The sequence below is a fragment of the Oceanipulchritudo coccoides genome (genome assembly GCF_010500615.1).
Lineage (GTDB): Bacteria > Verrucomicrobiota > Verrucomicrobiia > Opitutales > Oceanipulchritudinaceae > Oceanipulchritudo > Oceanipulchritudo coccoides.
Genome location: NZ_JAAGNX010000003.1, coordinates 1 through 57,671, shown reverse-complemented (window position 1 = coordinate 57,671; position 57,671 = coordinate 1). Strand labels below are relative to the sequence as shown.

The window sequence follows — 57,671 nt, the reverse complement described above, 5'->3', positions numbered from 1 at the left end:
CACGACCAACCCCGCGCGAAGCGCAGTCACGGGAGTTGATCCACTCCCCAGTGCTTCTTCAACCTCCAGTCGACTGGCCAGATGGGGAGAGAGCTCTTCCATTTCAGGAATCAATCCACCCATGTAGAGAATCTGTTTGAGCCCGGCAAGTTGTGCCGCGCGGGCAAAGTTGTCCGCCATGATCAGGTCCAGATCGGCGAAGGTTCCCTGAAGCAGACGGGCTGAGGGCATCATTGAATGAACCAGATAGATGGCGCAGTCAGCTCCGACAAGGGCCTTTTCAAGCTCAAGCAGGCTGAACAGATCGCAGGTGCGCCACTCTTCACCGGTATGATCGGATCGATGAATAATTGCGGACTTGGAGCGCGTGAGGCAAACCAAGCGGTATTTCCTTCGCAGGGCTCGACGGAGCGCGGTGCCGACAAAGCCAGTGGCTCCCGCCATGACAATTTTCGGCCGTTGATCCTTTTTTGGCATGTCATATCTAATGTACGAATTCCCCTCAGTTGCCCATCTTATTCGAAGAACTTGTCCTTGCTGTGCTGCGACATATCCCGGTCTACACAAGCGGTCACTTGTCACCGCATTCCAAAATTATCATTGCGATAATTTTGATCGGGCAACAACATGGACCGGAACCCAAACCCCAATAAATTATGACACGATTAACATTTATGGGTGCCGCAGGCACCGTTACAGGAAGTCGCCACCTGCTCGAGGTTAACGACACGCGCATTCTGATTGATTGTGGGTTATTCCAAGGGCCCAAGAAGAACCGACTCAAGAACTGGGAACCTTTTCCGATCGATCCATCCACAATTGATGCCGTGATTCTCACTCACGCGCATATTGATCACATCGGGTTTCTACCGGCCATTGTGAATGAAGGATTCAACGGTCCAATTTATTGTACGCGGGCGACAGCTGAGCTGGCTGGTATTCTTTTACCGGATACGGGCCACTTGCAGGAAGAAGAAGCCAAGTGGGCCAATAAGAAAGGCTATTCCAAGCACAAGCCGGCAAAGCCGTTGTTTACGGAAGATGATGCACGCGCTGTCCTGCCGTATTTGAAAGCCGTTGATTACGGCGAGCATTTTGAACCGGCTCCCAAGGTCCGCGCAAAGTACCGTGATACCGGGCACATCCTCGGGGCAGGCTTTCTTGACCTGAAAAGTGACCGGGACGGAAACTCCCGGAAAATTGTTTTTTCGGGTGATCTGGGGCGCCCTACGGATGCGATTCTTCGTCCTCCGGTGGCAGCTTACAATGTCGACTACCTCGTCATGGAATCAACTTATGGCGACCGCCTTCACAAGGAGGAATTCTCCGCGGATGAGCTGGCCCGTGTCGTCAATGAAAGTCTGGAACGGAATGGTGTACTGGTCATTCCTTCGTTTGCGGTTGGGCGGTCACAGACGCTGCTTTACGTCCTGAGGGAGCTTGAAGTGGCTGGACGAATTCCGGAAGTCCCCGTCTATCTGGATTCACCGATGGCCAATTCAGCTCTCACGGTGCATCGCAATCACATCCGTGACCTGAACCTGATTTGCCGCAAGCAATCGCTTTCAGGGGTTCGCTTGTTCCATCCGAAAAAGTTGCGCCTGTCGGTTACGCGGAACCAGTCAATGGAGATTAACGACATTCAAAAGGGAGCAATCATTATTTCCGCCAGTGGCATGGTCACCGGTGGACGCATTCTGCACCACTTGAAGGAACGCCTTTCCGATGAACGCCACACGGTCTTGTTCATTGGCTACCAGGCTGAGGGAACGCGGGGTCGTGCAATTCTCGAGGGCAAGGAAAGTATCCGCATGTTTGGGCAGGATGTGCCGGTGAAGGCAAAGATTGAGCGAATTGAAGGCTTTTCCGGGCATGCCGACTACAACGAGATGCTAGCTTGGATGATGGGCTTCAACAAGGATCCGGAACAAATCTTTCTTGTCCATGGTGAACCGGAGGCCAGCAAGGCCATGGCAGGACACATTAAGAAGCAATTCCGTTGGGACGTGACCGTGCCGAAGGAAGATGATCAAGTCCTGATTGACTTCTAAAGTATTACTGAATGCAGATCGCTGGAGGTTGAGGCGCAACCCCTGCTGTCCACTGCGAACGGTCCATTAATTGCCTTTTTTGAGGTAATCCCCGCGGCTGAAATACTTTTCAAGCCAGACATACATGATGATGAAGAAGTAGCGGCTTCCCATCTCCTTGATTTTCAATTTGGCGACGCCAGTGCGCCGATTGCGCCAGGTAATGGGAATGACTGTCCAGGTGTATCCACGGACAATCGCCTTCAAGGGAATTTCCACGGTAAGGTTGAAATGCGGTGAGATCAGCGGTTGAATTCCCTCGATGACTTTCCTGCGGTAGGCCTTGAACGCATTGGTGGTATCATTCAGGCGGATGTGGAAAAGGTGCCGGATAAAGAAGTTGGCCAAGCGGTTGAAGAAATATTTGACCATCGGATAATCAATTGTCCCACCGCCCTTGATGAAGCGTGAACCAAATACGCAATCGTATCCCTCGTTCAATTTGTTCCAGTAGATCGCCACATCGCGGACATCGTCGGATTCATCCGCCATCATGATGACGGCTGCATCTCCAGCCATCCGTTCAAGTCCTAATCGGATAGCCCTTCCGAATCCGTTATCCCCCTTGTTCTGTACAGGTTTGATCTCAGGGATCTCATTGCTGAGTCCCTGCAGGATTTCCCAAGTCGTGTCCGTGGATCCATCGTCCACGGGAATAATCTCGTGCGGGATTTTTTGCAGGCTCAGATCCAAGTGGAGGTGACGCAGTGTTGCCTCTATGCAACCCGATTCATCCCGGGCGGGGAGAACCACGCTGAGTAGATTCAAAGGGGGCAAATCTGGATTGGCGGGATGAGGCGTCATTTTCGGCATGCTAAGAGCCTGCTCAAGGTTAAGGCAATCAGGATCTCATGGCCTTTGCAATTGCATGAAGACCTGACGGATACAGGGGGGTGCCCCAGGCAGTATTTCCTTCAATGGCAATCGGGCCATTCTCGCTCATACCAATATCCCATCCGAGCGTCGAAAGGTTTTTGAAGGTCCGTGCTAGGTTGGTCACCAGTTCCAAGGTGGCCCCCCAGTCGGGAAGGTTCAATGCCTTGAGAGGAATTTTCCTTTCGCCACAGACATGGTCCGAGCCAACAATCCCGAATCCGCTTGAGTGGACCGTCCACGTGGCTTGGGGCATCCCGGTCTTCGTATCCAGTTCGAGCATTTCCTGACCATTCTCAGCATAACCTGTGTTATCAACAATGGTGTTTTTGGCGGGAATACGCAGGTAGGCGAGAAGGATATCGGGCTCAATTGCATGAGCATTCGGCCACCATGTCACGATTCTACAGGTGATAAGTGCCGTCTCGGAAAGTACAGTCAGCTTGGGATGCGTCTGGATCCATTGCTGGAAAATCAGCTCTCGTCCCCGGGCAAGTTCCTTTAAGTGGCCAAGTAGTTCATTGTCCCCGAATTTTCGGCCATCCCAAGAATGGAAGTGAGTTCCATCCCGCACGAAGGCTGACGCCCCATCCCCACCGGCTCCATAGGCCGGCTTGGCAAAAAAGCGGTTGGGCAGTCGCGATAGCAAGTCGGGATCCGGTTGCCCGGTTGCATATATCTCAGGAACACAAATGCCCAGCTCGCGGCAGCGCGCATAAAAACGAGGCTTTATGTCCACCAATGAGCGGTGTTCTGGCGGGTTGACCCGGTTCATCCAGGCAATTGTTTTCCGAGCAGAAAAATCCTTGTGGAGGGAAAGGGGACCCGGATCCCGCGCCAGCAATCCGTATAAACGAATTTCCTTCAGCATGAGCCTGTAGCGACAACGGAGCCAGATAATCTCAAACAGGATAACCAGAAACAATCTCTGATGATGTCTGCTGCCGTCCCGGGCAAGGGTGATGAACTCTGAAACCTTAGCGGCAATCGCCTTCATGTTTTTTTGGGCTGGGCAGTTCCATTTCGGCAAGGGCCCGACGATCGGTCTTGCCGGTTGAAGTCTCGGGAAAAACGGTGAGGGGCACCCACCGTGCGGGAAGCATGATCCGCGGAAGCCGCTCGAGAATATGCGCCCCCAGACGGGTCTCAAGCTGATCGGTTTGGCGCGACCGGTAAAACCCCACAAGTTGGAAATTGGAATCTTCCGCGCGAAGGGGCCGATGGACCACAGCCACTTCATCGACCAGGCCGGAGTTCATGAGAACCGATTCAATCTCCGCCAGTTCAACAAGGTTACCGTTTACTTTGACCCGTGAATCGCGTCGACCCGCATTATGGAACACTCCATCTGTATCGATGAAACCATAGTCGCCGGTCTTGTACAGGGCCTTTCCATCTTTCCTGAAGGAGAGGACAGACTGGTTCAATTCAGGGGCGTTCAGATAACCTCGGAAAATGTAGTCACTTTCCACGACAAGCTGTCCTTCCTCGAGAGTTTCCGCTTCTGACCCGTCAGCCCGTAGAATGCGTGCATTCAATGACTTGAAAGGCTTTCCGACAGGAATGGGACCCTTCCCGTGTTCATAACATTTGGAGAGGCAATTCATGGTGATCGTTCCGCATTCGGTGGACCCGAGGCAGGCCGCGAACTTGACTTTTTCAGCGCAGGTGCGCTTCCAAAGTTCGATATCGCCGGAACGGGCTCGCTCACCGCCAGGAATCAGAAGGCGAAGATCCGGAAGGGGTGGATCTCCGTCCCATAGACCGAGAAAACGTCGCATGACGGAGGTGATCATGTGCATGATGGTGATGCGCTCATCGCACATCCACTGGGGCAACTCGGACAAGCCACGCTGTCGAATATTGTATATGGATAGGGTGATTCCATAAAGAAGTGGGGAATGGATAGCCATGACTCCTCCCATGAACGCGCTGATATAGAATATCCCGTACCGGTCTGCAGCGGTGTATTCGGCACGAGTTCCCCTGCGCCACGCCACATGTAGAAGCATTTTTCGGGAGAGAACTGCTCCTTTCGGGACGCCGGTTGAGCCGGATGTGAAAAGGAGCACTGCAGGAGCTTCTGGAGAAACTTCCACGGGAAGTGGGGGTGAGTTGCCTCCTGCGAATTGTGACGCCTCATCAAATGAATAGATTTTCATGCTCCCGGGACTATCAATATGCAGACTGTCGGGAGAGAGGGTAATGGCTGCCGTTGCTCCCGATAATGTAACAATCTTTTGGATACGCAAATCAGGAAACTCGGTATCGACCGGGACATAGTAGCGTCCGGCGAGCAAGACTCCGTAGAGAGCGCAGATGAACTGCCAACTTGTTTGGAAATGCAGGAGCACCGGACCTTCACCGTCTGGATCCTTTTCCAGGAGAAAGGAAGCGACCTTTGCTGCCTTTGCATGAAGTTGTGCAAAAGTCAGCCGGGTCCCGCCATCACGCAAAGCAACACGTTCGGGATAGGCGCGGACGACTTGGAGAAAGCGTTCGATATAGGATTCCCCTGCCACAGGCTCATCGAGGGGCAGCGGTGAAGCGGCATTGCCTTGCCTGACCTCCTCGTTTACTTCGGTGGCAAGGTTTTCGTCAGCAATGTCCAGAACTGCCTGTATCTTGTCTGCGAGAACCTGGCTGTTTGGCGGTTTGAGGAGGGAAAAATGGTCCCCCGGAACCGTTTGAACAACGAGCCCCTTGTTTTGGAGGTGCGAGGTCCAGCCCAGATCAAAGTCCAGTTCCCGGTGCAGGGTTAATTGCTCTTCAGCGCGGAAAAGGTGGACAATCCCCGGATAAGTGCCGGGATCAAACCCGTCTCGAAGTTTCTCCTGCGATTCGACCTTCATTTCCTTTGCCCCCGGGGCCACCGGCTTCTTATCGATGGAGGAATCACTCTGAGGTTTTCTTTTTACAGCTGGCAGGTTGTCTTTCAGTTTTTGTTGGATCAATGGCACCCACCGGCTGAACCGAAATGGTTCAGAGTATAGCTTGCGGACTTCACGACACCTGGAGAGGAATTGCCAATTGTGCGAGATGAGCTTCAGGAAGCCCTGTTGTCCATGAGGTAGCCCGTATCCATTCCGGCTTGAACTATCGAGAAGCATCAGGCAATCCACTCGTTCACCTGTTTCGACAAGGATGCGGGCCATTTCCCATGCGAGCGGCCCGCCAAAGGAAAAACCCGCAAACCGATATGGCCCCTGGGGTTGCTTGTTGCGAACCACCGACAGGGCACAGGTAGCCAAGTCCCGGATGGAGGAGTAGGTGTGTGCCCCCGATGCGGAAACGCGTGGTTCAATGACATGGAAGGGCGTGTTTTCGGAAAGTGCTTCGGCCAGCTCCCGGAAATGGAAAACCCCACCCATTGCGGGAGCAATCCCAAATAGCGGACGGCCCGTTCCCTCCGGTTTGAGAGGTATATAGAGAGGGGCCCGGTCATCCGCATCAAAATTTGAAACAGCTGCGGCAAAGTCCTCCAGTATTGGAGTGAGGTAGATCTGCCCAACTGGAATGGCACATCCGGTATCCCGCTCAACCTCAAGGCTCATCGCGGTCGCAGTGAGTGAATCGCCGCCAGATTCAAAGAAATGGCTACGCCGGTCTATTTTGGCGTCTGGAAGAAGATTCGTCCATGTGTTTGTGAGCGAATTAATCAAATTTTGGGGCATGGCAAAAACCTGGAAAGTTCAGACAAGAACGATCTATTATCGCGATTGGATGTAAGGACAAGTCAATAGCTGTGAGTGCCAGTCTCGATTCTTGCGATTGATCTTGCCCAAGTAGAAGGTATCCTGCGAATTGAAAAGACATGAAAGCGGAGAGTACATCGTCGGACCAAAGGCCACTTCTTGAGTGGGCCGCGCGCCTGTGTCCGGATTCCCCGCGCAAGCGTGTCAAGGAATGGATTGCCTCCGGGCGGTTTTACCTCGATGGCGAAGTGGTGACAAAGGCCGGCTTGCGCATTGAGGATCCCGGGGATTCACTCACCATGGGCGCTCCGGACACATCTGTATTTTCATGGGTTCGGAGGAAGCGGATTCATCCGAAGCTGACGGTACTCTATATGGATGAGAGCCTTGCGATTGTGAACAAGGATGCGGGGGTTCTTTCCGTTCCGGTTGAAGGGCAAGGTGGCGAATCGGCATTAAGTATTCTCGGTGATTATCTCAACGATCCGAAAGGCGAGGGGACACGCAGGCGGATCTTTGGCGCACCCGGCAAGGTCATGCCTCTCCCGGTGCATCGGCTCGACCAATACACGAGTGGGCTCTTGTGCCTGGCCATGAATCCGGATGCGCGAGCACACCTCATCGACCAGTTGAGGAAGCACACGCTCCTTCGCGAATACATTGCTTTCTGTGACGGACGAGCACGCGCCGAGAGTGGCACTTGGCGCCATTATCTGAAGCTGGACCACGCAGGCTACCACCAGTCGCTTTACAACAAACCTGTCGAGGGATCGACAGAAGCCGTGACCCACTACGAGACTGAACATATTTTCGAGCGTCACCGTGTGACAAAAGTCCGCATCCGCCTGGAAACCGGGCTGAAGCACCAGATACGCATTCAAGCCGCTGCGGAGGGATTGTCGCTTGTTGGTGACCGTCTTTATAATTCCGCTACAAGAAAGGCGGTTGAACGCAAGGGCGCCACACTTCCATATGGATTTCGCCGGCAAGCCCTTCATGCCTGCACGATTGGGCTCAAGCATCCGGAAAGTGGTAAAGAGCTGCGTTTTGAGTCCCCGCTGCCGGGGGATCTCAAGGGCCTTGAAGAGCGGCTTGATTAGTGAAGCCCGGCCAGACCGGGCACATCGCTAGAGCTGCATGTTACTCAACTGGAGCAGGGCCACCGACTTCTTTGGGTGGATCAGGAAACGGCGTCCATCCTCTGAGGTCTCGACACCGAGTTGAATAAACTGAATCACTTCCTCGGGAGTCAGGCTTGGATCAATGGCGAGCAACTTGGCGGCAAGATTGGTGACATTTGGTGCCGACATCGAGGTGCCGGAAAACTTCATGAGCCGACCACCCGGGACCGGGCTCTCCACTTCAAAACCATTGGCGTGTACACGGATGTTCTTCCCGTAACTGGTGAAACCCGTTTCGTCACCAGCTTGATCGACGGCACCAACAACCAGTACATTCGAAAGGTCAATGGAACTAGGAATAATCTTGTTGAAGTCCACGTCATTGTCGGAGTTTCCAGCAGCTGGGATAAAGAGAATTTCCGGGGCGCTGGCCATGGCTTCAACGAGTGAGTCATACCCAATATCAAATAGCACCCGGGCGATTTCCGCACGCTGCTCGGGGTTATCACCCACGCCATTTGCTTCGAGCGCATACTCCAGTCCAGCTTGGCTGCCGCCCCAGCTCATGTTGACCACGCGGACCCCGGCATCCTTGAAGTATTGTACCATCGCCATGACCTCCTCGCTTGACCGGATGGAATCCTCCAAAGTGGGTTTATCAGGAATAATTTCGTGTCCGAAAGTGATGCGCGAGTTGAGAATTCTTGCTGCCGGGTTTCCCGCTGCGGCGATACCGGCTACATGCGTTCCATGTGTATAATTTCCGTTCAGGCTCAGGTTTTCCACAAAGGGTTTGTATTCCTCACGGGTCAGAGCGGCCATTTTCTCGCGGGTGGATTTGGCCTCGTCTGAATCAACGGCAGCCTGAAGGTCAAGGAGGCCCTTCACGAAATCCAATTCTTCCGGGTATGCGGTCAGTTGCTCTTCCGTTAGCGGATACAAGTTGCCCGTCGTCCGATAGCCATCCAGGTCCCATGCAGGCCCATTTACATCGTCAACAAACCCATTCTCATCATTGTCAATCCCATCACCGGGAATTTCGTTTTCATTGACCCACATTTGTCCGGTGGCCTCAAAGATTGCGGCATCGACCCCGCTATCGCTGATGGCGATGATGACTGGCGTCAGGTTTTCACTGCTCGTGAGATCCACGCTGCGATCAGCCCAGATGTCGGCTTTTTCCACCCGGTTGTCCGCGATGTAATCAGTTGTGACCGCGACAATCTGTTCCTTCAGGGGGAGGACATTATCCAACATGTACCGGACGGAGGCAAGAGAAGCTACATCGCCCAGTGCGAGCTCCTTGTTGTTATCAACCGTGTTTTGCATGGAGTTTTCCAAGCCGCCAAGATACAGGGCTTCGGAAAGATACTGGAAGGTGCCATTTGTCTGCTCAATGTCGTCCTGAACAATATCCCACGGCAGCTCGATTACTTTTGGTTTATAGGCTTGAATAAACCGGTCTGCGACGGATTCCGGGGATTGAGCCTTGCCATCCATGTACACCTCAATGAGGGCCTCGGTGATAAGACCGGAGGTGAGCTTGTCGGACGGCTTGTCGAACATTTCGCGGATTTCCTGAATCTTCTCGAGGGCGGCATCGTAGTTGCCCTCCAATATGTCGAGCGTCCGCAACGTGGAAATATAGCCGCGAACAGTGGCCTTGTCCTGAATGTCAAACTCTTCCAGCTGCCGCTCAATCTCAGTCCGGAGCTTGGAGAAATACTCATCAAGAGCCTTTTGGTCATTCAGAAGCTCAATCACATTCCCATCAAAGGGGAAGGCAATTCTTGGTAACTGATCGGCCTCAGTAATGACCTGCTTCTCTGCAGAAGCGATTGAAACGAAGCCACACAGGACAGCCATGGGCAGGAATAGACGGTAGAGAGATAATTGCTTCATGTGAAAATTCTGTCCGGTTTATGGAAATCCGCAAGATGCAGGTGAAAAATCCCGGATTTTCTTCGATTGCCTAATTATCCCGAGACAGGCAATGTCAGGGCATGCTATTCGGTCGTAAAACCGTGGACAAGGATTGGGGACTGGCTGATGTCCTGCGGTTGGAGGTGCTTGCTTACAGACATGAACAGGCCCGTCTTTCCGGCCGCGAGCGCATGGAGAACGCGGCCAACCAAGGCATTCTGGAAGAAATGCAGCAACGCCATGGGGATATCCATGAATGGCAACGCAGGCGCCTACTGCGTCAATGGATGGAGAGCAAGTGGGCTGGCGTGCACGGTGACAACTCAGGCAATGATCTACTCGAGTCAGTGCAAAAGACGGGGCGAATGGTCCTTTGGGGCGGTTTTATCCTTGGTCTGCTGGTGCACTCATTCTGGTCACAATTGGGAAATTCCGTGAATGTAATGGGTGTTTTCCTGACGCACGTGATTCTTCCCTTGCTTTTTTTGGCGGCGCTTTGTGTTCAATTCATACCGGGAATTGCTTCCTCTGCAATCAGCCGCCCTCAACGTCTCTGGCATCCGGTGGTCATGCTCTTTCTTGGGCTGAGTCGCCGTTTCGCTGAGTCATGGGAAACGGGTGTAAGGGAGGCTATTCCAATCGCAGAGGTGCTCAAATTTGTCCTGCTTAGGCGCGGGCGAATCATTGCCACCTGGTTCAGTATGCTGATCCAAAGGGGGGTGTTAGCCTATCTGGCTGGATTCTGGATCTGGTTTGTAATCCAGTTGTTGACCCGCAGCGCGGCTTTTACTTGGGGCACCACGCTCAGCAGCGTTGTCTCGGCTGAGAGAGTCAGCCGGGCTGCATACTGGATCGGTTTGCCCTGGCGATGGGTCTTTTCCGGACCGAGCGAAGAACAAATTGCTGCGACCCAAAGCTGGTTTGGCCAGCCGGTTCCCTTGGTCCAATCCGGATGGGAGGCATGGGCGCTCTTTCTGATGCTGGCCATTTTGGTTTACGCGATCCTACCACGTCTAGTTGTCCTGGTCCTTGAGGGGACCCGGCTTCGCTGGCTGGTCTCCAAGGAGGATTTTTCTGCCCTCCGTTTTACGCGGATCCTGGATGGGATGCTTCTTCGTACAGGGATTGACCAGGATAGCCCCGATCCTTCTGAGTTTAATAGTGAGCCCACAATGGCTCCTCACATGCCGGAAAAGTCTCGAAAGCAGCGCGATCATGATGTGGGACTGATTGTCAGCCTTGAATCCATTATTCAAGGCAGGGAGGATGACCTCTCGGAACGTTTGCGTGAAAGGTTCCAACTGGCTGATTGCCGTTGGATCCGCCTTGGCCAATCAGCTGAGGGTCGTGAGCAGCTGCGCGGCAGGATTCAAGAGTCCACGAAGGACTGGTTGCCGTTTGACCATGCCGATCGTGTCTTGCACATTGTGGACAGTGGGCAAAATCCAAAGCAAGCTTACCGGAGCAGGTTGGCTTTAATTCGGGAAATCATCGGTCCCCAGGCAGGAGTTGTCTTCATTCTTACAGGAAGTAGCCAGAATTCACTACAGGATCGCGAAAAAATATGGCTCAAGAGCATTCGGCGATGGGGTGACTTCAATACGGATGTGGTTTCCATGCTCGCAGGAAATGAACCTGATACGAAAGCGGAGGAGGCTCCATGAGCGTCGAAGTCATTGTTATCGGCGAGACAAACGATGGTAAGACAACTGTGGTCTCGAACCTCATTGAGGACGAGGACGCCGTCATCGGACCGGAGCCCGGCACGACGCGCAAGGCCCATCGGCACCGGCTCTTTGATCGAAACGGGGAGGTCCTTCTTGAGGTTTGGGATACTCCGGGATTTGAGGAAACGGATGAAATGCATTACTGGTTCACACGCCAGGCTGGACAGGGAGTGGGGAACCTCGCCGAGGCATTTGTCGAGGAACACTCAGGAAAGGCGGATTGGCAACGTGACATGGAATTGATGCGGCCGATTCATGAGGGGGCAATTGTCGTTTATGTTGCAGCCTCCAATCGCCGACCCATCGAAGACGATCGCAAGCAGCTGGAAATCATCCGGCTGACGGGAGCGGTTCGGGTTGCCCTGATCAACCAGAAACCCGGTGAGAACGATTTTACGGATGAGTGGGTCACATTGTTGCAGCGCGAGATCGGGGCAGTGGATACCTATCAGCCCATGACGGCTGGAATCCGCGAGCGTCTGAACCTGCTGGAAACGCTGGGGCGTTGCTGCATCGGCTCGCGTGAGGAGATCCAGGCTGTCCGTGACGCGTTGGAGGCTGACTGGGAAGCGCGCCTGGAAGATTTGGCACGGATGATGTTGGACACTCTGCGGAAGATCCTGGAGTGCCGTGGCTCATCAAGGAAAGGGGAGGCGGCCTCCCGCGATAAATTAAACCGAAATCTCAACCGTATTGAGGAATCTTTCCGAAGCGATGCCAAGGCCCTATTCAGGCATCGCAAGGCCACTTTCAATTCGCCAGTCCTCGACGCCCCGCTGACAAGCACCGGGATGTGGAAAAGTTTTGGACTGGGATTGACGCGGAAGCAGGCTGTTTTTGCATCGGCTGTGATGGGGGCTGGAGTTGGGGCCGTTGTCGATGCTTCCGTTGGGGGATTTTCCTTCCTCACTGGCACGCTGATTGGCGGGGCCACCGGAACCTTCATTGGGGCGTCCCTCATCTATTCACCCGTTTCCGCAAACTTCGGGGACAACCAGGTTGTGACGAAGGTTCAGGCAAAGTCCAATCTGCCCAATGTCCTCATGGACAGGTTGCTGATTTTTGGTCGCTTGCTCATTCGCATATCTCATGGAATCCGTTCAGAGGAGGCACTCAGGATAGAGGTAGACTCTTCCACCGATGCATCCAACAGCCGCCTGCGCAACTGGTCTTCCAAGGAACGTGAAGCATTTTCGCGCCTGGTTGCGGAGTTGGACAAAGCCAATCCAAGGGAAGATAAAGTCTACGGGTCCGAACGCGAGGTTCTGATCAAATCCATTGTTCGCGAGCTTGCAATTTGAGGACTTCAGCGCCACGACGGTGGCAAGAGGTTCTCCGGACCGTGGACAAGAACTACATACCACAGAAAATAGACGAGGCTCAGCAAGATCAGGACGAAAAAGGTATCGCCCAATCGTCCCGCACCGAATTTTGAAACGGCGTGAAGCCGAAAGAAAAACCGCTCGATCATCGGGGTGAATACATAGGCAATGATGGAAATGCCGAAGGCGAAAAAAACCATCAGTGAAGAAACGCGGACATGATCATTGGGAATCAGTTCCGACATGTAGGTCGCCAGTTCCTCAATAACCCCAAAGATCAGGATACAACAGGGGAAGATAACGTACTTCTTCAGGGATCGTTTCTTCATTTTCATGAATCCTTAATGAGGATTCATTTTGCAGGCGCAAGCTATACGACGAGTCTCCACAGGGTCGCTACAACAAGGCAGATAACAATGCCCATGACCGTCGGGATGACTGCTGACCAGGTTGTCCACTTAAGACTGCCCGTTTCCTTGTAGATCGTGTACAGGGTCGTGGAACACGGATTGTGGCACAAGCTGAATAGCATCAGGCAGATCGCCGTCAATGTGGTCCAGCCTCCTGCTTTCAGAAGGGGATAGAGGACCCCTGAATCATCTGTCTCAAACATGACACCGGCTCCAGACGCTTCCTCGACACTCATCCCGGTCGCCATCACCGTCAGCATGAGAATTGTCGGAATGACAATTTCGTTCGCCGGAATGGCCACGACATAGGCCAGAAGGATGACGCCAGTCAGCCCGAGCGGCCAGGCAATGGGGTCCAGCACCTGAAGGGACCACTCCGCAACCGAGAGATCGCCGATGTTGATATTGCAAATGCTCCAAATGATGATCCCCGCAGGCACTGCAAAAACAATTGCCCGCCAGAGGACAAAGACCGTACGGTCGATCAGAGAGGTGTAAAGGGTTCTCAGGATATTCGGCGGCCGGTAAGGGGGGAGCTCCAATGTGAATGCGGATGCCTCTCCCCTGAGGAGCGTTTTTGAGAGTCCGAACGAGACCACAAAGGTCAGGATAATTCCAAGGGATGCGATCGCAAAGACCGACCCAGCGGCAACAAGGCTGGCAATGCCAGCTGGGGCCAGAGCCCCGATAAAGATTGTTCCGATGAGGATTTGCGTCGGCCATCGGCCATTGCACAGGGCAAAGTTGTTTGTCAAAATAGCAATCAAGCGCTCGCGAGGGGAATCGATAATCCGGGTCGCGATAATCCCTGCAGCATTGCAACCAAATCCCATCGCCATGCTCAACGATTGCTTTCCATGCGCTCCCGACCGTTTAAAAAGGCCATCAAGGTTGTAGGCAACTCGTGGAAGGTATCCGAAATCTTCCAACAGGGTAAAAAGCGGGAAGAAAATCGCCATGGGCGGAAGCATTACGCTGACCACCCAGGCCAGTGTGAGATACATCCCATCAACCAGGAGTCCGTCCAGCCACCACGGGAGGCCGATCATGGTGGAGAAATCCTTGAGAAGAGCATGCCCGTGATCAATCAGGAGCGTGGCCAGCATCCCGGAAGGGACGTTCGCCCCGGCAATCGTCAGCCATAAAACGACAAGCAGCATCAGGGCCATGACCGGGAGCCCGGTCCACTTGCCGGTGAGGATGGCGTCGAGCCGTGTTCGCCAGCCAGCGCCCTCGGCGTGGCCATGCCGCTGGACATACCGGCTGGCAAGGCCCTCAGCTTCCGCGTAGAGGGATTCCACAATGGCATCATAGCTATTGCCGTGTACCTCCCAGCGCAGGCCCTCAATGGATTTCAAAAGTTCCTCGCTGTTTTCAAGCGCCTTTGGACCGTGCTCCTTTCTGGCCTCACTTTCCAGGAATGAGCCAGCATGGTCCTCGCTCAGGCTGCCAAGGGTCCCGTCGCGGAGGGCGGTCTCCATCGAGGAATCCCCTTCCAGAAGACGAAGGGCGATCCAGTCCTCATTCGATGGGGCAAGTGTGTGCCCGCGGAGGAGGACCTTGACCTCCTTCAAGGCCTTGGCCAACGAAGGATCCTGGATGGATGCTGTGCGCGGCTTCGGGGTGTTCATACCTGTAGCCATTTCATGGATACTTTTGAGCAGCTCTGGAAGCCCTTCCTTGCTTCTGGCAACCATCGGAACAACCGGCACACCCAGCTCGCGGGCAAGGTTTCTTGTATCAATCTCGATTTTCTGCGAACGCGCCTCATCCATCAGGTTCAGGGCGACGACCACCCGGCCTGTGATCTGCCTCACTTGCAGGAGCAGGTTGAGATTGCGCTCAAGGGAGGTGGCATCGCACACCACGACGGTGACGTCCGGTTGCCCGAAAAGGATGAATTCACGCGCCACCTCCTCGTCAGTGGATGTGGAACGCAGGGAATATGTGCCCGGCAAATCAACAATCTTGTAGTTCTTTTCCGAGTACGAGAACCCGCCTTCCGCCCGGGAAATGGTTTTCCCGGGCCAATTGCCCGTATGCTGGTGCAAGCCGGTCAAGGCGTTGAAGACGGTGCTTTTGCCGGTGTTCGGATTTCCGGCAAGGGCCACGACATAGTCCCACTTGTCCATGTTCAGGCCAAGGCGCTTCAGCGCGCCCGGACGCCAGACCGGGCAGCGCTCACAGGCTTCCGTGGGAGTGTGTTCTGAAATTGTTTGAGACATTATCTTATGCGTTTTCTTCCTGAATGAATATGTTCCGGGTCTGTTCGGGCCGCAGGGCCTGTATTGTCCCCCGCACCCTGAATCGGGCGGGTCCACTGAAGGGGCCACTTCCTTCACGGACAACCGTGCTCCCGGGAACAAACCCGAGATCAAGTAGGCGCCTCCGCTCCAATCCGCGGATTGCAGGGGAAAGCGAATGAATAGTCACGCCCGCACCGTCCGCCGTGTCCTCGAGTACTCCACCGGGCAAGCCTTTCCCTGTCTCTGGATCACATTCTGTTACGAGGAGGGCCGCCGCACTAGCCGAGTCCAGAACGGTCTCCTGTCCCGCCCACTTTACGAGGAATCTTCCTCCTGTCAGAATCTGGACCTCAATCATCAGCCCGGGAACCATGCCGGTTTGTATCAAGTGCTCGAAGGGTTCCCTCGGCTCGTCTTCAATGTGATTGATACGGTAAAATCCATCCTTTTCCACACGCGTGAGGAGCTGACCCTCCTGCTCGGGCATGTCCAGCCACCGGGTCGGGATCGCGTCCCCGTGCGGATCATAACGGGGACGGTTCAGCGCCTGGGCCATCTTGTTGACCGTCTCAGGGTCCAATTCGTGCTCCGCCCGGTCCGCCTCTTCATGCCACTCCCCGGGATGCAATCCCGTTTCCTCCGCCAGATAACTCTCGTACACGCGGTGTGCCCTCAAAAGGTTCCGCCCATGCTCCCAGCCGGCCTGCGTCAACCGCCATTGCTCGCCCGCCGATTCCATGTAGCCAGCCTGTTCCATTAATGGCAGAATCGGTAATACCTCATCCAGCGTAAGCTCCAGGTCCGCCGATGTCTTCCGCAGGTCAATATCGTCCCCCGCCTTCCACATCGAGGACGCTCGCTTCAGAAAATGCTCAGCCCGCAAGGCCGCCGCTTCTTCCCGTTTGAATAATCCTTTCTTCATCCTTATTTGTAGCATTGGCTACATTTATGGGGATGGCAAGCGGGAATTCAAGAAAGGGGCTGACATGGCTTGCCAAGAAGGCGAGGAGGGGGAAGATTTGGGGGATGGGAGCGATCGAACGAGACGAGGAGCGGGCGAAGCAACACGAACGGACACGGCGGCAAAACGCGCTGGAGGTGACGGAGGATTATGTGGAGGCGATATCCGACCTGATTGAGGAGCGTGGGGAAGCGAAGGTGACGGACCTGGCGCGGCATTTCGGGGTGGCCCACGTGACGGTGATCCGGACGGTGGAACGGCTGCAGGAGCAGAAGCTGGTGACAAAGGCGCCCTATAAATCGATCAAGCTGACGCGCAAGGGGGCTGCGATGGCCAAGGCGAGCCGGGAGCGCCACCAGCTGGTGCAGGATTTTCTTTTGGCACTCGGCGTCTCCGAGGAGCGCGCGCAAGCGGACGCGGAGGGAATTGAGCACCATGTGGGCCGGGAGACCTTGGAGGCGATGCAGCGCTTTATTGAATCGAAGAACAGGGGTTAAGACATGAAAACGATAATTCAGGAATACCGGTGGCTGATCCTATTCAATGTGCTCTACCTCGCGGTAGCGGCGGGATTTTATTCAGCCCGTGGCAATTTTGAATTCATGGCCTACCTTGGGGTGACGTTGTTCATCGGGCTGTTGATCCTTGGCACCGCCTCGAAATCCGGCCTGGACAAGATGGTGCTGTGGATGCTCTCGATATGGGGGTTCTTCCACATGCTGGGTGGTCTGTTGCCGGTGGGGGATACGGTCCTTTACGGCTGGAAGATTTATCCCTTCATCGACCACGGGGGAGACTTCTTCATTCTGAAAATGGACCAGGTCATCCATTTCTACGGATTCATGACAGCGGCCATTGCGATGCACCAGATGATTGGCAAGCGCAGCATTGCCGGAGTTCACCCGGGAATGCTCATTTTCTTTGCCACGATGGGAAGCCTTGGTCTGAGTGCGGTCAATGAGATCATTGAGTTTATCGCGTATATAAACCTCGAGGAAACCGGGGTCGGGGATATCTATAACATGGGCTTTGACCTGATGTTTAATGCCGCCGGCGCACTGGTTGGCGCGACCTGGCAGCAGCGGCGCTTTGCTCAAGCCCTTAATTAATCGATACTGTAACCGCCGTTACGCGGTTCAGGGGACCAGAGTAAACTCCATCCAGTTGAGGTTCATGGCATCACCGCCTGGGGAGTTGACCGTCACGCGAAGGGTGACGAGGCCTTCAGGAAGAGCAATCTGACCGGCGGTCATCGTGCTCCATGACTGCCACCCGCCCGTTGGGGAAATACCGGGGGAGGTGATGGAATTTCCATCGGCCGAAAAGCTGAGGCTGCCTGTGATGCCTGAATTGTTGGCGATCCTTATATCGATTGAGTAGGTGCCGGCTGCAGGGGAATTGAGAACATACTCCATCCAGTCACCGTTCGCCATATACCCGACATTCAGGCCGCCCCCAGTATCCGTGGTTGTTTCTGTCTGGACACCGGACTGGCTCGTGAAGTCTTCCGCCTCGACCCTGCCCGGAATTTCAATTGACGGAGTGGGTGGTGGAGGTGGCGGGGTGACAACATTGAGAGCGGTCAAGACCCGGTAAAACCGCTTGGTGAGGGTGCCGGAACCGCTTGTGTCAGGTGTGAAATCATCGATGAAGGTGAAAGTTGATTCGGTTGCGCTGGTCTCCAACCACGTCCCGATTCCGTTATCCTGGTTGGTGAAGGCATTCCAGCTGGAAGGATTCTCCAGATCACCGTCGTTGTACTCGATTGTGTAAATGTAGCCGGGTACTGTGGTTACGGTCACTTGGGCATTGTCCTGAGGGGCGGCTGAATCGACTTGGAAACTCATCACCTTGAAGACCGAGCTGGCCGAGTGTGGATCAGTTCCGGATTCAAATTCATAGAGGTTGTCACCGATATCGCCATCCGGATTTCCGGCAGGACCCAGGAGTGGATAGAGGGTGCCGTCGTCGTAGGGATCAAAGGCGTTCCTGACTTCCCAGAGGTCGGTCATGTTATCGCCGTCCATATCCCCCTCGACATAAATGCTGAATCCGAAAGGGAAGAGCGGATCATATCCGGCGTCCCCGAAATTTACGGGGACGGAAAAATCCTTGGGCCATGAATGGGAAAGGGTACCGGTGGAGAATACATCCCCGAAAAGGACATCCGCCACACCTTGTCCCTCCGTGCCGGGGAGCCATGCGGCGATGAAGGCGTCCCAGTTTGGAAGGTGGGACTCGATGTACATCGGTCGGCCCGAAACGAGGATGACGATGACCGGAATACCGGCTGCTCGTACATTGTTGATGGCTGCCAGGTCGGAAGGATCCAAGCTCAAGTTCGTATCATCGCCCGCTCCTTCAGCGTAGGGGGTCTCCCCAACGACAACGATGCCCACATCAGCACCGGCGGCACCAGATCCATCGAGAGAATAGGAAACAGTTGTTCCCGGGGAAACCGTGTCGGCAATGGCTTGGCGGATGGTGGTGCCGATTGTCGTCGCCCCGGACGACCCTTGCCAGGAGATGGTCCAGCCACCGCATTGGTTGCCCAGATCGTCAGCGTTCTTACCCGCAACATGGATCCTTGATAAATCCTTGGCCAAGGGCACAAGCTGGTTGTCGTTTTTTATCACTACAAGCGATTCAGCAACAGCCTGACGTGCCACCGCCCGGTGGGCGGCACTGCCCACTTGACCGAGCAAGTGCCGGTCGGCGTAGGGCGTTTCAAACAAGCCGGATTCAAATTTCACAGTGAGAATGCGACGGACCGCATCATCAATACGCGCCTGTGAAACCTGTCCGGCATTCACCGCATTACGGAGTGTCGTGATGAAATTAATATAGTTGTAGGGCACCATGACCATGTCGACCCCGGCATTGATGGCGGTGATAACAGCAACTGAGTAGTTCCCGTTGACCTGATCGACACCGGCCCAGTCGGAGATCAGGAAGCCGTCAAAGCCCATCTCACCCTTGAGGACATCGGTCAGCAGGTATTGGCTCCCATGCAACTTGACCCCGTTCCAGCTGGAATACGATACCATGATGGTGCGTGCCCCAGCGGCAATGGCATCCACATAGGGGGCCAAATGAATTTCCCTTAAGGTTGCCTCGTCGAGGATGGTGTTTCCCTGATCAATGCCATTGTCCGTACCGCCATCGCCGGCGAAATGCTTTACGGTGCCGAGGATGCTGGTGTCGGCGGTCAGGTCGGTGCCTTGGAATCCTTGAAGGGCGGCGACGCCCATTTCCGAAACGAGGGCCGTGTCCTCGCTGAAGCTCTCGTAGGTACGTCCCCACCATTCGTTACGGGCGACAGACACGGCTGGTGCAAATGTCCAATGAGCGCCGGTAGCAGCCACTTCGATAGCGGTGACCTCGGCCGTTTGCCTGATCAAATCAGGATTACGGGTTGCCCCCAATCCGATGTTGTGGGGAAAAATTGTCGCCCCATAAACATTATTATGACCATGAACGGCGTCGATACCGTACAGGAGGGGAATCTGCAGTGTGGTGGCTAATGCGTAGTCCTGGAAGTCATCAATCATGTCGGCCCACGCGAGTGGCGAGTTGGTCGCCGGGGCTTCACCACCACCGCTGAGGAGGGATCCCAGATAATAATCGGTGATGTCAGATTTGGGACTCACTGAGCCAATGTTGGCTTGGGTCATCTGGCCGATTTTCTCATCCAGTGTCATACGACTGAGCAGATCATCCACGCGGTCGCTGACGGATGCCGTCGGATCAAGGTAGACCGGTTGGGCCATCGCTGCTGTCGCACATGCCAGGAGACATGTGGCAACCAACAGATTACTTGCAGTTTTGCGGAGCAGCTTTGTCATCCAATTGCCTAGAGCGATTTGAGATACTTAACCAATGCGCTGCGTTCAGCAGCGGTCATCGTGCGGAACGCCTCCTTGGAGTCTTCACCTTCTCCTCCGTGCCAGAGAATTGCTTCTTCCAGCGTCCGCGCCCGTCCGTCATGCAGGTACGATTCGCCCCCGCTGACACCGGCCGTATGCCCGATATTCCAGAGTGGAGCGGTGCGCCACTCGGCTCCGCTTGCTTCCCCTTCACCCATGTTGTCAGCGAGTAGCGGCCCCATGTCGTGCAGCAGCAGATCCGTGTAGGGATAAATGGTCTGGTTGCGGAGCTCAGCAAAAGGATGATAGGGGCTTGTCGTCAACTGAGGCGTATGGCAGTCGATACATCCAGCGCTATTGAAGAGAACCTCACCGGCCAAGGCCTCCGGATCGGTCAGATCACGGCGGGCACTTACCCCGAGGACCGCGATATAGCGGGCCATGTTATCCAGTTCAGCGTCCGAGAGCTCGGGTGTTCCACCGGAAGATTCCCCATCCAATATCGGGAAAATTGAGGTGGTCACTCCCATATCATTGTTCAGGGCGGCGGCGATCTGGTGACCGAGGCGGGCTTTCGCGGCCTTATGGGTGAAGCGGCCGAGCCGGCTTTCCCCAGTCTCGGGATCAACAACGATTTGGGCACGACCCGAAATGCCATCCTCGTCGCTGTCATCCGGATCCGCCAATGCGAAAATGGTTTCTTCACTGACTGCCTCGAGCAATCCCAGACCGATCAGCTGCTGAGGTGCGCGGACTGAAAAATACGCGGGAGCTGTCCCCGTGAAGCTGTAATTTGGCTCCCTTAAGGAATAGGGTGCCCCGTCACCGTAAGTGCCGTTGGTAATCGTGTAGCTGGAAATGGATACACCGGTTTCAGGCGAGCCGCTTGTGGCTTGTGGCTGGATAACTTTCCCTAGGACAGGGTGGGGGGAACCCGCAGCATCGTTGCCCACTTTGACTACAGAGGTTAGCATTGGGGATCCGACTGCTGAAGGCAGGCCGCGTCCGTTGTTGGTGTGGCAATCAACGCAGCTTTGGGCGATGAACTTGGGTCCCAGCTTGCCAACTTGTTGCGTGAATATCGGATTTCCCGGCTCGGAGTGGGATCCGTCACCGAAGTCCGTGTGATGGAGACGGCGTCCGAGCATGAAAGGTTGCGCACTCACTGGGGCAACATTTCCGGCCATTTGCTTGAACACTTCAGCCGGCTCATTCGAGTATTGATAGTGGTTGGTGGTCTGACCACCCAGCCGCCCTTCGACAGGGATCGGAATTGAATCGAGTCTGCTCCCAACTCCCTGCCACGGGACAATTCCCTCACCGACGACATAGAGAATGGCCGTGCCGTAGTAGTTTTTTCGACCATTTGTGGGAGCCGCCAGGAACATGCTGATTTCAATCTCCATGAGGTCACCGATCTGGAGAGGGCGGTTTTCCGGAAGCTTGTTGGGCACTGTGGCGGAATAGGTATTGGGTCCAACAAGGGGAGAAAGCAGGTTGAAGTGATACTGCCCTTCGGTGGTGAGGCCGTAAAAGAAGGCTCTGAATTCTGGCGCACTCAGCGGAGTCAGGGTCGTGTAATTGACTGTTATATCGGATCCGCCTTTAGCGACCCGGTCAATAATCTCGATTGAGACGGTACGTTGCTCCCAATACCATGTCAGATAGTGGTCATAAGCCTGGAACTGGTCTTCGCGTGCATGGCGGTCGCGGGCCCGGTCACCCACATAGGTGATCAGGGCAGTGGGTGTATCAACAGTCGTTTCCGGCTCGAGGGTCGTGCTTGGACTAAACAGGGGAATGACTGCCAGGGACACTTCATCCGGATACTGGACTCTCAAGAAAAGCGGAGATGAAGTGAATGGAACAGTCACCGATTGAATTCCACCATCGCCCGTAATCGGGCTATTCAGGGGACTCCATGGATCAGCAACCCCCAGATCGGAGGAAAGAAGTGGCTGGTACTGCACACCCAGTACGGATTCCCACTCGGCCTTCAAAACAGCTGTGCTTGTGGGTTCGATAAAATTGGTTTCACCTGGGATAGGCGCCCCGCCGGTCGAGAGCGCAACTTCGTCAATGAAGACCTCCCCTTCGTCGCCAGAGATGGCACCCGTGACGAAACGGAAGAACAGTTTGGCATCGGTTGCTCCAGCAGGGGCCACAAGTCCCGGGATCGACACCTCAGACCAGATACCGCTGCCACCACTGTAGGGCTGCAGACCGGTGCTGCTGACAATCCCTCCGGAGGAATTGAGCCATTGCAGGTCATACTGCTGTACGTAACTGCCAACCGAGCTCACCTGCTTGGCTTGCCATGACAGGACATACGTTTCACCAGCAGTGACTGAGCTTCCGGCAGTGGAAAGTTTTTGTTCGAAAGAAGCCGTATTGGCACTTGAGGAAGTGTTCAGGACTTTGGATCGAATTGAGTAGGTGTCCGTTTGTGAATCCAAATCTGTCCGGACGGGTGGTTGACTTCCTCCAGCGAGCCAGTCGTCAGCGACGCTTCCAGTTCCCGATTCAAAGCCTCCGTTAACCATGACCGAGGAAAAGCCGGGCGTCTCTGGAATTGTTTCAACCACCTGATAATAACGCTGAACTCCATCAGTGAATTCCTGGTAGGATTGCGTTGCTCCTGTGCCCGGTAGTTCAACTCCAATATCTGACCATGGCCCCGCTCCTCCAGGATTTGGGGACCATTGAAGCTGGTAAGTGGCCCCCGAAACAGTCGGCCAGCTGAGTTCACTGCCTTCCTGAATGTCTAGAGCCAACTGGGCAGTGCTCGCAAACGGAGCCAAAATTAAACAACATAGATATGCGGCAGCGCGGGACAGGGAAATTCTATTCATAGGGAGGAAACTTAGGGTTATATCATTAATTCATTTCCGCAGAATAATTTCTTTACACTTGAAGCGACAGGGAGGCGACGAGACGGAACGAATTAAAGCGGGGGTGGAGTCGATAATTGAGCCCACGCGGCAACAACTGTCAAGCGCTATGCGGGGTTATGCAGGAAACAAAGAAAATATGCAGGGCAGGTTTTTGAAAAACTGGGCGCAAAAATTCGCTTTAGTAGTAGTACTCCAAAAGAACTTTTAGATCTATCAAGCGTTTTTGGAATACTTGTTTTTGTGAATTTATTCATTGGTGTCCTTTGCCTTTATTCTCCGTTGGTTTTGGTAAAACAGGTCAAAGAAACTGGTCGGGTTCGCCGGCGCGTTGCCCTTTGCAGGCCATGAACCGGATAGTTATAGCCCCAGCCAGGCACAGTATTAGAAATTCTTATTGGCGTAGTCGCTGTAAATTTTAAATTAGCATAACTAATTTGTAGACTTCCCAGTATTAGTATTTGAAGCAATGGTTCCCGGGAAATGAACCGGAATACATGGAGAGAAAACGCATGAGCAATACCGGGGAACTGGGCTACCTGTTCGACTGGGTGGAGAGCGTACAGGTAAAGGTGCGGGAATTGGTTGGCGAGTGGAAGGACCGCGAAGGAAACCTCATCATGATACTTCACGCGATCCAGAATGAGTTTGGCTATGTGCCACGGGGTGTGGCCAACGAGCTTGCCAAGGAACTGGGAATCAGTCTGGCCCGTATCTATGAAGTCATTACGTTTTACCATTACTTCCGGTTGGTTCCACCGGGGCAGCACAACGTCCAGGTCTGCACAGGTACTGCCTGCTATTTGAAAGGATCTTCTGAGCTGATTGAGGAACTCGAGAAGCGCTTGGGGGTCACGGAAGGAGAGGCCCTTCCGGACAGTGAATTCCATCTGGAGACTGTGCGTTGTATCGGGTGCTGCGGCATGGCGCCGGCAATTGTCATTGACGGGGAAACCCATGGCCGCCTGTGCCAGAAGGATGTTGCCGGGATTCTTGAAAACCAGCGTCGGGGGAAGCGGGTATGAAAGTATTGAAGGCAAGTGACATCAGGGAATACGCGCAAAGTGGGACCGAAAAGGGCCCATGGATACGAGTCGGCATGGATACGGGAGGGATTGCAGCCGGAGCAAAGGCTGTTTATGAAGCTCTTGTCGAAGCCCGGGAGGAAGCGGGCGCATCCATAAGGATCGAGAAGGTGGGCTCCCTTGGATTGGCCTATGCCGACCCGGTGGTGGTATTCCAATGTGAATCCGGACCGCCTGTTGTCTTTGGATCGATGAACCCTGATTCGGCGCGCGAATTGATCGCGAACCACTGCCGCAAGGGCGTACTCCTCGAAGACCGTGTGATGGCCAGCAGGGACCGCGGGGAGAGCCTTGAAGGGGGCGAGCAGCTGGCGATTCTGGTCAAGGATACATCGGCAGGTAAACACGGCGACCGAACCGAGTTTTTCCAGCAGATGATCCAGGATGAACTGGATTTTTATGGTCTAAAAAGCACGATAAGAGTCTACCGGGCCCTTGATATGGGCCTCTATAACAAAGGCGTTTGTTTGCAGTTGTTGCCTTCCCGCGTCACGTACGGCGGGGTCAGCGGGCCGGATATCCGTCATATTATCAAGGAGAGCCTTCGCGGCGGTACAATTCTCGAAGACCTGCTGGTCCGCGGCAGTGATCCACAGGAACGGATTGTATTGAGAAACTGCGGACAGATTGATCCAGACTCAATTGAATCCTACCTGCGCGCGGATGGCTACAGCGGGCTGGTGCGTTCCCTGACCGAGATGACCCCGGAAGAGGTAATCGAGGAATTGAAAGTCAGTGGTCTCCGCGGACGGGGTGGAGCCGGGTTTCCCACATGGATCAAGTGGAGCAAGACGCGTGAACCGCAAGCGGACAGGAAATTTGTGATATGCAATGCCGACGAAGGGGATCCCGGAGCGTTTATGGACCGGAGTGTCCTTGAAGGCGATCCGCACGCCGTCCTCGAGGGTCTGATGCTCTCGGCATATGCAATCGGTGCAGACAAGGGATTCTTCTACATCCGCGCCGAATATCCACTTGCCGTCGAGCGTGTCCAGAGGGCTATTGATCAAGCGCGGGAAGCGGGTCTTCTCGGGGAAAACATCCTCGGTACGGACTTTAGTTTTGATGCCGAGGTACGGCTTGGGGCAGGTGCCTTTGTCTGTGGTGAAGAGACTGCCCTCATTGCCTCCATTGAAGGACGTCGCGGCAGTCCTGAACCACGTCCACCTTATCCCTCCGTGAAAGGTCTATGGGGCAAACCAACCTCGATCAATAACGTCGAGACGCTTGCCGCGGCATCCGCCATCCTTGAAAAAGGAGGGGCCTGGTATTCCGGATTTGGGACGGAGAAGTCGCGCGGGACGAAGGTCTTCGCGGTGACCGGAAAAGTCCGCAATTCTCAATTGGTCGAGGTGCCGATGGGCATTCCGATCCGCACCATCATTGAGGACATTTGTGGCGGTGCGGGAACCGAGTCACCCATCAAGGCGGTGCAGACTGGGGGTCCCTCGGGAGGAGTGATTCCCCTCCAGCACATGGACACGGCCGTCAGTTACGAGAGCTTGCAGTCCCTTGGCTCAATCATGGGCTCTGGAGGCATGCTCGTAATGGATGAGAAGGACTGCATGGTTGATGTGGCCAAGTTCTACCTGAATTTCTGTGTGGACGAATCCTGCGGGAAATGCGCCCCATGTCGTGTCGGCGGATTCCAGATGCTCCAGCTTCTGGAAAAAATCCACTCCGGTGAGGGGAGCATGGATGACATTGAAGCCATCCGGCAAATTTGTCGTTGTATGCAGACCGCATCGCTCTGCGGACTTGGACAGACAGCTCCCAATCCTGTTCTCTCCACACTCAAGTATTTTAATAATGAATACATTGCCCTCATCGAGAAGGACAAACCGCTGGCAAAGGCTGGCTTGGATCTGTCCGAAGAGGGCGCAAGCTGGTAAAGGAATTTGAGATGATTCAACAATTGGTCCAGGCAAAGATAAACGGAATTCCGGTTGAAGTCCCGGAGGGGACAAGCATTCTGGATGCGGCCCGGCAGACAGGCATCAAGATTCCCTCGCTCTGCAAGCATGAGGATTTGCTGCCATCGGCGGCTTGTGGAATGTGCGTTGTGAAAATCGCCGGTAGTCCCAAGATGCCGCGCGCATGTGCAATGCCAATCCAGGAAGGGATGGAGATTACAACCCATGATGGTGAGCTTACGGAAATTCGCCGGACGGTTCTTGAGCTCATCCTATCCAACCACCCGAACTCCTGTCTAACGTGTGGTCGAAATGGCAATTGCGAGTTGCAAACCCTGGCTGGAGAGTTCTCTGTCCGACGGGATCGCTTTGAAAAATACATCCCGGAAATCCCGATAGACAATTCAAACGGATCGATAACCATTGATTTCACCAAGTGCATCAAGTGCGGACGTTGCGTATATGTCTGCCAGGAAATCCAGGACGTATGGGCGCTGTCCCTTCTTGAGCGTGGAATTAGCACGCGCATGGCCCCGGCTGGTGACATTTCACTTGCTGATTCACCGTGTATCAAATGTGGCCAGTGTGCGGCGCATTGTCCCACTGGGGCAATTGTCGAGAATGATGAAACTGCTACGGTCTGGGAGGCTTTGCAGAATCCGGACAAGTACTGCACCGTTCAGATAGCCCCGAGTGTGCGTGTGGCCCTTGGGGAGGAATTTGGCTACCCACCGGGGACTAATCTTACCAAGCGGATTTATGCGGCTTTGCGGCGAGTTGGATTCAAGGCGGTCTTCGATACCAACTTCTCAGCCGACTTGACGATCATGGAGGAAGCCAGCGAATTCGTGGAGCGCTTTGCCCATGGGAAGGGTTCGCTTCCGCTGATCACCTCCTGCTGTCCGGCATGGACCGACTACATGGAAAAGTACCACCATGATTTCGTCGATAACTTCTCCACGGCCAAAAGCCCTCAGCAGATGTTGGGAGTCATGGCCAAGACTTACTTCTCTGAAAAGATGGGGGTTGATCCAGCGACTCATTACCAAGTTTCGATCATGCCCTGCACGGCCAAGAAGTATGAGCTTGAACGGACCGGAGAAATGTTTGCCTCGGGTTATCAGGATGTCGACGTGACCCTGACCACTCGCGAGCTGGCTTGCCTGATCAAGCAGTCCGGCCTCGTCTTCGATGAGCTTCCCGAAGAGGAAGCAGACTCACTCCTTGGTGAGTACACCGGAGCCGGTACAATCTTTGGGGCAACGGGCGGTGTAATGGAAGCGGCACTACGAACCGGTTATTTTCTTGTGACTGGTGAGAATTTGTCCCCGGACGCGATGAGTATACATCCCGTGCGAGGTCTTGAGGGTGTCAAGGAAGCGGAAATCGACATCAAGGGCGCGAAGGTTCGGGTGGCGGTCGCCCACGGCATGGCCAATGTGAGCAAGGTCTTGGAACGAGTCAGGCGGGCACGGGAGCGTGGGGAGGAAATCCCGTATCACTTCATTGAAGTAATGGCCTGTCCGGGCGGTTGCGTTGGCGGGGGAGGGCAACCCTACGGCATCAGTGATGCTGTCCGTCAAAAGCGCATGGAGGGCCTTTATCAGGAAGATCAAGACATCTCAATCCGGTGCTCGCACGACAACCCCGAAATCAAGCGGATCTATACGGATTTCCTTGGAGCACCCCTGAGCGAAAAATCCGAAAAGCTTCTCCATACGAAATACAAGGCCCGGAAGCTCTACCAGAAGTAAGCTCTTCTCAATCCGCCCATAAATGTGCCTGTCGGCATTCGCAAGCAGGGAGCGATGGAGTACGACGCATGGGCAATAGCAGCGAGGAACAGTGCAGCTGTGTCAACAGAAAGGGATCTAAGCGATCACGCGTTTAGAGGTATTGACTCCTTTGTATGGCTGTTTCTGCAGTTTCCCCTTGATGGACCTTGGAAGACTGGCAGAACTAATCGAATGAAAGGCCCTCTTCCTCCTGCTGGTCCGGTTGTTGTTAAACCCAATCCTGTAGCGAAATTTATCGCAGCGGCTTAACAGCAACCATGAACCCGGAACAATCACTCCCGGCAGCCCAACAGAATTCGGAGCGTATGCTTTGGTACGCCCGAATGGCCTGCTTCCTGCAGATCGGTTGCGGCGCTCAATTGAGCGTCTACGAGGCTGTACACATGGTAGAAAAGGGGCTTTCGGGAACGGAGACGGGGATCCTCATTGCCATAGGCAATGCCCTCGTCATTTTTGTAAGCCCGTTCTGGGGAAGGCTAGCTGACCGCTATGGGGTTTACCGGCGCTTGATCGCCTTCGGAACTTTTGGAATCAGCGGAACTCTGATCTGGTTTTCCTTCGCCAATTCACTGGGTGACTTCCTGATCTACAGCATCCTGCGGGGTATCCTCCTGACCTCTGTCATGGGAGTCATGCCGGCGCTCGCCCTCGCCAATCTGCCCCCGGGAAACCAAGGGAAAGGATACGGCACATACCGTTCCTTCGGATCGATTGGCTTTATGGCAGGGACATTAGTCCTGCCGGCTTTCCTCCCCACCGTTCAGTCCATCACAATTGTAGCGGCAATCCTGCTACCGATATCCCTCATTTTTGTTTTCGGGCTGCAGCGCCCGTCCGTCCGGACCCAGGCAGAGGAAGCTAGCTTCAAGGGAAAGCTCCCGGTTCAGTTGTACTGGTTTTTGGCAGCGAACTTCCTGGTCAGCCTGACAGAGCCCGCCATTAACGGTTTCTACAACAGCTTCGGACGGTCTCTCGGAGCCACCCTGCCGTGGATTGGCGTTATTTCCGGATTCACCGGGTTCATTGCCTTTATTTCGCTTCCTTTGATGGGGCGCTGGGTCGACCTGCGCGGTCCAAAGATAATCCTGCTACTAGGCTTTGCCTCCCAAGGCTTGCGTCTCCTCACGGCATCCTTCATCGCATCGCCAGAGTGGCTCTGGGTCCCGCACCTGTTTCACTGCTTTGGGTGGGCCGGGCGTGAGGTTGCGACGATTGTCTTTGTCTCCATCCTTGCCGGTTCGACCAAGCGGGCCACCGCCATCAGCCTGACCGTCTCCACCAAGATGGCCGGCATGATGGTCGGTTCTTACCTAATGGGTTATCTTTCCGACTTGTATGGGTATCCGACCATGTTCCGGATCATTGCCAGTCTGGCCCTGTGCAGCTTGGTCTTCCTGGCCGTAGTTTTGAGGTCAGGACAAGAAACGCTGAGGGGGATGGGGCCAAGCGGTACCAAAAATCATAAATATTAACTAACGCCCCCGCCTAATTGGGTTAATAAAGTTAAATAAAGCGGTAACGAAAGGTAAAAACTGCCTTCAGCACCGGGCTCTTCTTGGTTTTACAAATTTCCTAATACGTTACTATATAGTGCTTTAAACGTGTACAGGTAAGGATACTGACTGCTGCTTCGATACACGACATTAAATATGTAATAAATATTACTTTTCGCTTGCGCTGAGTAATTCGATTTTTAAATTTGTGTCTGTTGAAAGACAGTTTCGCCTCTTCTAATTCACTCAAATCCAAAAAAATGCATATTAAAAAAACACTATCCCTTCTCGGAGCGGCCGGTTTCGCTCTCTCTGCTAATGCAGCAACCGTTAATGTATTCAATGGCGTGGTCACTGACCTAAGCGGATTCGATTCCGTTTCTGGTGAAGTTGCCGTTTCCGGAGGTTTCTTAAGCATTCAGGATACGGTTACCGATGGTAAACCAGAGGCCTTGGTTGATTTTGGTGGAAATGTCCTCGGCGGGATCAAAATCGAATTGGATTATAACTTTCAGAATAACGGTCTCACAGCTGTCAGTGATCCCGAAATTCGCATGCGTATGGGCAATTCGGGAACTTCACCTACCAGCGATTCTAAAAATGGTTTCGGGTTATATTTAAGAAATCCTACTGGAACAACTTTAGATGATAGTCAGTTCAGACCCGCTAAATGGGACGGTGTCTCTAAAATGAGTTCTCAGTCGACTATCACTAACATAGCCGATGGCGTCTGGTCTTCTGCGGAATTCTATTTAAACAATTCGTTCAGTGCGATGGAATACACCGTCGGTAGCACTGTATACACACTGGCTGCCAATACGTACACTTTGTGGGTTGATGGGGCTGAAGTAGTCACATTTGGCTTGGGCGAAGACACTGCAGACTTTGATCGAGATTTAGGTTTTGGAAACCTCCTTTTTGTGGGAAGTTCAAACTCGGATGCGGGTGTAGCTGTGCTCCTCGACAACATTACGGTTTACACCGGGGTTGACTCTGGAATTACTCCGGTCCCGGAGCCGTCCACATATGCGCTGCTTTTGGGAGTAATGGCGATTGGGTTTGTGCTCTATCGTCGGCGTAAATAATTCAGGGTTGATTGAGTAGGGTTTTCTGGGAGGGTCCGGCCGCAAAGGTCGGGCCCTTTTTTGTGGTTAAAGGAGCCCTTGAGATCGATTATTCACCTGTCCCTAGGGGTCCCAGCACTTAATTAAACAGCAGAACCTTCGAATGGCCCGACTTGGTTAGTAATGCAGACGTCCAGTCATCCAAATTGGAAAAAACTAAAAAAAAGCCCTTAAGCAGTTGTAATTTTATCACTCTCTCATCTGTTAGCCTTCATGTTAAAATTTAAGATATTACTGTTGTCTATTGTCTCGGGAGTAACTTCCGCCTATGGAGCCATTACGATCTCCATTGAACAAAGCGGGAGCGACCTCCATATCAGCACGAGCGGAACCTACACGGTTTCGCCCAATCAGGCCGATGTGCCATTGTTTGGATTGGTGGGTCAATTCCTTCCTACTGGATTTTCAAACAAGAATGAAATTATATCCCTGGCGACTGGTGGGTCCACCGGCCTGTACACAGGTTCAATCACGGGAACGGTACCTCCTTTGCCGGACGTATCGTATAACGTCACCGGAGTCACTGGAACAACATTTGGATATGTTAAAGATAACAACTTTAACTTTGGGGCAATCTACGGACCTGTCGGATTTACCCCGGGCACAATCTCCTCGGGTTTTGGTGTCGTGCAAAATGCTACCTTGGCGGATATCGGGCTGACTCCCTCATCCAGCGGATCCTTTTCTGTTGGTGCGCAACCCGTCAGTTGGGCGGTTGTTCCTGAACCATCCACATATGTTCTGGCGTGTTCTTCTCTCGCGCTCGGGTTTGCTTTCCTCCGACGCAAGAAGCGCTAAGAGGTTGTTCCATTAGTGGTCGCACTCAAGCTGAGATAAACCAACCAGGCCTAGTGCTAGCCTCAGCAGGGTAGAATTTCCTCAGAATGCAGCAGCTTTGCCGGGGGAGGCGGTCTGTTTGGCAATAGGATCCGATTGAGTAATCAGGACATCAGGATGATTCAACCGACCTTGACAACTCGGGGTTTCCGCATTGTTTATTAAATGGTGTTCCGCACAGCGACAGTCCTGCTAATTGCCCTCCAGATGTTATTCTGGGGCGTGCAGTTACATGCCTATGCGCCTGATTGCGGCGAAGAAGTCAACATGGGTTGTTGCGCAGGAAGCGCTGAGCAATCCAGCGAGAAAACCAGTTCACAGCCCTGTGGGATGAACTGTCTGTGTTGTATTGTTGGGGATGAAGTTCCAGAGGAAACGCCCTTGCCGCACCTTTTGGATTACCAGCAATCCATGACCACAAGTGTGGTTCCAACGGCCCAAACTGGTCATTTGCCCATATTCTCTTCGGCTCCTTCAAGGAGTGCTGACCGTGATCGGTATTTTCTGCCTTCCCACGGACCACCCAGAGCTATTCTGTCTAGCTGGCAGTTGTGAGTCTATCTGAATAAGCGGGAATCGCCCATTGGCGAGGCCCATCCGCGTCCGGTTGTTCCGGACGCTTACTGACTTCGCGAATCTCATTCGCAATGAATCGCAGCAACTTATTCAGATTGTTATGGAAGATAAATTACAGGCACTAAGCCGAAGTAGAGACAGGGAGAAGCCCTCTCCCAATAATAAACCCACCCGGCGCTGGCGACAAACCGCCGTCGCAGGCATTCCATGGATACTGGCAGTTATCGCCGTGCTCCTGGTACTCATCCTGTTCGGGGAACGGATGCTTCCAGCGACATCCGTTGTCGTTGAACCAGTCGTCACCCTGCCCGAGACAAAGGGTGGGAATCCCACTGGCGGTGCGGTTTTGGAAACCCGGACCGGCAACCCGTATGCAGGCACGGCCCTATTCCAAGCTTCCGGCTGGATTGAGGCGGATCCTTATCCTCACCGGGCAACAGCGCTGGCCGGCGGGATTGTGGACAGGGTTCATGTGCTGGAAGGTCAATCGGTCAGAGCGGGGGATCCGATAGCAACCCTTATTGATGACGATTCGGAACTCCGGCTGAATATGGCAGAAGCCAATCTCTCAGCAGCGAAAGCGGCTTTGGATGCAGCGGCAAGCGAGCAGGAGCTGGCCCATGCCCGAATAGAAAGTATGCAACAGCAGATTGAGGTCGCAGAGGCTCGTCGACAAGAGTTGAGCGACCTGGCCATCCGCGCAGAGGATCTTGGTCCGGAGGTTTTGGCTGAGCAGGAAATCATCCAGGCTGGATTGAGACTTCGCACACAGGAGCAGACGGTTGAGGCCCTGAAAGCGCAGGTGCTCGAGCGTGAACTTGAGGCACAGCGTCTTGGTGGACAATTGCGGGTCCGCAGCAGCCTTTTAGCAGAAGCGCAGGTCCGACTCAGGGAGGCGCAATTGGAGTTTGACCGCATGATTGTCCGGGCACCCGTGGACGGGATCATCCAGCGCCTGATGGTCGCTCCGGGGCAGAAGAAGGTCCTGATGGCCGATAATCCGGAATCGGCCACGGTAGCGATTCTATTCCAGCCTGAAAAGCTTCAAGCGCGTATTGATGTGCCAATCGCGGAGGCCGCACGATTGTCCCCGGGGCAGGCCGTTCTTGTGGAGAGTGAGTTTCTCGGAGGGGTGGAGCTGAAAGGTCATATACAGCGGATTGTTGGTGAAGCCGACCTGCAGCGGAACACACTCCAAGTCAAGGTCCGTATCGATAACCCGCCCGCAGGACTGCGACCGGAAATTTTGTGTCGTGCCCGTTTTCTGGATACAAGAGTTACAGATAGTTCAATTCAATCCGGACCTGAAGGTGTTGTCGAATCCGGCACCGGTGGAGCGCGCGGGTTAAGTGTTCTTGTCCCCACGCTGGCCCTTTACGACGGCTCCGGCCCTGAGCCATTTGTCTGGGTAGTGGACGAGAGTGGCCGCCGGACAGAACGCCGTCAGGTAAGATTGGCGGGTGAGGAACGGGATGGCTACGCCCTTGTCAGGGAAGGGCTACGGCCCGGTGACCGTGTCGTGGTCAAGACATCGAGTGAGTTGCGGGAAGGTTCCCGTATCCAATATTAATGACAATTCAACTTTTAAAAAATGAATAACGAGAACCATTTTATCATCTGCGAGAAGCTGGGAAAAAGCTATCGCAAAGGGACAACCACAGTAACCCCGCTTGAGGAACTGGACCTGCAAGTTGAGCGGGGCGAATTTCTTGCCTTGATGGGGCCTTCCGGCTCGGGCAAGACCACTTTGTTGAACTGCCTTGCCGGAATTGACCGGCCCAGCTCTGGCAAGTTGTTTATCGGTGGCGAGGACATTGCGGGAATGTCCCGCGGGGAACTGACAACCTGGCGCGGTAAGCACTGCGGTTACATTTTTCAGCTCTATCACCTTGTGCCCATTTTGACGGCGTTTGAGAACATTGAGTTACCCCTTCTTCTCGACAAGGGACTCAGCAAGTCAGGGCGACGTTTTCGCGTGGAGGCCGCACTTGACCTTGTCGATTTGGCCGACCGGGCCACTCACTTTCCCTCGGAATTGTCCGGTGGACAGGAGCAGCGCGTGGCCATCGCCCGGGCGATTGTCACCGATCCACAATTACTTGTGGCTGACGAACCAACCGGCGACCTCGATAGCAGTGCCGCCGGGCAAATTCTTGATCTCCTGCAACGCCTGTCCAGAGAGCACGGGAAAACCATTGTCATGGTGACCCATGATCCGCGCGCCGCTGATGCAGCCGACCGCTGCCTGCATTTGGAAAAAGGCCAGTTGCTTGAAGCGCATCAAAAAGAAAAGGCCACCGCATGAGACAGTATTTCAACTTGTTCAATCTCGCCGCAAAGCAAGCCTGGCGGCACAAGACACGAAGTATCCTGACTATTCTGGGAGTTGCCGTGGGCATGTTTCTCTTCAGCAGTGTAGAGACCATGCAGGCGGCACTCAGCAAGGCCACCAGCGTGACAGCCAATGACACAACCCTCGTCGTTTACCGGGAGAACCGGTTTTGTCCGGCAACTTCACGTCTTCCCGAGCATTACTTGAGTGAAATCCGCAAAATTGACGGTGTTGCAGAAGCGATACCTATCCAGGTCGCGGTGAACAATTGCGGTGCCAGCCTCGACGTCATTGCATTTAGAGGTGTGCCCAGGGAGAACTTGCAAAGCTACAACCCTGACTTGGAACTGCTTGAAGGCTCTTATGACGACTGGATGAAGCGCTCTGACGGGGCTCTTGTCGGGCAGACCTTTGCCATCAAGCGAAACCTGAACACGGGTGACACCTTTGAGGCGGTCGGGGTTCGCGTGGTGGTGTCTGGGATCATCCGGTCACCGAATGCGCAAGATAACAATGTTGCTTATGTGCATTTACCATTCCTGCAGCAGGCGAGCCGGGTGGGGCTCGGGACCGTTACGCAGTTCAATGTGCGTGTAACGGATCCTTCGCAGCTCGATCCAGTGGCGGAAAAGATCGACGCCCTATTCAAGTATGACAGTGCCCCGACAATTACTCGTCCGGAGAAGGCCTTTTTTGCCCAGACTGCCAAGGACATGGTGGAGATGATCGGGTTTACCCGCTGGCTGGGCTTCGGGGCGGTCCTCGGGGTTCTTGGTCTGGTGGCCAATGCACTCCTGCTGGCCTCGCGATCGCGTATCAAGGAAGGCGCTATCCTCCAGACAATTGGCTTTCAGCAGCAATCAATCGGGTTATTGGTTGTTTTTGAAGGGATATTACTGGGGCTTGCCGGCGGTATCCTGGGCAGCTTCGGGGCCGCGGGATTTTTCAGTTGGCAACGATTCACTTTTGGCAGCGAAGGCCTAACTCTGGCGCTGAATCCAAGCAGCTCCGTGACCCTTGCCGGCATCGTCATTGCGCTTGTTCTGGCTTTATTATCATCGGTGTGGCCAGCCTTCGAGGCAGCGCGCCGGCCCATTGTTGAATCCTTAAGAGACTCCTGAGCCATGCTTCCATTTTCATACGCCTACCGAAACCTCATTCGTGAACCGGGCCGCTTTCTTCAGAAAGCAGGTGGCTCGGCACTTGTGATTTTGCTGATCATCGCCGCCGGTTCCTTCAATAGTGGCATGAACGGACTGCTTCAGGCCAGCGGGTCCCCGGACAACGTCATATTTCTCGGGGCTGGTTCCGAGGAGAGTGTCGAGCGAAGCCAGATTTCCATGCAATCCGAGTCAATGATCACTGCTGGTGTGCGCGGAATATCCGAGCGCGCGGGTGTGTCCGCGGTGTCAGGAGAAGTTCACTACAACGGAATGCTCGGCATTCCCGGAGTCAACCCGGCACAGGGTCTGACCCGCGGAGTCACTCCGGCGGTTTTTGAAGTGCACCAGGAGGCGCGACTTTTGGAGGGCCGGTGGCCTGCGTCAGGTGAGGTCATTGTGGGCCGGCTGGCCCATCACCTGATCGGGGTAGGTCAGGACGATCTTGCCGTTGGAAATATCCTCCTCTTTGAAGGAGAGGAGTTTCGTATTTCGGGACGATTCGATGCCGAAGGGACGGTCATGGAGTCCGAAGTCTGGTTTAACCGGAGTGACCTGATGACTCTGATCCAGCGGGAAACCCTTTCCTGTGTGGTGATCCGTCTGGATGATCCAGCTGACCTGAAACGCGCTGACTTGTTTGCCAAACAGCGTCTTGATCTTGAGTTGGTGGTTGTATCGGAAAGTGAATACTATGCCAATCTTTCCGCTTTCTACGGACCCATCCGGAGCATGACGTGGCTCACCGCCGCCATGGTGGCTGTAGGGGCGATTATGGGCGGCCTTAACATGCTGTACGCATCTTTCTCAGCCCGTGTTCGCGAGTTGGCCACGCTTCAAACACTCGGTTATCGCCGGCGATCAGTTCTGCTTTCTCTTATCCAAGAAAGTCTTTTCACGCAGGCAGTGGGGCTCGTTTTGGCCGTTTCATCCAGTCTGCTGCTACTTGATGGAACCATGGTCCAGTTTTCAATGGGGACCTTTCGCATGGAACTCACCGGGACTGTTCTTCTGGTGGGGTTTATTACTGCGCTTCTTCTTGGAACGATCGGGACCCTTCCGCCAGCGATCCGTTGCTTGCGAATGCCCGTCCCAACAGCCCTCCGGTCGGGCTAAATTTTAACAACAGACTTAATCTAACATTAACACAATACAATGAAACATACGAAAACATCCGTACTTGGACTCATCGCTCTTTTTGCTTTGCTTTTGGCAGGTTGTGGAGGTGAATCGAATAACAAGGTAACAGCTGAAGTCACAGCTGAGCCCGTTGACCAGCCGACACGCTTCCTCCTTGCGGAGATGCCGAACAATACGACCAGCCTTGTCAGCGCCTTGGAGTCCGCGAGTGCCGGGGATCCAGTTGTGGTCACCGGTCGTATTGGCGGGACCCTCACTCCGCTGTCGGAGGACTTTGCCGGCTTTGTGTTAACCGATGAATCCGTCTATTTCTGCGATGAAGGTGGCGAGGAAGGCCACTGTCCGACACCCTGGGATGCCTGTTGTGAAGATCCTGACAAACTTGCAGCATCGCGGGCTTTCGTTCAGTTTGTTGACGACAATGGAGACCCACTTCCAGTCAACCTTCGTGAATCAGCCGGCTTGTCAGAGAACGCAACCGTGGTCGTTAAAGGAGTCCTCTCGATAGACTCGGTCCCGGGCAACGTAGTTGTCATCGCTGAGGGAATGTCGTTAGTGGAATGATGGCTTTCTGTCGGGAGCTGAAAGTGAATTCAGCTGGTCTCCAGAGGGTCAAGGCGATGGGATAAATACCCAGCCACCAGCATCTTCAGTTCCCGGTTCCGGGATAAATGCCCAATTATCCAGGGAGACGAAATAAATCCAGGGGGCAAATTCAGCGTACAGCAGCCCGGTCCACCCAATTGTGTCCACATAGCCGTCGACGATGGGGTAGCCACCCCATTCGGTAGGGCTGTCATTGCCCCCGCCAAGATAGTAGATGCCTTGGGCTCCAACGGCTACCCGTCCGCTGTCACCGATTGCCATTTCACTCATATCAAACAAGACGGTTCCGTCGGCCACCGCATCAGCCGTCCACGAGGCTCCGCTGTCAAAAGAAGTGAGCAAGGCATAGCCGCCCGTCGCGTAGAGGGTCGTGGGAGTAGCTGGATCCTGATCAATATCGGAAATGTATGTGTTGTTGCTGGTTTCAATGATCGTGGGATTGCCTGGGGCGGACGGATTGGTTGTTGGTTCGAAGACGACCCCGCGGCGGGTGCTGAAATCACCCGGTGTTTCAAAGGTCACCCCATAGACTAACGCATTACCATCCAACTCGATACCGCCAAGAAGCCAGAGTCCTGAATCCGCGACTGCAGTTGTAAAGTCCGTTCCATTGGTCGAAGTAAGAACGCTGGATTCCGGCCCGGACCCATAGGCGTAATAGGTTCCCTGATACAGAAACGCATCCCCAATGTTATTGTTCCCCCGAAGCTTTGTATAGATCAGATTGCCATCCACATCGAGTGAAATGTCAGCACCTCCATCCGAAAAGGGGAATGGAAATTCCCCAGCCCGGTCATTCCATGTCTGCCCGCCATCGGTGGACTCATAAAGGAAATCCCCGGACCCGCTTCGGCCAGTAGCCCAGAAGGCCATTGTTGATCCATTGGACCCATATTCCACATCTTCAATTGCCCAGCCAGCATCAAGAACCTCAGTAAAAGTCTGCCCTCCATCTGTTGAACGGGCAATTTTACCCCAGCCATTTACCGCAATAAAAACCCCGCCGCCATAGGCCACACCGCTCCAGGAATTCAAGAGCCCGGCGGTGTCGGATGTTTGCCAACCTTCTTGGGCACAGAGCGGCGAAAGAGAAGTGGCTAAGATTGCAGTGAGTTTTAGTATCCAATTTCCAATGCGTGATGTATCCATCATGTTTGGAAATAATTTTTTTTCGGCACTGTCAAGAATCAGTATACATTTTGTGTCAGGGAGATTTGCAGAACGGTCAGAGCCGGGCTTGTACCGTAATCAACATCATTGATTGTAATGGTGTTGTCCTTGTTTCTAACCCAGTCGAGCTCCTTCCCGGACTGCAGGTTTTTAACCGATTCAACTTTGTGGACCCCGAGGGCCTGTGTCGTGAAAGTCCCCAAGGACCGGTCTTGATACCCCTCAAAAACATGGGCAAAGATCCGGTTGTCCCGATAGGTAAATCCATATTCACCGTAGAGTGGTTGCCACGGTCCTCCGCGGGTTTCGTAAATTGCCTCACCGACAGATTCCAGCCAGTTGCCAACCTTCACGAGGACATCCCGCTGGTTTTCAGGGATACGGCCCTCCTTGTCCGGAGATACATTGAGGAGCAGGTTGATATTCCGCACCGCACAATCTGACAAGTAGACGACTACTTCCTCGAAACTGAAAACAGGCCTGTTCGGGCGGTAACCCCAGCCGCCTTTCATCAGCGGCATACACTTTTCCGTGGGTTGAATGCGAACCGGTCCTGCTGATGCAGAAACGCCTTCCTCGCCATGGACATCGCCGATCCAGCTGAAGCGCTCATTCACGATCAGTTGCGGTTGAAACTTCCTGACCAACCCCATTATTCCATGGGCCTTTCCGGATTCCTCATCACGGACCTTAAAAGACTCATCGATCGGCCATTCTGTATCAGGATCCTGATACAACCCCGTATCCCAGAAGAGGTCCTCCAGTTCCGCGTCAGCACTTTGACCCAGCCATGCCCCGTCCCAGAACATGTACTCGATCGGACCATAATTCGAAAAAAGCCGGGTGACCTGCTCATAGACTTCCTCCTTCATCACACGGGCGTTTTCCTTGTGCCATTCGGCTGTCTCATAGCCCCAGACGTTCGGTTTGCAGCCATTGCCCCAGACATCGTAGTACCCCGGATAACGCCAGCTCATTGGAGAGTAATACAAACCAACGTGAATTCCTGCTTCACGGACAGCATCCGTGTATTCCCTGATCAAATCCCTCCCGAGGTGCTTCACACTGGTCCAACTGTTGGGGTGCTGGCTGTCGAAGAGGGCGTATCCGTCGTGATGACGAGCAGTCAGAACCATGTATTGCATACCGGCAGTTTTAGCGAGCTCGGCCCAGTCTGCAGGGTCAAATTCGGAAGCGGTAAATCCATCCACGGGATTTTCTGCCCGGATTCTGTACTCGTCGGGTGGATAGGCTTTGTTGTGCATGACCCATTCGGAGCCCTCATCCATGGCAGCATACACGCCCCAATGGATGAACATGCCAAACTTTGCATCGAAATACCAATCCATCTCGGCATCGGATTTCTGGGCGGCGCCTCCCTCCGAGAGAATTGGCCTTTCCTGTGGTTCAATGAAGGACTGCACCTTTAGTGGCGGGGCCTCGCCCAGATACTCCAGATGGATTGTATCGGCATACCCTTTTCCGGGACCACTCGGGTGCATAAGTATGACGAGCATATCCTTGGCCGTTCGCGCTGAAACAAATTCGAGGCTGACTTCGGTATATTCTGTAAGGGCACTGGAAACAGACATTTTCGCTCCACCATAGTCACTGGCAATCAATTGCACTTCCTCCGCTCCGGCCTCGGTTTTAACAAAAGCCGACAAGCGGTACCGACTGTTTGGTCGTATCTCAACAACCTGCGCGCAAAGCCCACGCTCCGGGCCGAGCACGACGGCTTTGGCGCCAGTGTGGGCGTCATCCACTACCTTTGCCCGTTTAGTCCGCCAACCGCCCCAACCCTTCAAATTGCCCGTTTCAAAACCAGCATTAATGATATCTGCCGATTGATCCCCACCTGGTTGCGCTGCAAAACTATCGATGGATAGAACTAGGCAAGTTGCGGCGATGATCAGGCTCAGCCTATGGGGTATGATTATCTTCATGGGATATTGATGCTTAGAGCAAAATCAGAGGTCTGTCCATATGAATGAAAAACACCGCGGCGCTCGAGTGAACGTCGCGCTGCGGAAACGGAATTGTGACACGCTCCTTGTCGAACCGGAGCTTTACCTGTTCCTGCAGATCAAAGAACAAATCCCAATAGTCTTCCACTTTCACCCATGGACGGAAGGCGAAGTTGATGCTGCTGCCACCCATCTCCATCAGGCCGATCGTGGGCTTGGGTTCCGGGAGAATGCGCGGTTCGTCATCGAGAATACCCAGCCGGATTGATTTCACTTTGCCAATGGCCCTCTACTGGGCCTTGCATCTGGCTCTACAGGGACGCTTCAAGCCGGAAAATCTGGGCCCCCTCCGTTCCGGGTTGCTGGATTCGGATCGTGAATCGATCAAATCCAGGCTCAATGTCCTCGGAAATGGTCAGGTCATCAACCGCCGGTGTCACAAGTGTCCATGTCGGATTGCTGAGGTCGGGAATTGTCCAAAGACTGAGACTGTAAGCGTGCAGGCCCTTCCGCTGGTAGAAGGATAACTGCAGGTCATTCAGGATACCCTCATGAATTGTAAGACTGCGGTCTCTGGCGCTCGACTGGAGTGGGGAAGTGCCGGTCATGAATTCCAAGCCGTTGGCCAAACCATCCTTGTCGTAGTCGTCCTCGAAAGCGCTTTCGGCAGCAAATGACGGATCAATGGTGATAAAGGGCTGGAGCCAGAGATCGTATTGTTCAGCAACGGTGGGCGGACCAAAGTCCAGTCGGGAGTAGACAAAGGGATGATCTGAGGCTGAACTGGACACGATTCCGTTCTGCAGTTCGCCCGGCACACTTTCCCAATTTGAGAGTAATTCGTTTGAGACCATGATGTGATCAATGTCGTCCCAACTCAAGTCAGCCACGGCTCCGCCAACGTGCGCAAAATCCGGTGAACCATCTCCGTCGACATCATCATAGAATCCCCAATCACTGATTTCCCCGTAGGCCCCGCCGCTATCAGCGACATTGAAGTCTCCAAGGACAATGAGTGAATTATCCGCATACTGGGTGTGGAGTTCATCCAGGAGCGTGGTCATGGAAAACAGGCGGCGGTCATCACTGCCACGACAACATTTTAGATGGAGGTTGATGAGTTGAATTTCACGCCGGAAAGCCGCAGGTCCAACCTCAACTGTCAGCAAAAAGGGAAGACGCCCCCTTGCAAAGCGCTCATCATCTGCTTCGATCCAATTCAGCATCACTTCCGATGAAAGGTAGGTCACGGTGGAGGTTTTCCACACGTATGCCTGACGCTGGGCTGGGAAACTCTCAAAGTCAGGATTCCACCAGTAGGAAAACTTCGGGTTGTATACGCCGTCCCAGATTTCGGTGGGATCCTGCGTGTTCAATTCAGCAATCAGGTCATCGAGGGCGTTGCCGTTGAGGGAATCAATGATCACTTCCTGCAAGGCGAAAATATCCGCGTCGAGGGCGAGGATTTCAGTGGCGGCTGCCTCAATCTGAGAACTGCGCGAACCCGACCAGCTTCCTGATTTGTCCGGGTATCCAAGCCACTCGGCATTATAGGTGGCCACAGTAAGGAGATCCTCCTGGGAATACAGCAGATCGGCCGATACGAAAAGCAAGCTGAGGGAAAGCCATGCCCTGAAGCAGAAGTGAAGGGGGTTCATGAACCGCTCAACACAAAGAAATAAACTTTCCGAGTCAATCGTTTGGTGTCGTACAGGATCAGACTCTGGTCAGCTCACTTGCTCACTCTACGTGGAAACGGCACGAAAGCGGGCGATGATTTATCCCTTTATTCAAATTCTCAGCTACCGCCGAGCAACTCGGTTTCGTGGATCCATTTACCTTTGACAAAATCGTAATATTCCCGGTCGCCGGGCGTTCCCCCTTCCTTGTAATAGGTCCACCCGGAATCCAGGCAGTAGAGGTAAACATATGGATAATCCTTCTCACTTGTCCAAGACCAGCAGCCGAGCCCGTGATCGTAAATTGTCAGGTCGTCCGCTTTTCCCTTTCCGATAAATTGCCAGCCATGTTCCACGTGCCAGTGCACTGAATTTTCCATCCTTTTCAAAAGCCCATACCAGCTGACTTTGTGATACCCGTCGCCCAAATCTTCCGCGCCGGAATCTTCTATAAACTTATCCCCCTCTTCGGGTGGAGTTAATGAACCGATCAGATGCCAGCCTTGGACCTTGTTTCCGTTGTATTCACCGTAGCCTGTCATCGAGTCTCCATCATCATCCACTGCAGCGATACTTTGAAACTCCCAACCACTGTGATCAATACCCGACAACAATTCTTCAAACCGATGAACAGATCCTGATTCGTCCCAGTAGACAGCCACAGATTCACCGTTGCTGCCGGTTAGAATACTGTACCCCACAATGATTTTTCCATCTCCGGAAATATCAGTGGTATATGTGGCATTATGGGGTAATCCCGGGGGATCCACGGGCAAGGTATCAAGCATTTTCACCAGATTGGAATCCAGAACCGCTGAGTGCTTATCGCCTGCAGCCACATCTGTGACATACGATAGTTCATATGGAACATTGTAGGATTGCTTGCCATTATCGAGGATAACAATCGTTCCATCATCGTAGAGAACGATGGAGTGTTCGGAACCTGCGGAAATGTCGACAGCGGGATCCTCGACATACCACCAGTCGCACTGACCCGAATTGTTCCTTCCCCACGCAAATACCACACCTGATTCATCAAGCGAAAGATTATGATAATAACCGGACTCAATCGCAACCAGGTTTCCCAGATTAAGCGGTTCTTCAGTTTGTCCATCCAGATTCAAACCCCATCCGACAAGAATGCCCTCCTCGGGGTCTTCCTCTTGCAGCAAAGCCAGACTATGTCCATATCCTGCGGCGACGTCCTTTACTGGGGCAAGACCTTCTGGAACGTCGGTTTGTCCATCCTCATTTTTTCCCCAGGCGACGACTGACCCATCTTCCTTGAGCGCGAGGTTATGATACTGGCCAGCCGCGATTGCTTTAACCGTATCCAGACCATCAGGAACATCGGTTTGCCCGAAATCATTATGTCCCCATGCAACAATAGTTTTGTCTGCCGTCAACGCGATCACGTGTGCATGGCCGACATCAATTTCAACTGCATTGGCAAGCCCCGTTGGCGGTTGAAGAAGTGGGTCATCGCTTCCCACAATAACGACTTCACCACTTTCCAAAAGGCCCGCGGTGAAACCAGACCCCGCGGCAATCTGAATTACGCCAAAGGCTTCCGTTGAATATGAAGTGGGTTCCCATGAATCATCCGATTCCCAAACAAAAATTTTCCGGGTTTTGGAAGGCCAGACAAATCCGCGTGTTTCCCAGACCGGATCATCTATCGTGCCAACATTGAAAGAAGTATTTCCCACGATGATTTCACCATTGTAGGAAGCGGCCACTGCGTAAGTGCCTTTGTTTTTGGCATACTTTTCGAATTCCTGAACGCTCCATCCAAAGGTGGGATCATTGATCCACCGGACAGCGATCTTGCTTGTATGAATATCAGACGTGCCAACCAACACATTCCCGTCCCCGGAAATTCCCGATGGGCGACTGCCTGTATATTCGGTGCCCGGCGTGAACTCCGGCGGTTCGTACATCGGCATCAGGGCAACGTCGTCTGAGTAAGGTTGCACTTTTGGATTATAACCAGGAGGAAATGTTGTTGGAAGTTCCCACCTATGGGTAAATGGGATCTGCCAATTTTGATAATATGGAGATTGAACAACTAGAGTCGTGGCCACGACCTGGCCATTATCCGAAATCGCATAAGCAGGTCCTCCAAATGATTCATCAAACTCAATCGCGACATCATTTATCCAGATCTTGGGATAGGAATACTCAGCACCCTCCCAAGTTCCATCCCCGACGACGATGCTTCCATCCCCATTCACGTCATAAGCAACCCCACCGGTCGAAGTTTCTCCTGCTTTTGGTGTCAATATTTTGAATGGCTCAGTCGTCTTATTGGGATTCCATCTATAGGCCTCCCAAATTGAGCCCTCCCTCGTCCTGCCCACAACAGTCGTGCCGTCGGCTGATATGCCGGCTTGCACGCAAGATCGCACACTGTCCTCAGGCATTTTAATATGGAGTAATTGAGCTTCCCCAAACCCCGAATTCCAGACACAGGGTGCCGTCAGCACCACAAAGAAAATTCCCCAATTCCTCATTGTTAGTCCCTCCAATAACAGTTCGGGGGAGCTTATATCAGTAAAGCGAAGATATGTCGATAATGAAACGATTGAAGATCCGACCCAGATGGTCTACCAGCAACGACCAACTGAAGCGGGGACCCACACCGGGAGGTCGATTATAAAACTCGATCAGAATTCATAATCTGCAACATTAAGGCTTCTGATTCGTTTGACGCGGTGCTTAAAAGGCATGCGATGCTTGGTCAAACGTCCACTGACGCGCTTGCGCCAGAGCCGGAAGCTCCCTGGTTTGAGGGCCCGGCGCATGACCTTAATGACCTCGGGTTCTCTCAATCCAGTACGCTCATGAATCGCCTCGAAGGTTGTTCGATCGTGCCAGGCCAACCTGACAATTGTGTCGATCTCCTTTTCGGTTAAGTCTGTTTTTTTATTGGACATGGAAAGTGTAATGAGGGCGAAATTCGTATATGTTTGGAAAGGTAGCTGCCTTTCTCAAAACTTCCACCCGAATGGGAAAAAACGCATGATTCAAAATTATGTGATAGCGCTTCGCTATTCCCGCAATAATTCGCTGATCCGCTTTCTTGCTCGGCCCATTCCCTTGTAGATTACCATCTCTTCCGGCATGGTCCCGAGTGCCTGGAGTAGGCCCTCACAGGCGGTGGAGTGATTCCGGACCTCGCGTAGTGGATGAACGGTGACACGGATACCAAAGAGAATGCCGCCGGATCTAGGAAGGGCGACAAGCGACTGATCTTCAAGTCGCCACCAGATTTCATCCAGCGTTACCTTATCGTCGAGGCGTGGCAGCTTGCGTGACGGGTGCTGATTCAGTTCAGGACTTCGGCTGAGCCCCCAGTTATGGCGCTCCCACGAAATGCCCGGACGGATCTTTGCCAGAAAGCCGTCGATTGATCGTCCCAGCGTGGCGTTCAGTCCGGGGACGGGTTCGTGAATCTCGGCGACGGTGTGACCCATCTTGGACCGCAAATCCCAGTGGGAGGGGAAACAAAGCCCGCCGCCATGGAGGCGAAAGAGCCCATCTGCCCCGGGCTTCAAGAGAAGAAAGTCGGTCTCCCAGCGTTCACAGAGCCAGCGGCATTGTTCTAGAGGTGGAAGACGAAGAACAGAGGCAATGTCGCTCCCGGATGGCAATGCTTTCCATTTCGCCGCGAGCTCCAGCAATTCCTCAAAAAGCGGTGCGCCCTCATCTGTGATGGCTGTACAGGCCTCTGCCGTATTTTCGAGCCAGTGTTTGCGTTCTGCAAGAACACGATTCGCCTGGGCACTGGGCTTATAGAATTGCGCCGGCTCGCCGCGCTCAAACCGCATTTTCAGGCGAAAGTCTTCCGCAGGAAAGATTGCACTCAAGTCCACAACATCAATGGGGTTCACCGGAAGGACCGCTCAGGTACCAGCCGGGCTTATTCTTCTCAGTCAGCAAGCTCACCGGCCCGGCGATAGAATGCCTTGATGTCCCTCGTGAATGCTTCACGGCTGGCTTTCCACGTGTAGAACATATGTCCGCCGGGGTAGTGATGCACGGTCAGCCTTTCCTTTTGCTCAGGAGTGAGCTTCATCAGGGCGAGTAACCGGTCGGAGGAGGTAAAGGCCGTGACTAGGTCAAACAATCCGTGAGTGAGGAATACCTGCATATGTTCGTTAAGGCTCATCCCGTAGCGCAAATCGTCAACTGCCCCAAACTGGCTTTGCAGGGAATGCGTCTGTTCATCGTTTTTCCACGACGTATTCACTTCGTGGCTAAGGAGCTCGTAATCGCGGTCGGTTACCAGGCCGATTTCGCGACGAAGCTGGGTGTTGATGGCCGAGGCGAAGACGCGTTCGAGAATGTGCAGGGTGGGGTCGGGCGAATCCAGTTCATCACGGTCCTGGAAGGGATCGGAAACGGCGACCGAGGCATCGTACAGGCCGAGGGTTTTGCCATCCTCGCGCAGGAGGTTTTTCACGAAGTAGGTAATACTGATCCGGCCGTTCTTCCTCAGCACAACAGGCCGTGGCATTCCGATAAAGTCAGCGGCGCTGTTGAACACTTGCGTGCGTTTGCTTTCTGACGCCATCTCACCTGAGGCAAGGACGGGCAACAATTCATTCAGGGCAAATGCGCGCGCCCGTTGGATGAAATCATCCATGGACTCCTGCTTTTTGGCTTTCCTTGATTTTCCATGGACAAACGCCGCGGCGGCCATGGTCGGAAAAGTATCGACGTAGGGCAGGACATTGTAATCGGTGGCGTCCAATAAACTGAACTCAAGCGCCGGGGAAATCATAATGGCTCCGGCCAGGCCGACCCCGTAATCCTTTTGCAGGACTTTCGCCAACTTGCCGACCCGGTAGCCTCCGTAACTTTCACCCGCGATGAAGACAGGACTTTCCCAGCGGTGATGCTGCGAAAGCCATGTGCGGACAAACTCCCCGATCGATTCGAGGTCGCGCTTCATTTTCCAGTATTCAGATGGCTTCTTTTGGGATTCGCCCTCCTTGGATGCTTGTTTCGAATCCTCTTTTGACGTGTCTTTCTCGATCATCCGGCTTAAGCCAGTCCCTACCGGATCCACAAAGACCAGATCCGTGAAGGTCAGCCACGTCTCCTCATTGTCGGCCAGCTTGTGGGGAGATGCCTTTGGCAGACCGGTCTCCGAAAGGTCTACCCGGCGTGGCCCCAAGGCTCCCATATGGAGGTAAACCGAGGAGGCACCCGGACCACCATTAAAGACGAAAGTGACGGGTCGGTCGTTTTCCCCTTCGCGGGTGTAGGTCGTGCAGAACACTTCCGCTGTAGGCTTCTCGGCCTTTCTGAGGACAATCCATTTGGACTCGGCCTTGTAGGCCATGGATTCCCCGGCGCAGCTTATGGAAAGCTGGGCTGACTGACCCTTTGGGGCCTCGTATTCGCTCTTTGATTCGGGTTTTGTTTCCTGTTTTTTCAATTCTGCCATGAGGCAATAATTCCCAATATTTGCTCGAGCGCAACCCTTGGAAACGAGGTTTATTCAAACTCGCTTTTGATGTGGATCTTCAGCAAGCCGCAATCCTTGCGCCATCTGTTGGTATCACCAAAGCGGTTGAAGTAGATATTCCCTTTGGAGTCGCGGGTGTTGTTGCCGGTATAAAGGCCACCTCCGAAGTTAGCAATGATCCGGGAGGTCCTTGTCGCCAGATTGAACTCAATTAAGTCCCCGCTTTGGGCGCCGTTCTCCCCGCGTGAAATGATCCCGTAAATATTCTCCTCAGACTGGTCCAGGGAGATGCAGGAAATGTTGCGGATGTAGGCGCCCTGATTGAGAAGTTCCTGAGGAAGCATCTGTCCCATATGTTCCCACGACTCCGTTGTTGTGTCCAAATGGTAGAGCTCACCTTGGGCGGTCACGATGTAGATTTCAGTTTGATCTCTCGAAACGGTTTGTCCGCTCCAGAACCCTCCGGTGCATTGAAAATCGAGCATGGCCAATTGATCAGAGGCAATGTTGTACCGGTAGACGTTGAAGGAAAGGTCGCGCTGATCGGGCGATTCGGTGCCCCGGTAAATGTAAACGTTGCCATTGGGACTTGCCACAATTTCGCGACTGATGGGATTGCCCAGCGACCATGGAATGCCGGGTACAATCTTGTCGATGGCCCCCGTTGTGTGATTCAGGAAAACAATATTGCCGAGGGGATGTGAGTACCCAAAGAGGTGGTCGCCGTAGGGGATTGGGGAAAGCGCGACAATGCCTTCGTTGACGGTAGCGACCCCACCCGGATAGTCCTTGCTGAGATCCTCGAGTGTTTCGTTTTGTACGTCCCAGCCGAAAATATGCGAGCCTCGCATATCGTTCAGGCTGTTGCCCGGTTCATACAGTTCCTCCTTGAAATCGTGGAACCCCTGTGAGCCCATGTAGAGCTTGCCGTTGATGAAGGGCATGTAGGTGTGTCCCTTCGGTACTGACTCACCGAGCAGATAGTTGTCCGCCTCTTGCAACGCGGTGATGTAGGTCCCCAGAAAATCGTAAGTGCCGGCATTCTGGTTGTAGCGGAAGAGCGACATATCTTCGATTTTCCAACTCAGTTCTGTAGTGAATCCAAAATACACATTCTCCTGGTTGTCCATTCCGATGTTGTCCCAGGACTGTACGACACCCGGAAAACGTTGCTCGTCCAAACGGATCAACTCATAGGAAACCTTTTGATTAAGGGGACTCAAGTGGAGTTGAAAAAAGCCGTCCGTGTAGGTGGCTTTTGAGATCAAATACGAGCGTTCCATGATCACCCCGTGAGCATCGGCTCTGGCTTCAGTGGCGGATCGAAGGATATCGAATTCTCCGGAACGCAAACGGTTAAGGTCCACCTTTGTCCAGTCCTTCAGGTTCTCCGAATACATGAGCTCAAGAATCTGCTCATCCTGATTCAGGTCCATGCGCTCATCGAAATTCAGCTGGAACGAACCCGCTGTGCTAAACTCCCTCAGCTCCAGGGAGTCGAGCGTATTGTTCGGATCTTGTCCAATAGCATCAGCGGTACAAAACCTCATCCCCACAATGGTAAATGCCGCCATCTTGAGGTAGATAGATCCGGTTGGGGACAGGGCGCGTTTGCTCAGAAGCAATTGCATGCGATAATTTGACTCTACCTGGGCTCAATACGCAATTGAAGAAACAGGCCTGGGGCGGATTGATCGACGGGGGCGAGTGAACGCACTGAGACACGAAAGGTGCCATCCTGGTTGTCCACGGATGGAGCGAATTCCACGGTGACCGGTTCATCCAGATTGCTACGCCAGTTCAGGAGATCGTTCGAGACATTAACCTGATAATTGGGTGCGTCTTTATCAAACCGCTGGCGGTAGACAAGGGTGGGGAAGAGGCCTTCGTCGGGAATATCAGCCAGTTGGAAGGAGAGCGGGTTGATTTCCTCGCTGCGGGTTGGGTCTGTGAGGAAGGCGAACTCGAGGTAGTTTAGGAGGCCATCCCTGTCCAGGTCTGCCTCCGCTGAGGCAAGTTGGGGATTGGCGAGTTCGGCAGGGGAAAGGAAACCACCCAACCAGAGACGGTAGGGATCGGATTGCAGGTCAAGGATGGCAGCGGCGTAGCGTTGCCCGAGCAACCGTTGCGAATGGGCATCAAAATGGATTTTCTGGTCAGGGCGGCCGCGCAGTCCAACGTTGTCGACACAAAAGGTGTTGCTCAGCTGGTTGGGGAGATCCTCAAGGGCTGCCTCCACGATGGCGCGGTTGGGCAAGCCGGTAAAAAAGACAGTTGTGCCCCCTTCGTCCACCCAGCTCGCAGGAACGAACTTACCGCAGATAAAGGGCAGGGAGGGATTGCTGAAGGATTCCCGCAAATTAGTCACCAGTGTCTGGAGACGCGCTGCGTAGCCTTCAGGATCTGGATCGGGATTCGTGTTGTTGTTGCTGTTGTATTCACCCTGGTGCCAGAGAACGCCTTTCAGAATACCATATTGAGTTGCGGCGGTCACCCTCTGGACAGCTTCGTCGTAGAGGTAATAATTCAATCCTGTGAGCGGGTTGACCTGTTTGTTGTCGATGACACCGGGTGCCCACCACTGTATTGCAGATGATCCGATCGCATGGTTTATCAGGCCAATGACAATTTCCGGGTCGGACTGCGCCGCAAGCAGGGTCTTGCCGAACTCGACTCCCATTCCGATCGCGCCCGAAGATGATGTGGTCAAGGCCGTCAGCGGATGGCCACCCTTTACCCAGACGCTCTCCAATCCGTTGCGGCTGCCAAATTTAAGAACCCGCGGATCAGGTGCGTCCAGTGAGGGATCATAGGGCGCCCCTGCTCCCTGCATGTTCGATTGGCCTATCAACAAGTAGATGTGGAGTTTTTCCCTGGGTGGCAGGCCGATCACCGAAACACTGGAAGTAATCGTGTCATTTAGCGTCAAGGTGTAGGTCTGCTCCCCGATTGGGGCGACGGCGATGCTGCCAGAACCGCCCTCGGTCAGGTAGAGCACATTACCGATATCCGGAGAAATTTCGAGCGATGTCACATTGCCACTGACCGACCAACTCAAGGTGGGCGTTTCCGGCATCTGGGCAAAAGGCACATCAGCCATGAACGTATCGATGCCGGGTCGGTCCACTGATCCATTAAACGCCAGCTCATTCAACCCGCTGAAGGATCCCGAACCATGGTTTGAATTAACCCGCATGACAACCGATCGCACGCCCGTGACCGTCGTGGGAAAGGCGATGGTTTGTGCCGGATTTTCCGTTCCCCAGATTGCAGCAGCCAAAGACAAGTCAATCGGCTCACCAATCTGGGTCCCGCTGCCTCCCGTACCGGAGAAAAAGGACAGGGTACAATCCTTCAAGCCGGCGTTGGGTGATGTGGAGCCGTTGTCCCCGTTGCGAAATTGATAATTCCAGACATGCATACCATCGATCTCGGCCTCGCTGGCAAAGTCGAAGACCAGGTTGAATCCGGATAGCGTCCCTGAGGCAGTCGCGTAGTTTTGCCCGGATGAAATATAACTCACGGAGGTGTCTATAATATCTGCCGCAGTGGTGAACCCGTTGTTGATCAGGTTTTCCGGCGGGTAGTTGACGTTGAATTGACCACCGGTTGTGCTCACGGAGTCCGCATAAATGAAGCGTTCGGGCAATCCTTGGCCAAAAGCGCTGATCTCGGCTTGAAGCAGACCAAGGATCAGTAAACAGCATGGAAACAATTGAAGACGAAGGCGCTGGTGCTTAATCATGGGAAAATTCCGTGGTATTGATAACTCTTCCCGACGTGTTCCATGGCAAGGAGGAAGGCGGCCGTCCTCATGTCCTTCAATCCACGTGTTTTCCACTCGCTTCGGATCCGTTCGTAAGCTCGGATCATTGTGTAATCGAGAGCGTGTATAACGAGTTCCTCTTCACTTGGACCAACAATGAGTCGACTCTTACGATCCTCCGGCAATCGTTGCCCGGTAAGCCGTTCCATCTCACTGACCAGTTCCATTTTGACCAGTTCCTCATGGCGCGAGGTCATCCGGTCGAAACTCACTCCTGCGCGGTTCTTCAACCACTCGAAGTAGGAAACGGTGACGCCGCCCGCGTTGAGATAAAGGTCGGGAATCATGAAGATACCGCGCTGCAGAAGGATGGCTTCACCATCCTTGTCGACGGGTCCGTTGGCCGCCTCGGCAATCACCTTGGCCTGGATCCTTGATGCGTTCTCCGCCGTAATGACATTCTCAAGGGCCGCGGGGACCAGAATGTCGCACTCATATTCAATGAGCGCGGCGGAGTCCGGAATAAATTCCGCGCCCTCAAAGCCCTTCAAGGTGCGTGCTTCCTGCCGGTGAAGAAATGCTGCTTCCACATCGATCCCATCCGGATTCCAAAGTCCTCCCTCAAACTCCGCGATTCCGACAATACGGGCCTTTCCTTCGTCCTGCAGGGACTTTGCCGCGTGATAGCCCACATTGCCGAAACCCTGCACAATCACGGCTTTGTCCGACACACCCGGGGCCAGTCCGAGTTCTTTCATCAACTCAGTATCTTGGAGTGAGGTCCGAATTCCGTAGTAGACACCCAGTCCTGTGGCCTGGCGGCGACCCGGAATCCCCTGCATCGCAAGCGGCTTCCCGGTCACGCAGGCGTAGGGGGTCACACCGTCCTGCTTGAGGTTTTTGTAGGTATCGGCGATCCAGGCCATTTCCCTTTCGCCGGTACCGTAATCGGGTGCCGGAACGTCAATCCCGGGGCCGATAAAATTCTTCCGCATCAATTCGGAAGTATAGCGGCGGGTCACGCGTTCAAGAAACCTCTCTGATTCCTTGAAGGGGTTGATCCGGACGCCTCCTTTGGCCCCTCCAAATGGCACGCCGACAAGCGCACATTTGTAGGTCATGAGCGAGGCCAGCGCGATAGTCTCATCCAGGTTGACCTCCGCGCTGAACCGGATACCGCCTTTTGTCGGGAGACGATGGTAGCTGTGTTCGGCCCGGAAGGCCACCACCACGCGGATGGAGCCATCGTCTTCGCGGACGGGAAACCGCATGCGGTAACTGGCGTTGCACGCCCGCACCTGCTCGAGCAGGTCGGGGGAAAACCGGCTGTGCTTGGCCGCCCGGTCAAAGTAATGATTTACGCTTGTGTAGAAGGATCCTTTTGGCATCAGGAGGATTCTATGATTCCTTTGCAGATGAGATCAATCCCTATTAATTGTAGACGCTCCATCAATGGATGGCTCAAGGCACCACCTGGATGAGGAAGAACTGTATTGGTGAATTCACTACCGAGGGGGTGGGTCGTCAACCATAGGTCGCATTCCCTATTGGCACATGAGTCAGGTTCATCTTCCAGGATGCAATAGCTACTCCTGAGCTGAAGGCTTCAATGCTTGAACTCTCTTGACAGTACGACTCCCGCCAGATCGAGGGAGGTGACCGTGGAAAGGCCTCGCAGAGAGCTTCCTGAGCGATGACGCCTCTTGCGGGGATTGCCACATGGCACGGACCGTTGATGAATGGCACTCTGGACTGGCCAATTCGGGGCAGGGCGCTATGGATAGTTTCGGAGCACGAATAATTCACCATCTTATGACCATGAGCAAAGAGGCATTCAATCTACTCTGTCCAGCACGGCCGAGCGAAGTCAAAATCCTCGGACATAGCCTTGTCGACCAGCTTTTGACCGTTGAACGGAAAGTGCAGGGCCCGGAGCAATTCAGGGCGAAGCAGCAAATTATTGCGCATTTCGAGCGACATGAGCCGGATCTGTTCGGCTTTTTCCGGACGAATGCGATCAGCCCGTACCAGTTCCTGATCAAGGTCCAGAAGGCCTTTGAGACGCAATCCGACGTGACCTTCAACAACTATCTCGTTTCCAAAAAGGATGCCGTAGCGATGCTCACGCGCTATATTCCCAATCTGCAATATCTGCATGACAAGCAGCTCTACACGACTGCGGACACTTTCAAGGAGCTGGGGGCCTCGGTGGCCATCGGAGTAGTTGTAACCGGAATTGCCGAGGCCGTGGGAAGGGAATGGGTCGCAAGGCCCTTTCTATCCATGGAGACGGCGGTCCTGATTACGGCAGGTTCAGCGGTTGTTGTCTTTATGGCCTTTGCCGGATCAAAAAACCGGAATGTCTTTCACAAGGCCCCATGGAACAGCGCGATTTACCTCGGCGCGAACCTCCACGAGACGAACCCGGAGAACTGGGAGCGCGTGACGTGGAAACACATACAACGTCCATTTGATCCATTCAATGGATTTACCCTGTTCAAGAGCCGCCCTCATTACGAGGCGCTGGACGTGCACTACGGGAAAGCCCCCGCAGGAGACCGGGACTACCTCTGAGAAGGGGTGGTGCCGACCCTGTCGGGACTCTACCGCTGAAACAAAAAAAGCGCTCCCGAAATGGATGCGGTTAAAATGGCTGGGCGCATTCACCGATTAGGATGAATGGGAGAACTTTTTACGCTGTGTAGATCTTGGAATGGATTATTATTCCAAATTTCAGCAATCGCTTGCGTAACATGGACTCCTAATTACGATATGATAAAATGAGCTTTTTATTTTACTTAAATGATATTGTAAAACGGTGCTTTATTTTTTCAAATGTCACGCACGTTGCGGCGACGTTGGTTGCAATAACACTTGTATCCTTGCCTGTTGTAGCTGATGAATCCGCAGGATTTGTCGATCCGGCACCCCCCCCCGACTTCCAGGGAAAAATCGCTGTTGACATACGGGACTCGGAGCCCGACTGGGGACCATACATTCCCAAAGCTGCTCCTGAAGGAGCGCCCAATGTTTTATTTATCCTTTACGACGACACGGGTCTGGCAGCGTGGTCGCCATACGGGGGACGCATCCAGATGCCCACCCTGAATCGCCTCGCTGAGAACGGATTGACCTACTCCCAGTGGCACAATACCGCCCTCTGTTCACCAACGCGTTCGACAATCCTGACAGGCCGCAACCATCATCTGAACGGGATGTCTGCCATCACCGAAGGTGCCCAGGGCTATCCTGGATGGAGTGGACGCATTCCCGATGAGTGTGCCACAGTGGCCCAAGTTCTACAGGCCAACGGTTTCAGCACCTTTTGGCTGGGTAAAAACCACAACGTTGCAGAGCAGGATGTGGCCCCAGGGGCTGGGAGGCTTGAATGGCCCCTGCAGAAGGGCTTTGATAGGTTTTACGGTTTCCTTGGTGGCGAAACCAACCAGTGGTTCCCGGACTTGGTAGAGGACAACCACTTTATCGAGCAACCATACGGCCCTGAGGAGGGGTACCACCTCTCCAAGGATCTGGCAGACCAGGCTATCCGGATGCTGCGCAACCAGCGTGCCTCCAATCCATCTCGTCCGTGGTTTATGTGGTTGTGCCCGGGAGCCAATCACGCTCCACACCATGCGCCAGATGACTATATCGCCAAATACAAGGGCAAGTTTGACGATGGCTACGAGTCCTACCGCGAATGGGTCTTGGAGCGAATGATCAGTAAAGGTATCATGCCGGAGGGAACTGAGTTGACTCCGCTTAATCCGTTTCCCGAAGAGCTTGCCAATAAAGCAGATTATGTCCGCCCCTGGAATGAGCTGAATGCAGACGAGAGAAAGCTCTTCTCACGCATGGCAGAGGTATTCGCCGCTTTTTCGGAATACACGGACGCGCAAGTCGGCCGAGTCATCGACTATCTGGAGGAAACCGGGCAACTGGACAATACCTTGATTATTTACGCCGCGGACAACGGCACCTCAGGCGAGGGCAGTCCCAGTGGATCGGTAAACGAAAACAAATTTTTCAATGACTATCCGGATTCCCTCGAGGAGAACATGAAATATCTCGACAGTCTCGGCAGTCAGGAGACCTATAATCACATGCCCACGGGCTGGGCGGCAGCATTTTCGACCCCCTTCAAAATGTTCAAGCGTTACTCGCACTCGGGTGGCACCTGCTCGCCACTGGTCATCCACTGGCCGAAGGGGATCAAGGCCCGTGGTGAAATTCGTCACCAGTATGCCCATTCGGTGGACATTACGCCAACCATTATGGAGGCAGTCGGCCTCGAGATGCCGAGTGTCTATCGTGGAGTTCAGCAGTGGCCACTGTCGGGCAAGTCCATGGTCTACAGCTTTGATGCCGACCCGTACGGCCCGACCGTCAGGGAACGCCAGTATTTCGCTATGCTTGGCACACGGGGCATCTGGGAAAAGGGTTGGAAAGCGGTGGCTTTGCACGCCCCGTTGACAGACCGGGGACATTTCGACGATGATGAATGGGAGCTTTACCACGTTGAAAAGGACCGTTCGGAGAATAACAACCTCGCCGAGAAATATCCGGACAAGCTGGAGGCCTTGGTCGCAGCATGGAACACGGAAGCCGAAAGAAATCTCGTCTACCCGCTCGACGACCGTACAGCAGCTAAAATTCTAACCGTTGAGCGGCCGAGTGCAGAGCCTGTCCGGACACGCTACACCTACTTTCCTGGAACATCCGCCATTCCGGAGGGTGTCGCAGTCAGCATCCGCAACCGGTCCTACAAAATCCTGGCCAACGTAAAGATCGAGGAAGGTGCTGCCGGGGTCATTTTTGCCCATGGTTCGCGATTCGGCGGCCACTCACTGTTCATAAAGGATGGGAAATTGCATTACGTATACAATTTTCTGGGCATCAAGCCCGAGCAGCATTTTGCCTCACAGGAGGCACTTGAGTCCGGTAATTATATATTAGGGATGGAGTTTATCAGAACTGGCGCTGGCGAACACCGGGAAAGCATCGGCAACGCGAAGTTGTATGTGAATGACAAAGTGGTGGACGCAGGTGAAATGCGGACCCAGCTTGGGAAGTTCACTCTCTCCGGCGACGGGCTGTGCATCGGATATGATAGCGGGGATGCCGTTAGCGAGTTGTACGAGACGCCCGGGCGCTTCACCGGTGGAGAGATCCAGTCCGTGGAGGTGGTCGTGGATGAGGCAGCCTATACTGATCTTGAACTGGAGATGATGCGCAGCCTGCGTGACTGACTCTCAGCTGTAACGGTTAGTATCCCCATTCTCAATGCACCTTCCAATTACTCAAAGATCCATTAACTGTCTAGCGCTGGCGCTGTTCGGTGCTGCTTTGGTGGCTTATGGTAAGCAGCGGGATCCTCTCCCTTCATGGACCGAAGGACCCAACAAGGCCTCCATCATCGAGTTTGTGGAAACGGTGACCACTCCCGGATCTCCCAAATTTGTCCCAGAATCCCGGCGAATAGCCGCTATCGACAATGACGGTACATTGTGGACCGAGCAACCCCTCTATTTTCAGGCTCTCTACCTTTTGCAACGGATCAAGGAAATCGCTCCAGAGCATCCCGAGTGGAAGACAAAAGAACCCTTTGCCTCTGTTTTGCAGGGTAATTTGAAGAAAGCCCTTTCCGGGGGCGAGAAGGCGCTCCTCGAAATGACCCTGGCCACGCATGCCGGTCTCACCGAGGATGAATTCTCCGACTCTGTCAGGAGGTTTCTCTCCAGTGCACGCCACCCAACCACTGGACACCTGCTCACCGACATGGTCTACCAGCCAATGCTCGAACTGCTGGATTTCCTGAAGGCGAACAATTTCAAGGTCTTCATTGTCTCCGGTGGTGGCATCGAATTTGTGCGGATTTTTTCTGAGAACTTATACGGCATTCCGCCCGAGAGGGTAGTCGGGTCCAGCCTTGATGCAAAATATGAATTCCGGGACGGACAGCCGGTTATCGTCAAGCAGGCATCGATCGACTTGATTGATGACCACGCGGGCAAACCAGTGGGAATTCACCGCTACATCGGCCGCCGCCCCATATTGGCCATAGGAAACTCGGACGGGGACTTCGAGATGCTTGAGTATGTGACAACTGGTGATGGCCCACGGCTCGGAATGATCATTCATCACGATGACCCTGAGCGAGAGTTTGCCTATGACCGCGATTCTTCGATAGGCCGATCAGCGCGAGTCCTCGATGAAGGCCCGCAGCGCGGTTGGAAGATAATCAGTATGCAGAGCGACTGGAAGGTCATTCATCCAGAAGAAAAGAAATAGCACCATTTCCTGCCCGGAATCTCCCGAGGGGGATTGCTGATCTGACCGATGTAGAGTCGGCCTTTTTGATTCTCCAAGACATAGACAAAGTATTCGGACATAATAAAAGCGTCATCGGGTGAAATGACGCTTACA

The 57,671-nt window shown here is 53.8% G+C and carries 41 protein-coding genes (1 of these 41 running past the window's edge); 20 read left to right on the top strand and 21 right to left on the bottom strand.

Features of this window, described 5'->3' with window-relative positions:
- On the bottom strand, positions 1-477 hold the 5' portion of the coding sequence (locus tag G0Q06_RS10805; protein WP_163965760.1) for an NAD-dependent epimerase/dehydratase family protein. 948 nt of this gene lie to the left of the window's left edge; only the first 477 of its 1,425 coding nucleotides appear in the window; its start codon is at positions 475-477; its stop codon lies beyond the left edge, outside the window.
- Positions 478-656: 179 nt separating this feature from the next.
- Between G0Q06_RS10805 and G0Q06_RS10800 the strand changes: the two genes are divergently transcribed.
- Positions 657-2,051 carry an MBL fold metallo-hydrolase RNA specificity domain-containing protein gene (locus G0Q06_RS10800; RefSeq protein ID WP_238710691.1) on the top strand — a complete coding sequence of 465 codons (1,395 nt, stop codon included), beginning with the start codon at positions 657-659 and terminating at the stop codon, positions 2,049-2,051.
- A 66-nt stretch (positions 2,052-2,117) separates the two neighbouring features.
- Here G0Q06_RS10800 and G0Q06_RS10795 read toward each other — a convergent pair whose 3' ends face one another.
- From G0Q06_RS10795 to G0Q06_RS10785, 3 genes are read right to left on the bottom strand one after another with little or no spacing between them, the layout of a single operon-like run.
- Positions 2,118-2,903, bottom strand: coding sequence for a glycosyltransferase family 2 protein (locus G0Q06_RS10795; protein ID WP_163965758.1), 786 nt, complete (start codon positions 2,901-2,903; stop codon positions 2,118-2,120).
- A 28-nt stretch (positions 2,904-2,931) separates the two neighbouring features.
- On the bottom strand, positions 2,932-3,960 hold the full coding sequence (locus G0Q06_RS10790) for a sugar-transfer associated ATP-grasp domain-containing protein (protein WP_163965755.1): 1,029 nt from the start codon (positions 3,958-3,960) through the stop codon (positions 2,932-2,934).
- The gene (locus tag G0Q06_RS10785) at positions 3,941-6,637 is read right to left on the bottom strand and encodes an AMP-binding protein (RefSeq protein ID WP_163965753.1); all 2,697 of its coding nucleotides are present in this window, start codon (positions 6,635-6,637) and stop codon (positions 3,941-3,943) included. Before G0Q06_RS10785 ends, G0Q06_RS10790 begins: the two co-directional genes overlap by 20 nt.
- A 140-nt stretch (positions 6,638-6,777) precedes the next feature.
- Between G0Q06_RS10785 and G0Q06_RS10780 the strand changes: the two genes are divergently transcribed.
- Positions 6,778-7,758, top strand: a complete 981-nt coding sequence (locus tag G0Q06_RS10780; RefSeq protein WP_163965750.1) for an RluA family pseudouridine synthase — start codon at positions 6,778-6,780, stop codon at positions 7,756-7,758.
- A gap of 27 nt (positions 7,759-7,785) precedes the next feature.
- On the opposite strand, the gene G0Q06_RS10775 is transcribed toward G0Q06_RS10780, so the two are convergent.
- Entirely contained in the window at positions 7,786-9,681 is a 1,896-nt protein-coding gene (locus G0Q06_RS10775) for a S8 family serine peptidase (RefSeq protein WP_163965747.1), read from the bottom strand.
- A 101-nt stretch (positions 9,682-9,782) separates the two neighbouring features.
- Here G0Q06_RS10775 and G0Q06_RS10770 point away from each other — a divergent pair, with 101 nt between their 5' ends.
- Positions 9,783-11,366 (top strand): DUF2868 domain-containing protein, encoded by a 1,584-nt coding sequence (locus G0Q06_RS10770; RefSeq protein ID WP_163965746.1) that lies wholly within the window; start codon positions 9,783-9,785, stop codon positions 11,364-11,366.
- Positions 11,363-12,730 (top strand): DUF3482 domain-containing protein, encoded by a 1,368-nt coding sequence (locus tag G0Q06_RS10765; protein ID WP_163965744.1) that lies wholly within the window; start codon positions 11,363-11,365, stop codon positions 12,728-12,730. Before G0Q06_RS10770 ends, G0Q06_RS10765 begins: the two co-directional genes overlap by 4 nt.
- Positions 12,731-12,735: 5 nt before the next feature.
- Here the strand turns inward: G0Q06_RS10765 and G0Q06_RS10760 are convergent, their stop codons facing one another.
- The 3 genes from G0Q06_RS10760 to G0Q06_RS10750 are packed head-to-tail and all read right to left on the bottom strand — an operon-like array spanning position 12,736 to position 16,329.
- Positions 12,736-13,080 carry a hypothetical protein gene (locus G0Q06_RS10760; RefSeq protein WP_163965741.1) on the bottom strand — a complete coding sequence of 115 codons (345 nt, stop codon included), beginning with the start codon at positions 13,078-13,080 and terminating at the stop codon, positions 12,736-12,738.
- A gap of 41 nt (positions 13,081-13,121) precedes the next feature.
- A complete protein-coding gene (gene feoB / locus G0Q06_RS10755; RefSeq protein ID WP_163965738.1) occupies positions 13,122-15,386 on the bottom strand; it encodes a ferrous iron transport protein B in 2,265 nt (754 codons plus the stop codon).
- Positions 15,387-15,390: 4 nt separating this feature from the next.
- Positions 15,391-16,329 (bottom strand): metal-dependent transcriptional regulator, encoded by a 939-nt coding sequence (locus G0Q06_RS10750; protein ID WP_163965736.1) that lies wholly within the window; start codon positions 16,327-16,329, stop codon positions 15,391-15,393.
- Between the two features lie 32 nt (positions 16,330-16,361).
- Here G0Q06_RS10750 and mntR point away from each other — a divergent pair, with 32 nt between their 5' ends.
- Entirely contained in the window at positions 16,362-16,865 is a 504-nt protein-coding gene (gene mntR, locus G0Q06_RS10745; RefSeq protein ID WP_238710689.1) for a manganese-binding transcriptional regulator MntR, read from the top strand.
- A gap of 3 nt (positions 16,866-16,868) precedes the next feature.
- The gene (locus G0Q06_RS10740; protein WP_163965734.1) at positions 16,869-17,477 is read left to right on the top strand and encodes a DUF2238 domain-containing protein; all 609 of its coding nucleotides are present in this window, start codon (positions 16,869-16,871) and stop codon (positions 17,475-17,477) included.
- A gap of 27 nt (positions 17,478-17,504) precedes the next feature.
- Here G0Q06_RS10740 and G0Q06_RS10735 read toward each other — a convergent pair whose 3' ends face one another.
- Both G0Q06_RS10735 and G0Q06_RS10730 read right to left on the bottom strand, forming a co-directional pair.
- Positions 17,505-20,213 carry a glycoside hydrolase family 3 N-terminal domain-containing protein gene (locus G0Q06_RS10735; protein WP_163965731.1) on the bottom strand — a complete coding sequence of 903 codons (2,709 nt, stop codon included), beginning with the start codon at positions 20,211-20,213 and terminating at the stop codon, positions 17,505-17,507.
- 8 nt (positions 20,214-20,221) lie between these two features.
- Positions 20,222-23,086 (bottom strand): di-heme oxidoreductase family protein, encoded by a 2,865-nt coding sequence (locus G0Q06_RS10730; protein WP_163965729.1) that lies wholly within the window; start codon positions 23,084-23,086, stop codon positions 20,222-20,224.
- 536 nt (positions 23,087-23,622) lie between these two features.
- On the opposite strand from G0Q06_RS10730, the gene G0Q06_RS10725 reads away from it, so the two are divergent.
- The 11 genes from G0Q06_RS10725 to G0Q06_RS10675 all read left to right on the top strand — a co-directional run bounded on the left by G0Q06_RS10725 (position 23,623) and on the right by G0Q06_RS10675 (position 37,145).
- Positions 23,623-24,150, top strand: a complete 528-nt coding sequence (locus tag G0Q06_RS10725; protein WP_238710687.1) for an NADH-quinone oxidoreductase subunit NuoE family protein — start codon at positions 23,623-23,625, stop codon at positions 24,148-24,150.
- A complete protein-coding gene (locus tag G0Q06_RS10720; RefSeq protein WP_238710676.1) occupies positions 24,147-26,102 on the top strand; it encodes a NuoF family protein in 1,956 nt (651 codons plus the stop codon). The genes G0Q06_RS10725 and G0Q06_RS10720 overlap by 4 nt, the downstream gene beginning before the upstream one ends.
- 11 nt (positions 26,103-26,113) lie before the next feature.
- The gene (locus tag G0Q06_RS10715; RefSeq protein ID WP_163965726.1) at positions 26,114-27,877 is read left to right on the top strand and encodes an NADH-dependent [FeFe] hydrogenase, group A6; all 1,764 of its coding nucleotides are present in this window, start codon (positions 26,114-26,116) and stop codon (positions 27,875-27,877) included.
- Positions 27,878-28,176: 299 nt separating this feature from the next.
- Positions 28,177-29,391, top strand: a complete 1,215-nt coding sequence (locus tag G0Q06_RS10710) for an MFS transporter (RefSeq protein WP_163965724.1) — start codon at positions 28,177-28,179, stop codon at positions 29,389-29,391.
- A 236-nt stretch (positions 29,392-29,627) separates the two neighbouring features.
- Positions 29,628-30,497 carry a PEP-CTERM sorting domain-containing protein gene (locus G0Q06_RS10705; protein WP_163965721.1) on the top strand — a complete coding sequence of 290 codons (870 nt, stop codon included), beginning with the start codon at positions 29,628-29,630 and terminating at the stop codon, positions 30,495-30,497.
- Positions 30,498-30,749: 252 nt separating this feature from the next.
- Positions 30,750-31,334 carry a PEP-CTERM sorting domain-containing protein gene (locus G0Q06_RS10700; RefSeq protein ID WP_163965718.1) on the top strand — a complete coding sequence of 195 codons (585 nt, stop codon included), beginning with the start codon at positions 30,750-30,752 and terminating at the stop codon, positions 31,332-31,334.
- A gap of 715 nt (positions 31,335-32,049) precedes the next feature.
- On the top strand, positions 32,050-33,519 hold the full coding sequence (locus G0Q06_RS10695) for an efflux RND transporter periplasmic adaptor subunit (protein ID WP_163965715.1): 1,470 nt from the start codon (positions 32,050-32,052) through the stop codon (positions 33,517-33,519).
- Positions 33,520-33,540: 21 nt separating this feature from the next.
- The gene (locus G0Q06_RS10690) at positions 33,541-34,254 is read left to right on the top strand and encodes an ABC transporter ATP-binding protein (RefSeq protein ID WP_163965713.1); all 714 of its coding nucleotides are present in this window, start codon (positions 33,541-33,543) and stop codon (positions 34,252-34,254) included.
- Positions 34,251-35,402, top strand: a complete 1,152-nt coding sequence (locus G0Q06_RS10685) for an ABC transporter permease (protein WP_163965709.1) — start codon at positions 34,251-34,253, stop codon at positions 35,400-35,402. The genes G0Q06_RS10690 and G0Q06_RS10685 overlap by 4 nt, the downstream gene beginning before the upstream one ends.
- 3 nt (positions 35,403-35,405) lie before the next feature.
- Entirely contained in the window at positions 35,406-36,557 is a 1,152-nt protein-coding gene (locus G0Q06_RS10680; RefSeq protein WP_163965707.1) for an ABC transporter permease, read from the top strand.
- Between the two features lie 39 nt (positions 36,558-36,596).
- A complete protein-coding gene (locus tag G0Q06_RS10675; RefSeq protein WP_163965705.1) occupies positions 36,597-37,145 on the top strand; it encodes a hypothetical protein in 549 nt (182 codons plus the stop codon).
- A 48-nt stretch (positions 37,146-37,193) separates the two neighbouring features.
- Here G0Q06_RS10675 and G0Q06_RS10670 read toward each other — a convergent pair whose 3' ends face one another.
- The 11 genes from G0Q06_RS10670 to G0Q06_RS10620 all read right to left on the bottom strand — a co-directional run bounded on the left by G0Q06_RS10670 (position 37,194) and on the right by G0Q06_RS10620 (position 52,633).
- Positions 37,194-38,339, bottom strand: coding sequence for a beta propeller repeat protein (locus G0Q06_RS10670; protein ID WP_163965704.1), 1,146 nt, complete (start codon positions 38,337-38,339; stop codon positions 37,194-37,196).
- Positions 38,340-38,374: 35 nt separating this feature from the next.
- Complete coding sequence (locus G0Q06_RS10665; RefSeq protein ID WP_163965702.1) at positions 38,375-40,303, bottom strand: alpha-L-fucosidase; 1,929 nt, start codon at positions 40,301-40,303, stop codon at positions 38,375-38,377.
- Positions 40,304-40,316: 13 nt separating this feature from the next.
- Entirely contained in the window at positions 40,317-40,598 is a 282-nt protein-coding gene (locus G0Q06_RS10660) for a hypothetical protein (RefSeq protein WP_163965701.1), read from the bottom strand.
- Positions 40,599-40,635: 37 nt separating this feature from the next.
- Positions 40,636-41,982 carry an endonuclease/exonuclease/phosphatase family protein gene (locus tag G0Q06_RS10655; protein ID WP_163965699.1) on the bottom strand — a complete coding sequence of 449 codons (1,347 nt, stop codon included), beginning with the start codon at positions 41,980-41,982 and terminating at the stop codon, positions 40,636-40,638.
- Between the two features lie 140 nt (positions 41,983-42,122).
- Positions 42,123-44,285, bottom strand: a complete 2,163-nt coding sequence (locus G0Q06_RS10650; RefSeq protein WP_163965697.1) for an RCC1 domain-containing protein — start codon at positions 44,283-44,285, stop codon at positions 42,123-42,125.
- A gap of 384 nt (positions 44,286-44,669) precedes the next feature.
- The gene (locus G0Q06_RS10645; protein ID WP_163965696.1) at positions 44,670-44,939 is read right to left on the bottom strand and encodes a TIGR03643 family protein; all 270 of its coding nucleotides are present in this window, start codon (positions 44,937-44,939) and stop codon (positions 44,670-44,672) included.
- Between the two features lie 114 nt (positions 44,940-45,053).
- Positions 45,054-45,896: a heme-dependent oxidative N-demethylase subunit alpha family protein gene (locus tag G0Q06_RS10640; RefSeq protein ID WP_163965693.1), complete on the bottom strand. Its 843-nt coding sequence runs from the start codon at positions 45,894-45,896 to the stop codon at positions 45,054-45,056.
- A gap of 38 nt (positions 45,897-45,934) precedes the next feature.
- A complete protein-coding gene (locus G0Q06_RS10635; RefSeq protein WP_163965691.1) occupies positions 45,935-47,458 on the bottom strand; it encodes a S10 family peptidase in 1,524 nt (507 codons plus the stop codon).
- 50 nt (positions 47,459-47,508) lie between these two features.
- On the bottom strand, positions 47,509-49,110 hold the full coding sequence (locus G0Q06_RS10630) for a hypothetical protein (protein WP_163965690.1): 1,602 nt from the start codon (positions 49,108-49,110) through the stop codon (positions 47,509-47,511).
- A 14-nt stretch (positions 49,111-49,124) separates the two neighbouring features.
- The gene (locus G0Q06_RS10625) at positions 49,125-51,224 is read right to left on the bottom strand and encodes a sialate O-acetylesterase (protein ID WP_163965688.1); all 2,100 of its coding nucleotides are present in this window, start codon (positions 51,222-51,224) and stop codon (positions 49,125-49,127) included.
- Complete coding sequence (locus tag G0Q06_RS10620) at positions 51,221-52,633, bottom strand: Glu/Leu/Phe/Val family dehydrogenase (protein WP_163965687.1); 1,413 nt, start codon at positions 52,631-52,633, stop codon at positions 51,221-51,223. Before G0Q06_RS10620 ends, G0Q06_RS10625 begins: the two co-directional genes overlap by 4 nt.
- Positions 52,634-53,063: 430 nt before the next feature.
- Between G0Q06_RS10620 and G0Q06_RS10615 the strand changes: the two genes are divergently transcribed.
- The 3 genes from G0Q06_RS10615 to G0Q06_RS10605 all read left to right on the top strand — a co-directional run bounded on the left by G0Q06_RS10615 (position 53,064) and on the right by G0Q06_RS10605 (position 57,536).
- On the top strand, positions 53,064-53,819 hold the full coding sequence (locus tag G0Q06_RS10615) for a hypothetical protein (protein WP_163965685.1): 756 nt from the start codon (positions 53,064-53,066) through the stop codon (positions 53,817-53,819).
- Between the two features lie 308 nt (positions 53,820-54,127).
- Positions 54,128-56,494 carry an arylsulfatase gene (locus tag G0Q06_RS10610; RefSeq protein WP_238710674.1) on the top strand — a complete coding sequence of 789 codons (2,367 nt, stop codon included), beginning with the start codon at positions 54,128-54,130 and terminating at the stop codon, positions 56,492-56,494.
- Between the two features lie 34 nt (positions 56,495-56,528).
- Entirely contained in the window at positions 56,529-57,536 is a 1,008-nt protein-coding gene (locus tag G0Q06_RS10605) for an HAD family hydrolase (protein WP_163965682.1), read from the top strand.
- Positions 57,537-57,671: the final 135 nt, after the last annotated feature.

What these genes read in the sequence shown, in the direction of transcription:
- G0Q06_RS10765 (WP_163965744.1), top strand. Translation starts at nt 11,363, where the DNA reads ATGAGCGTCGAAGTCATTGTTATCGGCGAGACAAACGATGGTAAGACA.
- G0Q06_RS10785 (WP_163965753.1), bottom strand. Translation starts at nt 6,637, where the DNA reads ATGCCCCAAAATTTGATTAATTCGCTCACAAACACATGGACGAATCTT.
- G0Q06_RS10760 (WP_163965741.1), bottom strand. Translation starts at nt 13,080, where the DNA reads ATGAAGAAACGATCCCTGAAGAAGTACGTTATCTTCCCCTGTTGTATC.
- mntR (WP_238710689.1), top strand. Translation starts at nt 16,362, where the DNA reads ATGGCAAGCGGGAATTCAAGAAAGGGGCTGACATGGCTTGCCAAGAAG.
- G0Q06_RS10775 (WP_163965747.1), bottom strand. Translation starts at nt 9,681, where the DNA reads ATGAAGCAATTATCTCTCTACCGTCTATTCCTGCCCATGGCTGTCCTG.
- G0Q06_RS10800 (WP_238710691.1), top strand. Translation starts at nt 657, where the DNA reads ATGACACGATTAACATTTATGGGTGCCGCAGGCACCGTTACAGGAAGT.
- feoB (WP_163965738.1), bottom strand. Translation starts at nt 15,386, where the DNA reads ATGTCTCAAACAATTTCAGAACACACTCCCACGGAAGCCTGTGAGCGC.
- G0Q06_RS10625 (WP_163965688.1), bottom strand. Translation starts at nt 51,224, where the DNA reads ATGATTAAGCACCAGCGCCTTCGTCTTCAATTGTTTCCATGCTGTTTA.
- G0Q06_RS10685 (WP_163965709.1), top strand. Translation starts at nt 34,251, where the DNA reads ATGAGACAGTATTTCAACTTGTTCAATCTCGCCGCAAAGCAAGCCTGG.
- G0Q06_RS10750 (WP_163965736.1), bottom strand. Translation starts at nt 16,329, where the DNA reads ATGAAGAAAGGATTATTCAAACGGGAAGAAGCGGCGGCCTTGCGGGCT.
- G0Q06_RS10635 (WP_163965691.1), bottom strand. Translation starts at nt 47,458, where the DNA reads ATGGCAGAATTGAAAAAACAGGAAACAAAACCCGAATCAAAGAGCGAA.
- G0Q06_RS10740 (WP_163965734.1), top strand. Translation starts at nt 16,869, where the DNA reads ATGAAAACGATAATTCAGGAATACCGGTGGCTGATCCTATTCAATGTG.
- G0Q06_RS10700 (WP_163965718.1), top strand. Translation starts at nt 30,750, where the DNA reads ATGTTAAAATTTAAGATATTACTGTTGTCTATTGTCTCGGGAGTAACT.
- G0Q06_RS10710 (WP_163965724.1), top strand. Translation starts at nt 28,177, where the DNA reads ATGAACCCGGAACAATCACTCCCGGCAGCCCAACAGAATTCGGAGCGT.
- G0Q06_RS10675 (WP_163965705.1), top strand. Translation starts at nt 36,597, where the DNA reads ATGAAACATACGAAAACATCCGTACTTGGACTCATCGCTCTTTTTGCT.
- G0Q06_RS10670 (WP_163965704.1), bottom strand. Translation starts at nt 38,339, where the DNA reads ATGATGGATACATCACGCATTGGAAATTGGATACTAAAACTCACTGCA.
- G0Q06_RS10720 (WP_238710676.1), top strand. Translation starts at nt 24,147, where the DNA reads ATGAAAGTATTGAAGGCAAGTGACATCAGGGAATACGCGCAAAGTGGG.
- G0Q06_RS10780 (WP_163965750.1), top strand. Translation starts at nt 6,778, where the DNA reads ATGAAAGCGGAGAGTACATCGTCGGACCAAAGGCCACTTCTTGAGTGG.
- G0Q06_RS10690 (WP_163965713.1), top strand. Translation starts at nt 33,541, where the DNA reads ATGAATAACGAGAACCATTTTATCATCTGCGAGAAGCTGGGAAAAAGC.
- G0Q06_RS10630 (WP_163965690.1), bottom strand. Translation starts at nt 49,110, where the DNA reads ATGCAATTGCTTCTGAGCAAACGCGCCCTGTCCCCAACCGGATCTATC.
- G0Q06_RS10730 (WP_163965729.1), bottom strand. Translation starts at nt 23,086, where the DNA reads ATGAATAGAATTTCCCTGTCCCGCGCTGCCGCATATCTATGTTGTTTA.
- G0Q06_RS10735 (WP_163965731.1), bottom strand. Translation starts at nt 20,213, where the DNA reads ATGACAAAGCTGCTCCGCAAAACTGCAAGTAATCTGTTGGTTGCCACA.
- G0Q06_RS10665 (WP_163965702.1), bottom strand. Translation starts at nt 40,303, where the DNA reads ATGAAGATAATCATACCCCATAGGCTGAGCCTGATCATCGCCGCAACT.
- G0Q06_RS10770 (WP_163965746.1), top strand. Translation starts at nt 9,783, where the DNA reads ATGCTATTCGGTCGTAAAACCGTGGACAAGGATTGGGGACTGGCTGAT.
- G0Q06_RS10645 (WP_163965696.1), bottom strand. Translation starts at nt 44,939, where the DNA reads ATGTCCAATAAAAAAACAGACTTAACCGAAAAGGAGATCGACACAATT.
- G0Q06_RS10620 (WP_163965687.1), bottom strand. Translation starts at nt 52,633, where the DNA reads ATGCCAAAAGGATCCTTCTACACAAGCGTAAATCATTACTTTGACCGG.
- G0Q06_RS10655 (WP_163965699.1), bottom strand. Translation starts at nt 41,982, where the DNA reads ATGAACCCCCTTCACTTCTGCTTCAGGGCATGGCTTTCCCTCAGCTTG.
- G0Q06_RS10615 (WP_163965685.1), top strand. Translation starts at nt 53,064, where the DNA reads ATGAGCAAAGAGGCATTCAATCTACTCTGTCCAGCACGGCCGAGCGAA.
- G0Q06_RS10795 (WP_163965758.1), bottom strand. Translation starts at nt 2,903, where the DNA reads ATGCCGAAAATGACGCCTCATCCCGCCAATCCAGATTTGCCCCCTTTG.
- G0Q06_RS10680 (WP_163965707.1), top strand. Translation starts at nt 35,406, where the DNA reads ATGCTTCCATTTTCATACGCCTACCGAAACCTCATTCGTGAACCGGGC.
- G0Q06_RS10695 (WP_163965715.1), top strand. Translation starts at nt 32,050, where the DNA reads ATGGAAGATAAATTACAGGCACTAAGCCGAAGTAGAGACAGGGAGAAG.
- G0Q06_RS10605 (WP_163965682.1), top strand. Translation starts at nt 56,529, where the DNA reads ATGCACCTTCCAATTACTCAAAGATCCATTAACTGTCTAGCGCTGGCG.
- G0Q06_RS10725 (WP_238710687.1), top strand. Translation starts at nt 23,623, where the DNA reads ATGGAGAGAAAACGCATGAGCAATACCGGGGAACTGGGCTACCTGTTC.
- G0Q06_RS10715 (WP_163965726.1), top strand. Translation starts at nt 26,114, where the DNA reads ATGATTCAACAATTGGTCCAGGCAAAGATAAACGGAATTCCGGTTGAA.
- G0Q06_RS10790 (WP_163965755.1), bottom strand. Translation starts at nt 3,960, where the DNA reads ATGAAGGCGATTGCCGCTAAGGTTTCAGAGTTCATCACCCTTGCCCGG.